At 70.1% G+C, this 56,866-nt stretch carries 52 protein-coding genes and 5 pseudogenes (1 of these 57 cut by a window edge); 18 read left to right on the top strand and 39 right to left on the bottom strand.

Features of this window, described 5'->3' with window-relative positions; translation table 11 throughout:
- Positions 1–89: 89 nt before the first annotated feature.
- Positions 90–461, bottom strand: a complete 372-nt coding sequence (locus ACFV3R_RS11145) for a hypothetical protein (RefSeq protein WP_385579164.1) — start codon at positions 459–461, stop codon at positions 90–92.
- Between the two features lie 414 nt (positions 462–875).
- A complete protein-coding gene (locus ACFV3R_RS11150) occupies positions 876–1,226 on the bottom strand; it encodes a helix-turn-helix domain-containing protein (protein ID WP_385579167.1) in 351 nt (116 codons plus the stop codon).
- Between the two features lie 343 nt (positions 1,227–1,569).
- Between ACFV3R_RS11150 and ACFV3R_RS11155 the strand changes: the two genes are divergently transcribed.
- From ACFV3R_RS11155 to ACFV3R_RS11165, 3 genes are all read left to right on the top strand, one after another.
- Positions 1,570–1,881: a beta-Ig-H3/fasciclin gene (locus ACFV3R_RS11155; protein WP_385579170.1), complete on the top strand. Its 312-nt coding sequence runs from the start codon at positions 1,570–1,572 to the stop codon at positions 1,879–1,881.
- Between the two features lie 157 nt (positions 1,882–2,038).
- Positions 2,039–2,350: a hypothetical protein gene (locus ACFV3R_RS11160; protein ID WP_385579173.1), complete on the top strand. Its 312-nt coding sequence runs from the start codon at positions 2,039–2,041 to the stop codon at positions 2,348–2,350.
- 486 nt (positions 2,351–2,836) lie between these two features.
- The gene (locus ACFV3R_RS11165; protein WP_385579889.1) at positions 2,837–3,250 is read left to right on the top strand and encodes a helix-turn-helix domain-containing protein; all 414 of its coding nucleotides are present in this window, start codon (positions 2,837–2,839) and stop codon (positions 3,248–3,250) included.
- A gap of 107 nt (positions 3,251–3,357) precedes the next feature.
- On the opposite strand, the gene ACFV3R_RS11170 is transcribed toward ACFV3R_RS11165, so the two are convergent.
- Entirely contained in the window at positions 3,358–4,119 is a 762-nt protein-coding gene (locus ACFV3R_RS11170; protein ID WP_385579176.1) for an SDR family oxidoreductase, read from the bottom strand.
- 188 nt (positions 4,120–4,307) lie between these two features.
- On the opposite strand from ACFV3R_RS11170, the gene ACFV3R_RS11175 reads away from it, so the two are divergent.
- Positions 4,308–5,180 (top strand): helix-turn-helix transcriptional regulator, encoded by an 873-nt coding sequence (locus tag ACFV3R_RS11175; RefSeq protein WP_385579179.1) that lies wholly within the window; start codon positions 4,308–4,310, stop codon positions 5,178–5,180.
- Between the two features lie 81 nt (positions 5,181–5,261).
- Here ACFV3R_RS11175 and ACFV3R_RS11180 read toward each other — a convergent pair.
- The 3 genes and pseudogenes from ACFV3R_RS11180 to ACFV3R_RS11190 all read right to left on the bottom strand — a co-directional run.
- A pseudogene (locus ACFV3R_RS11180) lies at positions 5,262–5,475 on the bottom strand (Tn3 family transposase); the annotation flags it as partial.
- A 215-nt stretch (positions 5,476–5,690) separates the two neighbouring features.
- Positions 5,691–6,033: pseudogene (locus ACFV3R_RS11185) on the bottom strand (transposase family protein); the annotation flags it as partial.
- A 168-nt stretch (positions 6,034–6,201) separates the two neighbouring features.
- Positions 6,202–6,519 (bottom strand): hypothetical protein, encoded by a 318-nt coding sequence (locus ACFV3R_RS11190; RefSeq protein WP_385579182.1) that lies wholly within the window; start codon positions 6,517–6,519, stop codon positions 6,202–6,204.
- Positions 6,520–6,590: 71 nt separating this feature from the next.
- On the opposite strand from ACFV3R_RS11190, the gene ACFV3R_RS11195 reads away from it, so the two are divergent.
- Positions 6,591–7,430, top strand: coding sequence for a LysR family transcriptional regulator (locus ACFV3R_RS11195; protein ID WP_385579185.1), 840 nt, complete (start codon positions 6,591–6,593; stop codon positions 7,428–7,430).
- 377 nt (positions 7,431–7,807) lie between these two features.
- On the opposite strand, the gene ACFV3R_RS11200 is transcribed toward ACFV3R_RS11195, so the two are convergent.
- A complete protein-coding gene (locus ACFV3R_RS11200) occupies positions 7,808–9,745 on the bottom strand; it encodes a BTAD domain-containing putative transcriptional regulator (RefSeq protein ID WP_385579188.1) in 1,938 nt (645 codons plus the stop codon).
- 111 nt (positions 9,746–9,856) lie between these two features.
- On the opposite strand from ACFV3R_RS11200, the gene ACFV3R_RS11205 reads away from it, so the two are divergent.
- On the top strand, positions 9,857–10,735 hold the full coding sequence (locus tag ACFV3R_RS11205; RefSeq protein ID WP_385579191.1) for an alpha/beta fold hydrolase: 879 nt from the start codon (positions 9,857–9,859) through the stop codon (positions 10,733–10,735).
- Between the two features lie 527 nt (positions 10,736–11,262).
- Positions 11,263–11,910: pseudogene (locus tag ACFV3R_RS11210) on the top strand (alpha/beta fold hydrolase); the annotation flags it as partial.
- On the opposite strand, the gene ACFV3R_RS11215 reads toward ACFV3R_RS11210, so the two are convergent.
- The 3 genes from ACFV3R_RS11215 to ACFV3R_RS11225 all read right to left on the bottom strand — a co-directional run bounded on the left by ACFV3R_RS11215 (position 11,900) and on the right by ACFV3R_RS11225 (position 14,462).
- On the bottom strand, positions 11,900–12,508 hold the full coding sequence (locus tag ACFV3R_RS11215) for a SpoIIE family protein phosphatase (RefSeq protein ID WP_385579892.1): 609 nt from the start codon (positions 12,506–12,508) through the stop codon (positions 11,900–11,902). The pseudogene ACFV3R_RS11210 and the gene ACFV3R_RS11215 sit on opposite strands and share 11 nt — an antisense overlap.
- A 492-nt stretch (positions 12,509–13,000) precedes the next feature.
- On the bottom strand, positions 13,001–13,615 hold the full coding sequence (locus ACFV3R_RS11220) for an AAA family ATPase (RefSeq protein WP_385579194.1): 615 nt from the start codon (positions 13,613–13,615) through the stop codon (positions 13,001–13,003).
- 247 nt (positions 13,616–13,862) lie between these two features.
- Complete coding sequence (locus ACFV3R_RS11225) at positions 13,863–14,462, bottom strand: TetR/AcrR family transcriptional regulator (protein ID WP_385579197.1); 600 nt, start codon at positions 14,460–14,462, stop codon at positions 13,863–13,865.
- A 116-nt stretch (positions 14,463–14,578) separates the two neighbouring features.
- Between ACFV3R_RS11225 and ACFV3R_RS11230 the strand changes: the two genes are divergently transcribed.
- Together ACFV3R_RS11230 and ACFV3R_RS11235 are read left to right on the top strand one after the other, a co-directional pair.
- Complete coding sequence (locus ACFV3R_RS11230) at positions 14,579–15,328, top strand: SDR family NAD(P)-dependent oxidoreductase (protein WP_385579200.1); 750 nt, start codon at positions 14,579–14,581, stop codon at positions 15,326–15,328.
- A 17-nt stretch (positions 15,329–15,345) separates the two neighbouring features.
- On the top strand, positions 15,346–16,095 hold the full coding sequence (locus tag ACFV3R_RS11235) for an SDR family oxidoreductase (protein WP_385579203.1): 750 nt from the start codon (positions 15,346–15,348) through the stop codon (positions 16,093–16,095).
- Positions 16,096–17,315: 1,220 nt separating this feature from the next.
- Here the strand turns inward: ACFV3R_RS11235 and ACFV3R_RS11240 are convergent.
- The 9 genes from ACFV3R_RS11240 to ACFV3R_RS11280 all read right to left on the bottom strand — a co-directional run bounded on the left by ACFV3R_RS11240 (position 17,316) and on the right by ACFV3R_RS11280 (position 25,236).
- Positions 17,316–18,173 carry an urease accessory protein UreD gene (locus ACFV3R_RS11240; RefSeq protein WP_385579206.1) on the bottom strand — a complete coding sequence of 286 codons (858 nt, stop codon included), beginning with the start codon at positions 18,171–18,173 and terminating at the stop codon, positions 17,316–17,318.
- Positions 18,170–18,913: an urease accessory protein UreG gene (gene ureG, locus ACFV3R_RS11245; protein WP_385579896.1), complete on the bottom strand. Its 744-nt coding sequence runs from the start codon at positions 18,911–18,913 to the stop codon at positions 18,170–18,172. Before ureG ends, ACFV3R_RS11240 begins: the two co-directional genes overlap by 4 nt.
- Positions 18,914–18,938: 25 nt before the next feature.
- A complete protein-coding gene (locus ACFV3R_RS11250) occupies positions 18,939–19,592 on the bottom strand; it encodes an urease accessory protein UreF (protein WP_385579208.1) in 654 nt (217 codons plus the stop codon).
- 7 nt (positions 19,593–19,599) lie between these two features.
- Positions 19,600–21,498, bottom strand: coding sequence for an urease subunit alpha (ureC, locus tag ACFV3R_RS11255; protein WP_385579211.1), 1,899 nt, complete (start codon positions 21,496–21,498; stop codon positions 19,600–19,602).
- 34 nt (positions 21,499–21,532) lie between these two features.
- The gene (locus tag ACFV3R_RS11260) at positions 21,533–22,060 is read right to left on the bottom strand and encodes an urease subunit beta (RefSeq protein WP_385579213.1); all 528 of its coding nucleotides are present in this window, start codon (positions 22,058–22,060) and stop codon (positions 21,533–21,535) included.
- A gap of 69 nt (positions 22,061–22,129) precedes the next feature.
- On the bottom strand, positions 22,130–22,528 hold the full coding sequence (gene ureA / locus ACFV3R_RS11265; protein ID WP_385579216.1) for an urease subunit gamma: 399 nt from the start codon (positions 22,526–22,528) through the stop codon (positions 22,130–22,132).
- Positions 22,529–22,993: 465 nt separating this feature from the next.
- Positions 22,994–23,146 (bottom strand): SCP2 sterol-binding domain-containing protein, encoded by a 153-nt coding sequence (locus tag ACFV3R_RS11270; RefSeq protein WP_385579219.1) that lies wholly within the window; start codon positions 23,144–23,146, stop codon positions 22,994–22,996.
- A complete protein-coding gene (locus tag ACFV3R_RS11275) occupies positions 23,143–23,337 on the bottom strand; it encodes a hypothetical protein (protein WP_385579222.1) in 195 nt (64 codons plus the stop codon). Before ACFV3R_RS11275 ends, ACFV3R_RS11270 begins: the two co-directional genes overlap by 4 nt.
- A gap of 846 nt (positions 23,338–24,183) precedes the next feature.
- Positions 24,184–25,236 (bottom strand): SGNH/GDSL hydrolase family protein, encoded by a 1,053-nt coding sequence (locus ACFV3R_RS11280; RefSeq protein WP_385579224.1) that lies wholly within the window; start codon positions 25,234–25,236, stop codon positions 24,184–24,186.
- Positions 25,237–25,687: 451 nt separating this feature from the next.
- On the opposite strand from ACFV3R_RS11280, the gene ACFV3R_RS11285 reads away from it, so the two are divergent.
- Positions 25,688–26,629: an intradiol ring-cleavage dioxygenase gene (locus ACFV3R_RS11285; protein ID WP_385579227.1), complete on the top strand. Its 942-nt coding sequence runs from the start codon at positions 25,688–25,690 to the stop codon at positions 26,627–26,629.
- A 780-nt stretch (positions 26,630–27,409) separates the two neighbouring features.
- On the opposite strand, the gene ACFV3R_RS11290 is transcribed toward ACFV3R_RS11285, so the two are convergent.
- Entirely contained in the window at positions 27,410–28,204 is a 795-nt protein-coding gene (locus ACFV3R_RS11290) for an SDR family NAD(P)-dependent oxidoreductase (protein ID WP_385579230.1), read from the bottom strand.
- Positions 28,205–28,288: 84 nt separating this feature from the next.
- On the opposite strand from ACFV3R_RS11290, the gene ACFV3R_RS11295 reads away from it, so the two are divergent.
- Positions 28,289–29,140, top strand: coding sequence for a helix-turn-helix transcriptional regulator (locus tag ACFV3R_RS11295; RefSeq protein ID WP_385579234.1), 852 nt, complete (start codon positions 28,289–28,291; stop codon positions 29,138–29,140).
- 22 nt (positions 29,141–29,162) lie between these two features.
- On the opposite strand, the gene ACFV3R_RS11300 is transcribed toward ACFV3R_RS11295, so the two are convergent.
- The 11 genes and pseudogenes from ACFV3R_RS11300 to ACFV3R_RS11350 all read right to left on the bottom strand — a co-directional run bounded on the left by ACFV3R_RS11300 (position 29,163) and on the right by ACFV3R_RS11350 (position 42,651).
- Positions 29,163–29,945 (bottom strand): hypothetical protein, encoded by a 783-nt coding sequence (locus ACFV3R_RS11300; RefSeq protein ID WP_385579237.1) that lies wholly within the window; start codon positions 29,943–29,945, stop codon positions 29,163–29,165.
- Between the two features lie 396 nt (positions 29,946–30,341).
- Positions 30,342–30,755, bottom strand: a complete 414-nt coding sequence (locus ACFV3R_RS11305) for an STAS domain-containing protein (RefSeq protein ID WP_385579240.1) — start codon at positions 30,753–30,755, stop codon at positions 30,342–30,344.
- On the bottom strand, positions 30,755–32,239 hold the full coding sequence (locus ACFV3R_RS11310; RefSeq protein WP_385579243.1) for a PP2C family protein-serine/threonine phosphatase: 1,485 nt from the start codon (positions 32,237–32,239) through the stop codon (positions 30,755–30,757). The genes ACFV3R_RS11305 and ACFV3R_RS11310 overlap by 1 nt, the downstream gene beginning before the upstream one ends.
- 1,082 nt (positions 32,240–33,321) lie before the next feature.
- The gene (locus ACFV3R_RS11315; RefSeq protein ID WP_385579246.1) at positions 33,322–35,040 is read right to left on the bottom strand and encodes a SpoIIE family protein phosphatase; all 1,719 of its coding nucleotides are present in this window, start codon (positions 35,038–35,040) and stop codon (positions 33,322–33,324) included.
- A gap of 471 nt (positions 35,041–35,511) precedes the next feature.
- The gene (locus tag ACFV3R_RS11320) at positions 35,512–36,333 is read right to left on the bottom strand and encodes an alpha/beta fold hydrolase (RefSeq protein ID WP_385579900.1); all 822 of its coding nucleotides are present in this window, start codon (positions 36,331–36,333) and stop codon (positions 35,512–35,514) included.
- Between the two features lie 1,083 nt (positions 36,334–37,416).
- Positions 37,417–38,298 (bottom strand): DUF2690 domain-containing protein, encoded by an 882-nt coding sequence (locus ACFV3R_RS11325; protein WP_385579249.1) that lies wholly within the window; start codon positions 38,296–38,298, stop codon positions 37,417–37,419.
- Complete coding sequence (locus tag ACFV3R_RS11330) at positions 38,295–39,107, bottom strand: peptidoglycan-binding protein (protein WP_385579252.1); 813 nt, start codon at positions 39,105–39,107, stop codon at positions 38,295–38,297. The genes ACFV3R_RS11325 and ACFV3R_RS11330 overlap by 4 nt, the downstream gene beginning before the upstream one ends.
- A gap of 363 nt (positions 39,108–39,470) precedes the next feature.
- Positions 39,471–39,864 (bottom strand): annotated as a pseudogene (locus ACFV3R_RS11335) (transposase); the annotation flags it as partial.
- 352 nt (positions 39,865–40,216) lie between these two features.
- Positions 40,217–41,506 carry an SLC13 family permease gene (locus ACFV3R_RS11340; protein ID WP_385579255.1) on the bottom strand — a complete coding sequence of 430 codons (1,290 nt, stop codon included), beginning with the start codon at positions 41,504–41,506 and terminating at the stop codon, positions 40,217–40,219.
- Positions 41,507–41,687: 181 nt separating this feature from the next.
- Positions 41,688–42,176, bottom strand: a complete 489-nt coding sequence (locus ACFV3R_RS11345) for a CBS domain-containing protein (RefSeq protein ID WP_385579903.1) — start codon at positions 42,174–42,176, stop codon at positions 41,688–41,690.
- Positions 42,177–42,339: 163 nt separating this feature from the next.
- Positions 42,340–42,651: an ArsR/SmtB family transcription factor gene (locus tag ACFV3R_RS11350; RefSeq protein ID WP_385579258.1), complete on the bottom strand. Its 312-nt coding sequence runs from the start codon at positions 42,649–42,651 to the stop codon at positions 42,340–42,342.
- Between the two features lie 1,461 nt (positions 42,652–44,112).
- Here ACFV3R_RS11350 and ACFV3R_RS11355 point away from each other — a divergent pair.
- Positions 44,113–44,700: a DUF1266 domain-containing protein gene (locus ACFV3R_RS11355; RefSeq protein WP_385579261.1), complete on the top strand. Its 588-nt coding sequence runs from the start codon at positions 44,113–44,115 to the stop codon at positions 44,698–44,700.
- On the opposite strand, the gene ACFV3R_RS11360 is transcribed toward ACFV3R_RS11355, so the two are convergent.
- Positions 44,665–45,219, bottom strand: coding sequence for a hypothetical protein (locus ACFV3R_RS11360; protein ID WP_385579264.1), 555 nt, complete (start codon positions 45,217–45,219; stop codon positions 44,665–44,667). The two genes, ACFV3R_RS11355 and ACFV3R_RS11360, sit on opposite strands and share 36 nt — an antisense overlap.
- Before the next feature lie 400 nt (positions 45,220–45,619).
- On the opposite strand from ACFV3R_RS11360, the gene ACFV3R_RS11365 reads away from it, so the two are divergent.
- Complete coding sequence (locus ACFV3R_RS11365; RefSeq protein ID WP_385579266.1) at positions 45,620–46,066, top strand: hypothetical protein; 447 nt, start codon at positions 45,620–45,622, stop codon at positions 46,064–46,066.
- A 778-nt stretch (positions 46,067–46,844) separates the two neighbouring features.
- Here ACFV3R_RS11365 and ACFV3R_RS11370 read toward each other — a convergent pair.
- The 3 genes from ACFV3R_RS11370 to ACFV3R_RS11380 form a co-directional block, all read right to left on the bottom strand.
- Positions 46,845–47,906, bottom strand: a complete 1,062-nt coding sequence (locus ACFV3R_RS11370; RefSeq protein WP_385579268.1) for a hypothetical protein — start codon at positions 47,904–47,906, stop codon at positions 46,845–46,847.
- Positions 47,891–48,115 carry a hypothetical protein gene (locus ACFV3R_RS11375; protein ID WP_385579271.1) on the bottom strand — a complete coding sequence of 75 codons (225 nt, stop codon included), beginning with the start codon at positions 48,113–48,115 and terminating at the stop codon, positions 47,891–47,893. Before ACFV3R_RS11375 ends, ACFV3R_RS11370 begins: the two co-directional genes overlap by 16 nt.
- Before the next feature lie 974 nt (positions 48,116–49,089).
- Complete coding sequence (locus tag ACFV3R_RS11380) at positions 49,090–49,584, bottom strand: SRPBCC domain-containing protein (protein ID WP_385579906.1); 495 nt, start codon at positions 49,582–49,584, stop codon at positions 49,090–49,092.
- Positions 49,585–49,751: 167 nt separating this feature from the next.
- On the opposite strand from ACFV3R_RS11380, the gene ACFV3R_RS11385 reads away from it, so the two are divergent.
- From ACFV3R_RS11385 to ACFV3R_RS11405, 5 genes and pseudogenes are all read left to right on the top strand, one after another.
- The gene (locus ACFV3R_RS11385; RefSeq protein ID WP_385579909.1) at positions 49,752–50,426 is read left to right on the top strand and encodes a helix-turn-helix domain-containing protein; all 675 of its coding nucleotides are present in this window, start codon (positions 49,752–49,754) and stop codon (positions 50,424–50,426) included.
- Positions 50,423–50,620 carry a DUF6126 family protein gene (locus tag ACFV3R_RS11390; RefSeq protein WP_385579274.1) on the top strand — a complete coding sequence of 66 codons (198 nt, stop codon included), beginning with the start codon at positions 50,423–50,425 and terminating at the stop codon, positions 50,618–50,620. The genes ACFV3R_RS11385 and ACFV3R_RS11390 overlap by 4 nt, the downstream gene beginning before the upstream one ends.
- A 10-nt stretch (positions 50,621–50,630) precedes the next feature.
- Positions 50,631–50,968 (top strand): annotated as a pseudogene (locus ACFV3R_RS11395) (transcriptional regulator); the annotation flags it as partial.
- Positions 50,969–51,711: 743 nt separating this feature from the next.
- Entirely contained in the window at positions 51,712–52,446 is a 735-nt protein-coding gene (locus ACFV3R_RS11400) for an oxygenase MpaB family protein (RefSeq protein WP_385579277.1), read from the top strand.
- 577 nt (positions 52,447–53,023) lie between these two features.
- A complete protein-coding gene (locus ACFV3R_RS11405) occupies positions 53,024–53,782 on the top strand; it encodes a S1 family peptidase (RefSeq protein WP_385579281.1) in 759 nt (252 codons plus the stop codon).
- Between the two features lie 55 nt (positions 53,783–53,837).
- Here ACFV3R_RS11405 and ACFV3R_RS11410 read toward each other — a convergent pair whose 3' ends face one another.
- From ACFV3R_RS11410 to ACFV3R_RS11425, 4 genes are all read right to left on the bottom strand, one after another.
- Complete coding sequence (locus tag ACFV3R_RS11410) at positions 53,838–55,199, bottom strand: sensor histidine kinase (RefSeq protein ID WP_385579283.1); 1,362 nt, start codon at positions 55,197–55,199, stop codon at positions 53,838–53,840.
- 366 nt (positions 55,200–55,565) lie between these two features.
- Entirely contained in the window at positions 55,566–56,123 is a 558-nt protein-coding gene (locus ACFV3R_RS11415) for a hypothetical protein (protein ID WP_385579286.1), read from the bottom strand.
- Positions 56,124–56,330: 207 nt separating this feature from the next.
- Entirely contained in the window at positions 56,331–56,492 is a 162-nt protein-coding gene (locus ACFV3R_RS11420) for a hypothetical protein (protein WP_385579289.1), read from the bottom strand.
- 247 nt (positions 56,493–56,739) lie between these two features.
- Positions 56,740–56,866, bottom strand: partial view of a helix-turn-helix transcriptional regulator gene (locus ACFV3R_RS11425; protein ID WP_385579292.1) — the 3' portion only. Its footprint extends 692 nt past the window's final position; only the last 127 of its 819 coding nucleotides appear in the window; the start codon falls outside the window, past its right edge; its stop codon occupies positions 56,740–56,742.

Raw genomic sequence — 56,866 nt, forward strand, 5'->3', positions numbered from 1 at the left:
ATCAACGCCAACCCCCTACTGCCATGGTCATTCCTCGCCCATACCGGCCTGACCATCCACCCACCACACCCACCGAACTTACGAAAAGATCAGTAGTAGCCCGGCCTGAAGGGGTTGAGGCCCAGCGTCTGCGAGTCAGAGAGGCCCACGATAGCCTGCCGCTGCCGGGCGTCTCGGTTCTTGATCCAGGTGTTGTACTTTGCGTCCGCAGTCGGCTGTGCCAGCCGCTTCGGCTCCGACTCCGCGAAAGCCTTCTTCCTCGCTTCCGCGTCAGCCGCCGCCTGCTTTCGCGTCTGCTCGTGCACCTGGGGGTCATCCGACTTCCACCACGCCGGCACCTCCGACGCAATGCTCTCCACGCCGGTCTCCGTGGTGGGCTCATCGTCGGCGAACGCTGGCGTACCAAGGCAGACAGCCGCGAGGGCGCCGCACACTACGGCCGTGGCCTTCAGCTTCTTCACAGGGGTCAGCCTTTCGTCCGGGCACGGGCATGTCTCGCCCGTGATCAACTCACCTTGACTGAACGACCGGGCCACCGAGGGGACACGCAGAGAAGCTGCGTCGGCCCCTGCGTTTGATCACTTCGGTGACCGGCATGTCGACCGAGTAGGGCAGCCGGCATTCTCGCTTCGGGAACCAGGACACGAAGTCGTGGCTGCGACGGCGTTACCCTCCCCCATGGCCGACCGGGACAACGCAGCGGCCTTGCCGTTGGAGCCGGCGGTGCCGGCGGTCGCGGTCAGGGCGGTGGCCAGGAGGAGGGCGGCGAGTCCGGCGCTGCGGGCGGTGGTGGGTCTGACCCTGCCCCTGCCGGCCGCGCCCGGCTCATCGCCGGGGTGCACCGGTGCATGGTCCGCGGCGACGCCGGGAGCGGGCTATGCCTCGGTGCGCAGGGCTCCACGGCATCCCAAGCAGGCCCGGAAAGCAGCGCAGTCAGGACGCCAATCAACGCAACGCCGCGTCCTCCGCGGCTTCGGTGGATCTGCTGTCTTCGATGCGTCGGGGTCCTCCTTCCACCCCTCCTCAGCCGCTTCATGAAGCGCCAGAACCCGTGCCGGATCGACGCCGACGACCCGCGCCAGCTCTTCCATCGCCTGCCGCGGCGGTAGCGCCTTTCCTTTGAGATAGCGCTCCCAGGAGGCACGGCTGTAGCCCGCCTTGGTGTGCGGCGAAGAGAGGCTCAGCCCACTGTGATCCTTGAACCGTGCAGTTGAACGACGAATCACCGCACCCGCTCATCAACCGAATGGGATAACACCTTCCAAAATGGCATGTTCCACCCCATATCATTCAACAATCCGGTCGAGCATCAGAATCATCTGGCCTTGGGGTCCATTACAGGTGACCTTCGGTCAGCTTGCCTGCTTGTCCACACGCCCCCTCCGTGTCCCAGCCCGTCTCACACAGGGCGGCATCCCAGCAGGTCAGCACGTGGGCCGTCCCATGAAGCCCTCAATCCAATGCGGTTCCTGGCGGCCGGACACCGGTCCGTCGCAGTCTCAATGGTGCAAGCCGGGCGGCGCGGTCCACCCCGCGCTGCCCTCACCTCTACGAGACGGGACACACCCCATGAACCTTCTGCGCAAGCAACTGGCCGTGGTGAGCGCGGCCGCGACGGCAGCCATCGGCGGCTTGATCATCGGTGCACCGGCCGCCCAAGCAGCCGGTGGCACCGCGCCCGCCTGCATCACTCGCGTGGTGAACGGTACGCCCGACGGCTTCTCCGTCTATCTCGACAACAACTGCGGCAAAACCATGCGGGTGAAGGTGATCGTGGACTCCGGGGGCGACAGTCCGTGCTTCACGATGTCGGCCGGTTCCAGCCGGTTGTGGTACTACACGGGCGTCTTCGGACAGTACGGGCGAACCGTCACCTGCTGAGAACGACGGCCGGGTCACAAGGCGACCACAGGTCGGCCGGCACCACAGAAGGAAAGTCACCGGCGAGGCGCTGGCTTCAGCACCGCCTCGCCGGTGATGCAAGTCGGGCGGCGTAGTCCACCCCGCACCCCACCCCCACCAGTACAAGGAGGACCTGATGAACTCTCTGCTGTCCCGAACGGCGATCAGCACTGCCATCGGAGCGTGTCTTCTCTTCACCGGCGCCGCCGCCGCGTCTGCGGACACTGTCATCCATCAGGCAAGCGCTGGCGGTACTGCGCCCGCCTGCATCACCCGCGCCGCGTCCGATCTGGGAGGTTTCGTGTATGTAGGTAACCACTGCGGGAAAACGATGCGAGTCAAGGTCATCATCGATTTCGGACCCGACTCGTCCTGTTGGAAGCTGGCGCCGGGGCAAGTAAGCCGTCACAACTATTACGGGTCCTACGGCAGGACCGTCACCTGCTGATGCCTGCCATTTGGATTCGTCCAAGCCTGATCAGCGCAGCATCCGGTCGTCCTGAGCGCCGTACGACCACCGTCCGGTAGCCGGTCCTGCTCGCTGCGGTCCCGCTCAGGCACCCCGCCGGGCCGTATCTCTGGCGTAGCCCACCCCGCGCCCCGCGAGAGAGGGTCGGGGGTACTCAGCGCCGCGACGAACCGAGACCACTGACCGCCCGCCCGTCGTCAAACGATGGCGCCCTCAGGTGATCAACGCCACCCACGGATGATCATGTGATCGTGGAGGCACGGGTGCGTGACCACGGGTTCTCGCCAGCTCAGCAGGACCGAGATAGGGAAACGCTGGCGCGAGGGGCAGTCGTTCAGCATGATCGGGCGGGCGCTCGGGGCGCCGATGCCGCACGCCCGTCGGTTCCTGTACCAGAGCGGTGGCGTCCGCCTTGCTCTGCAGGCGCGGTCATAACGGCATCTGAGCGGCAGCGAGCGCGAGGAGATATCCCGCGGCCTCGCCGCCGGGGAGTCGGCCCGGCAACTGGCCAAGCGGCCGGGCCGATCTCCTTCGACCATCTCGCGCGAGATCGCCCGCAACGGCGGCCGGGACCGCTACCGAGCCGCGTCGGCCGATGCGGCCGCCTACGAGCGCGGGCGCCGCCCCAAGCAGGCCGAACTTCCCCAGCAACCTGCTCTACGCGCTCTGGTAGGACCTGCACGAGTACCGCCACTCCCCCTGACCCACCTCGGTGAGCAGGGCGCCTCGCTGCTGATGCTGATGTCGAAGTCCCGGCACAAGAAGCCGGAGAACGTCCGCCCGCTACTTCAAGCTTTCACCAGAGGCGATCGCCGAACTCACCGGCCTGCTCGACCTCGGAGACATCCGCCGCTGAACCGTCGACACCCGGCAGGGTAGGCCGCGGGGACGGGGCCGTTCGGAGGCGGGGTTCGTATTCAGGACGCGCGGGTGCCCGTTGGCCGCTCGGGGGCGATGAGCGAGGAGGCTGCCGGCGGGGAAGGGCTTCAGCCTTGGCGGCTGGGGAGCATGGCCAGGGCCTGGGAGCGCTGTGCGACGAGGTCGTCGTAGGTGCCGTCGCGCTCGGCCCAGCGGTGCATGAGGACGGCCTTCACGAGGATTTCGTGAGGGGTGGGGTTCTCCGAGAGCAGGTGCATGACCTCGGTGGCGAAGTCGTCGAGCGGCAGTGCGTGCGGGTTGACCTTTTCCTGGCCTGCTGTGGCGACGGCCGGGGGGACGAGTTCGACGACGCCGACACCGGTGCCGTCGAGCTGCGCGCGCAGTGCCTCGGAGTAGGCGTGCACTGCGGCCTTCGAGGCGGCGTAGCTGGGCATGGGCGGGAACGGCAGGAAGGCGATTCCGGAGGTGACGGTGATGAAGGTGCCAGTGCCCCACTGGACCAGGTGGGGGGTGAAGGCGTCGATGACTCGGATGGTGCCGAGCAGGTTGGTGTCGATCGTCGTCTCTGCCACCTCGAAATGCGCGGGGTCGCGCAGGTCCTCCAGGAGCATGACCCCCGACATGGTCACCACGGTGTCCAGCTCGGGGTATCGGGCGAGCACGGCATCACGAAATGACGCGACGGAGGCACTGTCGGTGACGTCGACACCGAACGTGCCGAAACCTTCCCCGGCAAGTTTCGAGAGTGCCTCCGGGCTGCGGCCGGCAACGGCCACGGTGCTGCCCGCTGAGGTGAACCGGCGGGCCAGCTCTCGCCCGATACCCGAGGTTCCACCGACGATGAGAACGGTGCGGTTGGAGAGATCCACGAGATCTACCTTTCAGACCAGGGCGCCGACGGCGTTCAGGCCCGCGGCGCAGACAGTGATGTTCTCTGTTTCCTTGAAAACGGTGCCACCACAGTCTTGACGGCATTCGCTGGATGTGGCAGGCCCCCGTTTTCCCTGGTCCTGTCAGGGCCCCCTCTGAGATGCGCGCACCGCATTACGGTGTCGGTATGAAGGATGAGGAATCCGGCAACCGGCTCGGCAGCTACCTTCGTGCCCGGCGTGAGCTGGTCTCCCCGGCGCAGGCAGGACTTCCACCCGGCGGCAACCGCCGCGTGCCCGGCCTGCGCCGCGAGGAAGTCGCCCTGCTCGCCGGAATCAGTCCCGACTACTACCTGCGCCTGGAACGGGGCCGTGACAAGAATCCCTCGACCCAGGTGCTCGAATCACTCGCGCACGTCCTGCAGCTCGACGACATCGAGCGGGCCTATCTGCACGGCCTCGCGGCGGCACGCCCCAGGGCGCGGCGCCGCAAGCGGCCCGAACATGTACCGGCGCGGGTGCACGAGCTGCTCGCCCACCTTGAGATCCCCGCGTTCGTCGAAGGGCGTGCGTTCGACGTCCTGGCCTCCAACCCCATGGCCGTCGCGCTCTCCCCCCGCCTGCGGCCCGGCCAGAACCGGCTTCGTTCCCTCCTCCTTGATCCCGAGGAACAAGCCTTCCATCACGACTGGACGAAAGCCACCGCTGACTTCATCGCCGCCCTTCGCACCACCATCGGGGACGACACCGACAACCCCCGGTTCGTCGAACTCGTCGGAGAGCTCGCACTGTCAAGTCAGCGGTTCCGCACCCTGTGGGCCCGCCACGACGTCCGCAGTCTCGACGGAGGCACCGCCACGCTCCACCACCCCGTCGTCGGTGAACTACGCCTCCACCGCGACAAACTCCCCATCGACGACGTCATCCTCGTCGTCTACTACCCCGACAAGGACAGCGACAGCGACGAGAAACTGCGGCTCCTCGCCGCACTCTCACACACCGAGTCCGCCACCACAGCGCACGACAGGCCGGCGAAGTCCCCGCGCCCGGAGAAACCTTGACGAATACGCGCCGCCCCGGCGTCGCAGCCGGAACGCGCGCGCCACGGGTTCATCCACCCGCGAGATCGCCCCGGGCTCTGATCACGAGCCGTCTGCGTCGTCCTTGTCGCGCAGCGGTCGCAAGCCCCCCGGGCAGCTCGGGGAGTTGGAAGGAGTACCGGCCGAGCATGTTGATGTGGTGCCGCACAAACGGAGAGAGGCGAGCCACGTCCTCATCACGGACATCGAAGCCGTCCGCGCGCAACTGGTTCACCGCGGCGTCCATGTACCTGGTGTTGAAGAGCACGAGGGCGTTAAGGGGCCCGAGCAATATGCCCGCCGGGGCCGCGTGGTCTGGCACCGCACCTCGCGGCCTTGCCGAAAAGCCCTGGTAGCTCCGCTACGAGAACTCTCCGGCGCCTTGCGATGCACCGCACCGGACCACGCGACCTCATCGGACGCTCATATGGCAAGGACCCCTGAGGACCAGGCCCAGGGCGCCGATCTGGTCCTCCGGGCCCGTCACATGAGACGGAAGATGCGCCAGGACTTCAGTCTCGCGACGCTTCGTTCGACTGGCGCCCGCGCCGCAGACAGGGCCTGGTTCATCGTCTGCTGGGTCGCGGTGAGGACCTGGTGCGGGAGCCGTCTGACCGGCGTGGTCACCCAGGAGCCGGCGCCGATGTAGGCGCGGTCGGCGAGAACTGGAATGCCGAGACCTTCGCAGATCCGGATGACGCGGTGGGTGCGGGCCACGGTCAGGCCGTGGTCTGGCCGGGAAAGGCGGGCGAGATCCACAGCACCTGCCCGCGGGGCCGGCCACGACCTGCACTTTCACCCCGTGACGGCGGTGCTTCCGGGAAAAGTCGGCCCGGCTGGCTCGCACGCCCGTCTGCCCCGGTGATCCCCTCGGCGGTCTGGCGCGCGGCAGCCTCATCCGCGTCGAGGACCGCAACCGCCACACCGCGGACGGCGAGACCGTACGCGATGGCGCGTCCGATCCCGCCGCCGGGCCCAGCGGCCAGGCCGACCCTGGAGTCGCTCACGCCAGCGTCTCGTGGTTCGCCCACGCCGCCTTGAACGGGTAACGGGTACGCCAGGCGTCGAAGACCTCGCCGACCTCAGGCGCGGCAAACAGGGCTCCCAGCGCCTCCACGTCGGCGGCGCCGAGCTGGACGACGGCCGTGGCGATGAATGCCGGGATCTGCTCCTCGCCAGGGACCGGGATATGGCGCTGTGCAGCGAACGTCTGGAGCACGCCGGTCCCCTTCGCGGCCTCTTCGAGGTCCGCGAGGTACTGGTTAAGCTCGGATTCGGGAATCGGTTCGGTGAACTGAACGAACATGGTGTGTTGCAGCATGTTCCCATATGACCACCGGGTACCCAGCCTCGTCCAAGACCTCTTCAGCAGGTTTTTGATAACCTGGAGGAATGGATCTTTTGGAGATCAGGGAGCTACGGCACTTCGTCACCGTTGCCGAGGAGCTGCACTTCGGCCGTGCCGCCGACAGACTCGCCGTGGCGCAGCCCGCGCTGTCGAAGACCATCAAGCGCATCGAGTCCCGGCTGCACGTCACTCTCTTCGACCGCACCAGCCGCAGCGTGGTGCTGACGCCCGCGGGTGCCGCTCTGCTGGAGCACGGTCGGCATGCGCTGAACGCGATGACGGTCGCCGTGCAGAACACCCAACACGCCACCGGTGACGCACCGCTCAGGTTCGTGATCAAGCCAGGAGGGGATGCGGACCTGCTCTCCGGAATCCTCGCCGCCTATGCGGAGCAGCCCGGCGCCCGACGGGTCGACATTCTCTTCAGCGGCGCCACTGACCGCACCGATCATCTGCATGACGGGCGCGCCGACGCGGGCCTGCTCTACGCCCCGTTCGATGACCTCGACGGGCTGGCCACCGAGACCCTCCATGTCGAGGACCGGGTGGCCATCCTCCCCGAAGAACACCGGCTGGCCGGGCACGACATCGTCTCTCTGGGTGACCTCGCTGACGAGACCTTCCCGCGGTGGCCGGGCGTCCCCGGCAGCGGAAGCGGTCCCGAGATCACCGTTGCCAGTGAACTCATCGCTCTGGTCCGGATCGGCCGCGTCGTCGCCGTCCTGCCTCGCTCACTCATCACGCCAGTTCCGCCGGGCATCGTGTGCGTCCCTGTCCCCGACGCGGGACCGAGCCGCATCGTCATCGCCCGCCGGGACGACGACCACCGCGACCACGTCACCGCACTCATCGCTGCCGCCGCATCACTGCGTCATCGGACCTAGGCCAGCCTCCTGCCTGCCGAGTTGGCCCTTGTGCTGAGTACGGAGGGGCGGGCGGCGGGGATGGACCGTGCCGGACGGGCCGTGGGAGACGCAAGGCCGCGGCTGCCGACGGCCCGAGTCCGTGCGCAGGCAGCGGGGCCTTGAACACCGACCGTGAGGTGGGCTTCGTGGCGAACGCCTAAGTGTGGACAGCGGATGCGCCCGGCGGTCCTTACCCCGCGCTTCGAGACGTCGAAGTCGACTGTGCACCAGGGGGCATCGTCTGGTCGAGAGCCAGGGCTTGAAGCCGAACGCATCAGAAGATTCCACGACGACACCCTGTCCGCGGGGCCATGGGGTGAGCGCGTACGGGCGCCGGGTTCACGGATCGCAGTCGCCTACCCCGCTCCTGCGCATGCCTCTGCCTCAGCCAGGTACCGCGCCACCGGGCCCAGGGTCAGCATCCCGCTGGCGGCGCCGGCGTGTTCTGCACGGGCGTCTCGCAGAGCAGACGCAGCGCGTGCGGCGGTTTGGCGCTCGCCGAGGCGTACGGCGGCGCGGGCGGTCAGGCACCACATGGCCTCCTGCATGTGGTCACGGGGTGGTTCGGGGGCCGCGGCGAGGGCGGTACGGGCCTGCTCACCCAGGCCCTGGGCGAGCAGCACGAGGGGGCGCGTCCAGGGGGTGTAGGGACCCCAGTCGAGGTGTGGGTCGGTGGGCGCCGGCCGGTCATGCAGCAGGCGCAGTCCCAGTAGGGCGAGCGGGAACAGGCCGCGGTGCAGCCCCGGCATACCGGCCGTACGGAGGGCGTCCTCGGCATGGCGGTAGTGCGCTGCTGCCGTGGCGGCGGTCGGTCCGCCAGGTTCGGTGCTTCGGGCGGCTGTGGCCCGGGCCCTGAACCACCCGGTGAGGATGGGGACCAGGGGTGACTCGGTGGTGGAGGCGAGTTGGTCGGCTGCATGGGCGTGTGGGGCTGCGGCGTCGAGGTCTCCGAGGGCCGAGGCGGATTGCAGGCGGACGAGCCGGCCGAGCAGGGCGAAGTTCGGCAGCTGGTGCCGGGTGGCCAGGTCGAGGATCTCGGCGCCGGTCCTGTCTCGCGCCGCCGCGAGCCCGGGACGTGTGAAGGACTGCAGGAACACCCCGTTGAGGGCGAAGGCCAGTAGGGCCGGATCGGACAGGTGCCGTGCCAGTTCCTCTGCCTGTCGCGCCGCCTGCTGAGCTCGTTCCAGCTCGCTCCCGGACAGATCGGCGCTGCGACTCTCGACGGCGACCGTGGCCAGGAGGCGGGCACGCAGGTCGGCGGGGCCGTCCGGGCCGAGCCTGGTGAGGGTGCGTTCGGCAGCTTCGACGACGGCGCGGGACTGCTCGAGGTCGTCGGCACGGCTCCAGATGGCGGGGACGTCGTAGGCACCGATGGTCCGGGCGGTCAGAGAGAGGTCTCCCGTGCGTTCCGCCGCATGGATGGCGGCGAGGCGGTCGCGCCGAGCGCGGATGAGTGCGTCGCCACCCGCCAGCGCGAGAGTGCGGGCCAGATCCGTGGTGGTGCGCGGACCGAGGCGGACACCGTGGCCCGTCCACGCGGTACGTGCGCCTCCCGAAGCCGCCGTCCCGTTGAGGATGTCCGTCTCCAGCCGCCGGAGGCCGGCTCCGGGGTCGAGTCCGAGCTGGTCGACGAGGGTCGTGCGGGCGCGGCGGAGGATGGCCAGTGCGTCGCCGCGGCGGCCCGCGCGGTACAGCGCGCGGGCAAGCAGCTCCCAGCCCTGCTCGCGCCAAGGATGCTCGGCGACATGGGCGCCCAGTTCGGCGACGAGGTCGGCCCCTCCCCCGGAATCGAGGAGGATGTGTGCGCGGAGCTCCACCCCCTCCAGTCTCAGCTCCTCCAGTCGGGTCCGCTCGCGCTGCGCCCAGGCGGAGCCGGTCACATCCGCGTAAGCGGGTCCGCGCCAGGTCGCGAGTGCCGCGCTGAGGTCGGTCACCGCGTCGGGGTTGCGGCGGGCTCGGGCCAGGGCGTCCTGGAACCGATGGACGTCCACGTCATCGCGCGGCAGGCGCAGCGCGTAGCCGGGCCCTTCGGTGACGATCACGCGCGGCGGATTGCGGGGCGGCCGGTCGGGTTCGAGGGCGCGGCGCAACGCGGCGACGAACGTACGCAGAGCGCCCACGGCGCGGGCGGGCGGATCGGTCCACAGGTCGTCGACAAGGGTGTCGGTGGTGACCATCCGTGCCTCGGCTGCGACGAGCCGGGCGAGTACCTCACGATGGCGGGGCCCGCCCAGGTCAACCGGGCTGCCGTCGTCGTGGAGGGCCCGCACCACACCGAGCACGTCGATTCGCATGCCCCCATCCTCCGTCCCAGGGGCCGGCTGCGCCCAACCGTACTGATCGGTTGCTGATCGCCGTCGCCCAAGCTGCTCCGGTCAAGCCCCCGACCCGAAAGGTGGTCCCTCATGACGCTCACCATTCCCGGCTTCGAACAAGTCCGCCTGCCCGGTGCGGACGGTGTGGAGCTGGCCGCAGCTGTCGGCGGCAGTGGGAGCCCGGTCGTCCTGTTGCACGGATTTCCTCAGACCCACCTGATGTGGCGACACGTTGCCGAGCGGCTCGGCGACGAGCACACCGTGATCTGCCCTGACCTGCGGGGTTACGGCGCCAGCGACAAGCCTGCGGCCACCGGCCCCGATGTGTACGCCAAGCGCACCATGGCCGCGGACGTCGTGGCTCTGGCGGCGGCGCTCGGCCACGAGCGCTTCGCCCTCGTCGGGCATGACCGAGGCGCCCTGGTCGCCTTCCGAGCAGGGTTGGACCATCCTGAGACCGTCACACACCTGGGCATCCTCGACATCGTGCCGACGCTCGACATGTGGAACGTCCTGCACGGTGCCTCCGCGGCGGTCGGCTACCACCTCTTCCTGATGGCGCAGCCGCCGGGCCTGCCGGAGGCGATGATCGCAGGCAGTGCAGACGTGTTCTTCGGCTCGTTCCTGGACGCCTGGGCCAACGATCCGACCGCCTTGCCCAAGGAGGTGCGTGCCGAATACCTGCGCGCGAGCGCGGCGGCGGTGACGTCGATCGTCGCGGACTACCGGGCCTCGGCGGACATCGACGTCATCCACGACCAGGCGGACCTGGACGCCGGGTCGCAACTGGCCATGCCCGTGACGGTCGTCCAGCAGGACTGGGGCGCGCAACTGGGCTACGACGCTGCGGGTGTGTGGAAGGCGTGGGCGCCGGACCTGGACCACCGGCTGACCCGCGCCGGGCATTTCATGGCCGAGGAGGCACCCGAGGAGGTCGCGGCGGCGATCCGGGACCTGCTGGCCCGCTGAGCCTCCTGCTTGCGACTCGTCGGCTGGGCCACGCCGGCCGGCGAGTGCCAGGTTCTCGGCGCCCAGCAGTCTCTTCTTGCGCCGGGTACCCAGGAAACGCCAACCGGCCCGCACTGGGCAACGAACGTTGCCTGGTGGCCGGGCACGCTGCCCCACGGCGGACCGGACCGCTGGGGGCTGGTGTTCGCCATCTCATGAGGCCGCAGACGTCCGTACCGGTAGGCCGCGCCACTCGTCTCGTAGCCCTCATGGGCGACTGATGTGGCCGCACGGTCGGTTCGTTACGGGCGGGACAGGACGCGCTTGTGGACGCGCAGGCCACCGACATACCGGGGCAGCAACAGCGCTGCCTTGTCGTCGCCGAAGCACGGGCGGCGTAGCACGCGGCTTGTCCGAGGGGCGGGGAGCGTAACGCCGTACTCCTTCGGCAGCGGCAACAGCGCCTCCGGGGCGGGTCTGCTCGGCCGGTCACGATCCGGGACAGCGTGCTGGGCGGGAACGCCGTTCCAGCCTCGCCGCCGTCCCCTGCTCTTCTCCACCCTGGGGTCTCCCGCGCCGTCGGCCTGCTGAGCGTCCCCTGCGCGCCGCCCGGCGGCCCCCGTCCCAGCGACGTCTTCGACCAGATCGGCGGCCCTGAGCAGGAGTTCTACATCTCCTGCTTCCAGGAGACCGACCGTGCCGAGGCGGAGATCGAGTCCGTGTCCGGGGGGTGGCTCGCGGGCTTCTACGCCGCCTTGTCCGCCGACACCATGCCCCAGGGCGAGTCCGACCCGCACTTCGTCGCCCGCGGCGGCCGACTGCGCGGCCGCTTCCCCACAGGGGTCCTCCCGAACTGGCTGTGCGAGGACGACCTCGATGTCTACGCCGGGGAGTACGAGGACACAGGGGCCACCTGCGCACTCAACCGCTACCGCAACAGGGACCGAGACTGGGAGGACCTGGCCCCGCACCAGCCGTCCCTGTTCATCGGCGGCAGCCTGGACGCCTCCACCACCTGGGTGTCCGACGCCATCGACGCCTGTCCCACCAGCCTCCCCACCCTGTCGTCCTCCCATCTCTTGGACCGCTGCGGCCACTGGATCCACCAGGAGCGCCCCCACGAGGTCAACCATCTGCTGGTCGACTGGCTCACCACCCTCCAGCCAGAGCTGCGGGACCCGGTGGTCAGGCCGTAGCGGCTCGCGAGCGAGGAGAAGCGGGAGGAGGACGTGGCGGCCAGCGCATGGCCGCCCTCCTGGTTGCGTTGCTGACGACGATGCGCGAACACCGGTTGCAGACCACCATCGCATCGTGGAAGCCGAAGTGTTCTCGCGCGGTCTGAGCCGGTGGCGAAGCGTCTTCACCTCCCCGCCCCTGACCGGTGTCCGGAGCGGGTGTGGTCGGGGTGGTTGTGCGGGAGTACGCGCCCGAAAAGCGGCGCTGTTCACAGCGGTTCACGCACGGCAAGAGGGCCCGGCCGCTTTGTGCGACTGCCGGGACGACCTCGCGGGGGTGCTCGGCGGCGGTGTCACGGAGGACGGCGGTCAGGTCGACGTCGGCTGCTGCGCGTTCCTGCATGCCGTCGGTGTAGAGGATGAGGTGGTCGCCGGGCCGCAGGTCGAGTTCCGGTACCTGGCAGGTGGCGTGGTCGGAGCCGAGCCCGGGCACGCCGAAGGACAGGTCGGAGTGGAGGTTCTTCCCGCAACCGCGACTCCGCTCACAGCCACACTCCCGGTCGGGAACCGCGTCCGCTGCGCAGCGGAGGCGTGGGCGTGGGCGTGGAGCTGCGGGAATGGGAGGGCTTGGCTCGAAGGTAGGGCACCCGGAGGTCCGGGGCCGGCAGGCCGCCCCGCCGGCCGCGCCGCGGCTGACCCCTCGGGCATGGACGAGAGCGGATCCTGGAGACTACGACGACGTCCGGGCCTTCCTCCGCCCGGAGTGAGAGCTCGTCCCGCGGGTCGGCCGGCGCTGCCGCTGTTCGGACCAGCTTCTTGTACACCTCACACCTTGGTGACGCACTGTGGCCGGGGAGGTTCACCGTGGCCGGGGACCGGGCGGTGAAAGAGGGCACCGGGTCCCAGTCGCCGACCGGGTGGGGGGAGCGTGTGAGCCGGCCCTACCCGGTCATCAGAGCCACACACCGCCCCGCCCGGGGCGGAGCCGGGTCCAGGACGGGTGGGAGGGCGACGGTGGTGCGCGGGCAGACGCCGGCCCGCTTGGTCATCGCCTGATCTTCGACATCGCCCACCGGGAGGCTGACCTGATGGAGTTCGCTCGGAGCCCTTGTCAGGAGTTGCGGATGGAGTCGTTCGTATCGGTGATGGTGTCGCTCAAGTGGAGTAGGTAGGAGCCTGCCGTGATGCCTTGCAGGATGCTGCCGGCGGTTGCCTCAGCGGTCAAAAAGCTTGAATCCAGGACATGAGCCTCATACGCACCCAGGTTGCTGAACTGGCCGTGCAGTGAGCGGATCGGCTCGGGGTCGGTCAAGGCGTCGCCGGCCCGGCTCGTTGCCCGTTCCACTGTGGTGCGCTGGTCCGGCCGGAGGATGACGTAGCTCAGCGGCAGGTCCCGCTCCCGGGCCGTCGCGCGGAAGGATTCGATGAACCAGGGCCCGACGACGCCGTCGCAGATCACCTGGTAGCCGCCCTGGGCATAGCCGAACGCTGCTGCGACCAGTACCTGCACCACCACCCGGTTCTGCTCATGTGCTTCGGGCAGGTAAGGCGCGATCCAGCCTCGCTTGATGTAGCGCCAGAAATCGTCGCTGTGCAGGTGGACGCTGTGGGGCAGGTGATCCGCCAGCAGGTGCGCCACGGTGCTCTTACCGGCTCCAGGCGGCCCGGTCAGGACGATCACCTGGCCACGGCGAGAGGATGCCCGAGGCAGGGGCGGTGTGTTCATGCCGCCACCGTGCCACGCTCGACCAGCACACCGCTTGCGGTTTTGGCACCCGCGCGAACCTCTTTCCGTCCTTCCGGTGGTCAGTCCGGGGCGTCCAGGAGGGCCGAACGCTCGACGAACTCGCCATGTTCGTCATCGCCGTCAACCAGTCGCCGGCCGTCCGCAGGGCGGCGGGATGACCGTGAGACGCGGACGGCGAGGAATCTCCGCAGGCCCGGAGGGCTCCGGCCGTTCACGGAGGAGCCGGTTATGCCCGCAGTCCGGCCACTGCCGTGTCGATCGCCGCCATGGCTGCCGCCCTGTCGAGTCCCGCCCTCGATACGAGCGACAACCCCTGGACGAGGTAGAGCAGGAGCTGCGCCTGGGCCTCGGGAGAGTGGGCGTCCGTGACCTCTCCGGCGGCCTGTGCGCGGCGGAGTGCGCCGGTGACGATGTCGGTGAACCGGCGGTAGGAGCGGGTGACGATCTGTGTGGCTTCGCTGTCCTGGGGGACGAGCTCGGCGGTCGTGTTGCCGACCAGGCAGCCCTGCGGCGCACCCATGTCGGAGACCAGTTCGTCCAGCCGCGCAGGATGGGTCAGGACCTCACGCAGGGCGGGCAGGAGCGGGCTGGTGTCGAGTGCGGCAGTCAGGTGCCGCTCGTACACCTCCCAGTAGAGCCTGACGGCTTCGAGGTAGAAGCGGCGCTTGTCACCGAATGCGCCGTAGAGACTGCCGCGCTCGACGGCCAGCGCCTCGACCAGGTCCTGGATCGAAGTCGCCCGGTATCCCCGGGACCAGAACAGTTCGAGTGCGCGCTCCAGCGTCCGTTCCTTGTCGAACTCGCGAGGGCGTCCGGTTCGTGCCACGTGCTTCATGCTACGACTTCTTGACTGTCCGTTCAAGAAGACGTAGCTTCCACCCCAGACTTCTTGAACGGATGCACAGAAGTGGGCCGCTCCTGGCCGGCCTGAAGGGTGGAGCAATGGAATTCGCAGGCAAGACGGCTCTCGTCACCGGATCCGGCGCGATCGGCGGACTCGGGCACGCGACGGCCAAAGTGCTGGCCGCGGGCGGGGCCGACCTGATCCTCACCGGCACCGATCCGGAGCGCGGCGCCCAGGTCGTGGAAGACCTCCGCGCAGGTGGCGGCGAGTCCGCCGGGGCAGTGCGTTTCATCGCTGCCGACGTGTCCGACGTAGCGGGCGTGCGACATCTGGCCGAGGGCGCCGGGGCTGTCGACATCTTGGTCAACAACGCGAGCGTCATGACGTTCGCCGCGACCACCGGGCAGGACCTCGCGAGCTACGACGCCGCGTTCGCGGTCAATGTGCGTGCCCCGTTCCTGCTCACCGCCCTGCTCGCGGAGAGGATGGCCGCGGGCGGCGGCGGAAGCATCGTCAACGTCAGCTCCACCGCGGCCGGCCTCGGCATGCCGGGCATGGCCGTCTACGGCGCCACCAAGGCGGCGCTCGAATCGCTGACCCGTACCTGGGCGGCGGAATTCGCCGAGTCGAACGTGCGGGTCAACACCGTTGCGCCGGGCCCGATGCGCACCTCGAAGGTGATCGCGGCGATGGGCCCGGACATGGGCGGCATGGGTCTGGCAACCGCGCTCAAGCGCACCTCCGACCCGGCCGAGGTGGCCCACGTGATCGCCTTCCTCGCCAGTGACCGGGCCAGTTACATGACCGGAGCGATCGTGGCCGCCGACGGCGGACGCACCGCAGTCTGAAAGAAGGAGACAGAACCATGAATCGTCTTGCGGGAAAGCATGCACTGATCACCGGGGGAACAAGCGGCATCGGGCTGGAAACGGCCCGCGAATTCCTCGCCGAGGGAGCGACTGTCGCCATCACCGGCCGCTCGCAGGAGAAGCTGGACGCGGCGGCCCGGCAACTGGACGGCCCACTGCTGACCGTCGCCAGTGACGCCGGCGACGTACCCGCCCAGGCGGCACTCGCGGCGCGGCTCCGGGAGGAATGGCCGAAGCTCGACATCCTGATGAGCAACGCAGCCGACGTCACCCACCTCCCGATCGAGGCATGGACCGAGGAGGCGTTCGACAGGCTCCTCACGACCAATCTCAAGTCGCCGTTCTTCCTGATCAGAGACCTACTGCCGCTCTTCTCGCAGCAGTCCTCGGTCATCCTCGTCGGCTCGGTCTCCGCGTACATCGGACATGAGAACGCGACGGTCTACGGCGCGGCCAAGGCCGGCCTGCTCTCCTACACGCGCGGGCTGACCCATGAGCTGAAGGACCGGGGCATCCGCGTCAACGGACTGAGCCCGGGCCCGACCATCACCAACGCGTTCGCGTCCCTCGGCCCCGAGCGACAGGCCGGCCTCTACGAAGAACTCAGGCGGACCGTGCCTCTCCACCGCCTGGGAACCGCCACCGAACTGGCGAAGGCCGCGGTCTATCTCGCCTCGGACGAATCCGCCTACACCGCAGGCACCGTACTGCGGGTCGACGGCGGCATCGGGCAACTCGCTTACTGACTGGTCATCCCGGTATGAGTCGTTCTTGATGTAGACGTACGCGTTCCCACCGAGTTCAGTGAGGTCGAGACGCCAGCCCGGCGTCACCTCGGTGAAGGTCAGCTCGGTGGGTTCGGCACGACGAGGACGCGGGGAGTGGCGCCGGACACAGGGTCCCCTTCAACTTCACAGCAGCTTGCCCGCGGGGCCGATCACGGCTTGCACACTCACGCCGTGGGGCGGTGCTTCCGGGAGAGGGCCGCCTGGCTGTCATCGACCCGGTCGCACCCGGGAAGCACTCTGTCGAGCCCGGGACCGCCCCCCGCAGGGCCTACAGCACCCCAATCACCCACCCGGCAGACATGGATGGTGAGGCAGCACACGGCACGGACCGGGACGACGGTGAGGCCGGGCAGGAATGTCCTGCCCGGCCTCACCGTCGTCCTGCCCCCGCCGCACCCGGCAGTCGGGTGGCCGTCCCCGGAGCTCCAGCGGCTGGGTGGGAACGGTCAGCCACGCGCCGGTCGGTACGCACAGTTGACGTTGTCCATCGAGCCGTAGCGGTCGGCGCCCGCTCCTCAGGCCACGGCAGCGGTTCCGTCGACGCCGTCGGTGGGCAGGCCGAAGACCCCGCCGAGCGAGGCACCGGACAGCACGGCCCCAGCCCGGGCCGGGGCAGGGGATGCCCGTCCGCTCCTCCAGCGGCCGTCCGGGCAGCGGCCGCCGCGCCGGGCCGCGTGCCGAGCGCCTGTTGCCGGGCTCGCGTCGTACGGGAGCGAAGAAGGCCGCCCCGGCGCACATGCCCGCGCCTGTCGGCGCGTACCCGTACGGCCCGCTGCTCGGCGTCGACGCTGGACGCCGACCGTGCGGTCACCGGCTGCGGCGTCGGCGGCCTGATCGTGTAAGTGCCCGCCAAGTCCATGCTCGCGCTGGTCGGATGGACATTGCCCGAGGCACAGCTCAGGATGGGGAGGCTGCACGGTTCCGGCAAGGACGCCGCGCCTGTGCACTCGACGGCGGGTCCGCGACGACGACCGCTGCACCGGTGGCGAGGAGAACCTCCGTGCCGGTAGTGGTACTCCCTGCTACGTCCGGGAAGGGAGGGTGCGGGGCGGGCACGGCGAGCGGCGGCGGGTTTCGGGGCCCCTGCAGTAGGCGGCGGCCCCCCCATTTTCCCCCCAGCAGCAGACGGCCGGCCCCTGCGGTGACGGCCGCACCCGGCTCCGCCCGGGCCACAGGCCTCAGGCGGACACGCCTCGTGCGGCTGTGCGCGTCATGGCGTCCGTGGGCAGGCGATTGCCATCTTCGCCGAGGTCTGGCGCCGCTGCCGGCCCCGGGGGCCGTGCGGCGCGTCGGTGGTGGTGGTCGCGCATCGCCTCCTCACGCCAGGAGGCGAAGGTGGGGTCGGCCAGCCTGTCGCGGAACCGACCGACGCCCATCCAGCGCAGCACGGCCCCGGAGCGGTCCAGGGGGAAGTAGGTCTCCCCGGGCCCGGTGCCGCCGGAAACCGGCACACCGGGTGGCTCGGGCGTCCACCCCAACGCGAGGACCGTGTCCATCGAACGCAGACTTCCGAGGATGCCCGGCATCTGTCGAGTCCGCCTTCCCAGGTCCAGGTGTTCCACCTGGAGCGGCCCGGTGTCGTCGCGCGCGTCCAGGGAGGTGGTCAGGTCCCCGCCCGCCTGCCCGGCGCGCCCCAGGACGACCTTCTCCTGCATCAGCGCCTTGCCGGTGCCGCGCAACCGGATGCGTGTGCCACGGTGGGTGGCGACCTCGTCGGAGACCACGAACGGCATGCCCGCCCAGGTCAGGACGGCTCCGTCGCCCACTTCGGCGTCGATCGTCCAGGACGAGGGAGCCTCGCCTTCGTAGGCGACCGTGCCGGTCCTCTCCACGACGTCGAGCCAGGCGCCGGGGGCGACGTCCACCTCGATACGGACCTCGTCGCCGGCCAGCAGCAGCGCCCGGGTGGCGATCAGGCCCACTCGGGCTCCGTCGCCGTCCTGGTCCATGGTCCGCACCGTCAGGTGCCCGGTCGTGTGGTGGACACGGCTGCGGCTCTGCCCTGGTGTGACGCTCAGGCGGGTCGGGCCGGTCACGCGCCCCTCCCGGCTTCGGCCGGGGCCGGGTCGTGCGTGTGGGTGGCACCGGCCGCGTGGGGGTGCGTGTGGGCGCCCTCGCCGTGCTGACCGGTGTGGAAGTGCGGAGCCATCGGACCGGGGTCGACGGGAGTGTGGTCGCCGGTGCGGTAGTGGGCGAGGGTTTCGCGGACCCAGCGGGTCAGCGTCCGGATGGAGGCCTCGTCGTGTCGGGACAGCGCGACCACCGGGGCGCCTTGGCGGGCCTCGCAGCCCTCGCGCGTCATACGCTCGACGTCCACGCCCACGTGCTCGCCCAGGTCGGTCTTGTTGACCACGAGCAGGTCGGCGCGGGCGATGCCGGGCCCTCCCTTGCGCACGACGTCTCCACCGCCGGCCACGTCCAGTACGAAGAGTTGGGCGTCCACCAGCGCCGGGGAGAAGGTCGCGGTGAGGTTGTCGCCGCCGGACTCGATGATGACCAGGTCCAGAGGGCCGAAGTCGGCTTCCAGGTCCTCGGCCGCCAACAGGTTGGCGGTCACGTCGTCGCGGATCGCCGTGTGCGGGCACGCGCCCGTCTCGACCGGACGGATCCGCTCGGGGTCCAGCACACCGGCACTCTTGAGGAAGCGTGCGTCCTCGTCCGTGTAGATGTCGTTGGTGATGACGCCCAGGCGCAGTTCGGCGGAGAGCGCCTGGCACAGTGTCGCGATCAGTGAGCTCTTGCCGGTGCCGACGGGGCCGGCTACGCCCAGGCGCATGGCGCGGGTGGGGGCGGTGGCGTTCTCAGGCACTGAAGAGCCTTTCTGTCGTGGTGTCGTGGGTCTCGGCCCAGCGCTCGATGAGAGGGGCGCCGTGGGCGGGGATCTGTTGCGGGGTGTGCAGAGGGGCGACCTGGTCGGCCATCTCGTCGATCACGGGTAGCAGGTCGTTCATCCACGCGGTGATGAGCAGCGGGTCCTGCGGCTCGAGTTTGAGCAGGGCTGCCGCTACGGTCTGGGCATCGTCGTATCCGACCAGACGGGCCAGGTCGGCGGGGTCCATTCCGGCGCGGTGGGCGATCAGGCCCAGCACGACCGGGCGCGACCAGGTGCGTGCGCAAGCGTCTACGGGTCCCGGCCACAGTGCCTGAAGGATGCGCAGGTACCCCCGCCCCAGGCGCCGCCCGTTGGTCCTCAGCGCCTGGCTGGGGGTTCGGGCGGCCCAGGCGGCTTCCACATCGGCGAGGTCGCCGCCGCAGGCTGCCACCGCACGGGCGACGACGGCGGTTCCGGCCTCCACACGGGTGACCGTGTGGAGGCGGCACCGCAGGTAGGCGGGGACCTCGGCAGACGACGTGCCGGCCCGCAGGGCGGGCTCCAGGCCTGCGGACTGGGTGTGGCCACCGGAGGGGAGCCGGGCGTCACCCAACAGGGCGAGCAGGAGGGAGGAGGTGCTCACCGTCGCCTCAGAAGAGCAGGTAGCGCTGGGTGAGCGGCAGGTTCTTCGGCGGGTTCGGCTGGTCAAGGTACCAGAAGCCCTTCCGGTCCGGGTGCTCCGTGAGGCCGTGCCCCCGCACCGAATCGAGTCCCGGGATCTCCACGGCGATCTTGAACTGGGTCGGGTGGATGTCGATTCCGAAACATCTGTCGTTGAAAACCATGTCCTGCTTCTTCCTGCCCTTGACGGGCTGTGCGCCCTTGAGCTCACGCCGCAGTCCGAGGGTCTCCTTCAGGGACCTGCCGAACACTCCCTTTCCCGCCACCTCGCTGTAGGGGCCCGTGTCCTCCGGCAGTTGGAGGACCTTGTCCGAGACGAACGAGTAGGACACCCGGGAGGCGATCGCATGGGCCATCGCCGGGCGCACCAAGGTGGGCTGCGGGGTGGAGATGGAACCGTTGGGGTCTCCCAGGTTGCCGAGTACCATGGCACCGCCCTTGATGACCAGTTCGGGCCGGACGGCGAAGAACCGCGGGTCCCACAGGACGAGGTCGGCCAGCTTGCCGGCCTTCACCGAGCCGACGTACTCGTCGATGCCGTGAGCGACAGCGGGATTGATCGTGTACTTGGCCACGTAGCGCAGGGCGCGGGCGTTGTCGCCCTCTCCCTGGTCTTCCCGGTAGAAGAAGTTCGCGTCGTTGAAGGTCTTGTGACTCCACTCCTTCATGACGTGCGCGACCTGCCAGGTGCGGGTCACGACCTCGCCGATGCGGCCCATGGCCTGTGCGTCGGAGGAGGTGATCGACATGGCTCCCATGTCATGCAGCACGTCCTCGGCGAACATGGTCGTGGAGCGGATGCGTGAGTCGGCGAACGCCTGGTCGTTGGCATTGCGCAGGTCCAGGTGGTGCGCAGAGGCGAGCATGTCGATGTGCTCGGCCACGGTGTTCACCGTGTACGGCAGCGTGGGGTTGGTCGAGGCGGGGAGGACGTACTCCTTGGTGGCCACCTTCAGGATGTCGGGGGCGTGTCCGCCGCCGGCTCCTTCGGCGTGGAAGACGTGGACGGTGCGCCTGTCGATGGCTTCGATGGTGGTCTCGACGAAGCCGGCCTCGTTGAGGGAGTCGGCGTGCAGGGTGACTTGCAGGCCCCACTCCTCCCCGGCCTTCAGGGCGGCGTCCAGAGCCGCCGGTGTCGCCCCCCAGTCCTCGTGGATCTTGTAGCCGCCAGCGCCTGCCAGCGCCTGCTCGTCCAGGCCGTCCTTGCTGACGGTGTTGCCCTTACCGAGCAGCATGACGTTGACCGGGAGGTCGTCGAAGCTGCGGTGGAGGTTGACCAGGTGCTGCGGACCGGGGGTCACGGTGGTCGCCTTGGAGCCCTCGGAGGGGCCCACACCGCCGCCGACGACGGTGGTGGTCCCGGTAGCAAGAGCCTCCATGACAGCTGAGGGGGAGATGAAGTGCACATGGGTGTCGACTGCGCCGGCGGTGAGAATCCTGCCCTCGCCGGAGATCACGTCCGTGGAGGGGCCGATCTCCAGGCCAGCGGTGACACCGTTCATGACGTCGCTGTTGCCGGCCTTGCCGATCGCAACGATGGTGCCGTTCTTGATACCGACATCGGCACGCACGACGGCGTTCCTGCTGGCGCTCTCCCCCGGAACGAGGTCCGCCAGGTCCTGGGCGGGAGCCACGTCCAGGATGATCACGTTGGTGATCACGGTGTCGGGAGCGCCCTCCAGGCTCGTGGTGGTGGACTGCAGCATGGACTCGCGGATGGTCTTGCCGCCGCCGAAGATCGCCTCGTCGCCCCCGAAGGTCAGGTCGTGGGTGACCTCGATCCAGAGGTTGGTGTCCCCCAGGCGGACCTGGTCGCCTACGGTGGGGCCGTAGGACTTCGCATACTGCTCGCGGGTGATGGTCGTCATTGCTGTCCTCCAGCTGGGTGTGACGAGGGCGTACTCAGTCGAGGGCGATGTCGCAGGCCTTCTTGCCCTTGCGCAGGCCCGGGACCCGTCGGTTTCCGCCGATCGGGACGACCTCGATCACGTCACTGGGCGAGTTCTCGGGACTGAACCTCTTGGAGTCCCCCGGAGCGACGTCCAGGCGGTAGCCCCAGGGCGCCTGGCCCGGCGTCTTCGACCGGCCGTGCGCCAGCTTGCGTGCTGCGGCGATCTGTTCGTCCCGCTCGAGCGACGGGTCCGTCAGCACGTTCTCGGCCTGCGCGGCCTTGTCCTCGTCGGTGAAGAACAGCAGGTCACGGTTGACGTCTGCCAGGTGGATGTGCGAGCCGATCTGGATGTCGCGCTCGCCGACGTTGATCACGTACAGACTGGCCGTGTTCCCTTGGTCGTTGAGCACGTGGTGCGCGGCCGGGTCCTTGACCCACACCCCGCCCACCTCGTACTGGGAGGGGTCGTAGGACGTGCTCGGGTCCAGGGCAGAGGGTTTGGGCAGTGGCAGTCCGAGCTTCCGTCCGGGTCCGGCCACCGGTACTGGTTCCCTGACCGGCGCAGACGGCCTCGTCAACGGGTGGAAGTAGGGCATGGTTGCTCGTCCTCAGCTGTTCGAAGCGGTGATCGGGGTGGGCTTCGGCGTCGCCTTCGGGGGGCGGATCGGGTCGTAGAGGGTGACGAGTTTGCGACCGTCGGGGAAGGTCGCCTCGACCTGGAGGACGTCGAGCATCTCGGGCACGCCCTCCATGACGTCATCGGTCGTGAGCACGCGCTCTCCCTCACCCTGGGTGTCGCCCTTGCGCTGCTCCAGTGGGAGGCCGGTGTCGCTCATCATCTCGTCGACGGTGTAACTGCCCGCCCTGGCTTCCTCGATGACCCAGCAGCTGATGTAGGCCACGGCCTCGGGGTAGTTCAGCTTGATGCCACGTTCCTTGCGGTAGCTGGCGAGCATCCCGGCCACGCTCAACAGCAGCTTCTCCTGCTCTGAGGGAATCAGGTGCATCCGTGCTCCTCGATGGTGGTGATGGAGTCCTGCCTTTGGGCCCGGCAGGGACCCTCGTACAGCCTCGGTTGAAGGCGGTCGGCCGACGGCCCTTCTCCGGCCCGGTAGGTCGCTTCGGTGAACTGCTGCCGTGTCTCGGTGGCGTGGACCGGGCAGCGCCGCGAGCACTGCGCCCCACGACCAACGGACAAGCCGGCAGTCCGCGTGACGGGCGAGGTGAGCAGCCTGTCGGCTGGGGGGAAAGCATGGGCGTACCGCCAGGTCCCGCTGAGGCAGACGACTGCGGCCCGGACCGGAAGGGACAGGGCACGACGCGGCACTGGCATGGGCAGACGGTGCGGGTGACACCGTCAGGGCCACCTGCCGGCACCAGCCGCACCGCGCGGGTGCAGGCATCGGCTTCCGCCCTCGGATGGGACGGGCCGGCAGAACCCGAGAGTGCCGGCCGTCTGTGTGTCGTGGTGGTCAGCCGCGGCACGTGTCCAGCAACTTGCTCAGTTTCATGGCCCTCATCTGGTCGCCGACGACCTTCAATTCGCCGGCGAAGTAGAGCTGCATCGCGGCGTGGTCGTCCTCGTGGATTTTTTGGAAGTTCGTCGTGGACAGGGTGAAGGTCACCTGCGCCTCGCCGCGGGGTCCCCCTTGGTGGCCTGCGGGCCGGCGGGAGAGGCGTTGACCTGCCATGTGCCGCCCACGTCGCCGGTGATGCGGACCACGTAGACGACATCGAGCACTTTCGCCTCGTCCGGGTGCCGGGCGAACGCGTCGGGAAACTTGGTGTCGAACGGGTGCTGAACGTCGACGGACACTGACTTCTCCCCCTCCTTCGGCCTGCGGGCTCACGGGACAGTAAGCCCACAGCAGAGGGCAAGGGGCGCCAAGTCTTGGCGAAATCACCCGCAAGGGAGTCGTCGCGAGACCGGCGAAACGTTGTTTCGCACTTGCTTTCACGGCTCACCGGATGACGGGAGGGAAGCGCGGGCTCGCGACCGTCGTACCTCTCGCCCTTACCCCGGGCCCGCCGCTTGGCTCACGCGCCCTGGTGGTCTCTCACACTTGCGGGACACCGCGTTCGCGAGGGCGGTCGAGACCGTGGGCCAAGGCCGCCGGGCCTTCCGAAGTGCCTAGGACACCCGGTAGTTGCTGCCTCTCGAACTTCGGTGCCGAGACCGGTCGCCGTCAGGCATCGGGGTTCCCCCGCGTGCGGACAGCCCTCACCGCAGCTGGCGGTGGGGCAGGGCCACACGGGTTTGGTGCAGGTCGCCCAGGGCGGTGAGGGTGAAGACGGCAGCGTGTGCGGGGTGCTCGGTGGCCCGCACCTTGCGAGCCGGTGTTCTCCCCGTCGTCGGAGGCTCTTCGTCCGCAAGGCCGCTCCGGGCAGTGGTGGGGTTTGCTTCGATGTCTTCGGAGACCTGGCCGCGGACGGGGGGCTCCCTGGAGGTGCTGCTGAGCAACTGCCCTCGAACACCGCCGCGCCGCCTACGAGAAGTACTTCGAGCCTTGCGACGGGGACGTGACTGAACCTCTTTCATCCTGGATAGTCGCAGCTCATCAGGGTGTGGAGGGCTTGGATGACGGTGCTGATCCGGCGGGTGGACCAGCGTGGGGAGGGGGTGACAACGGATGGTGCGGCTGCTGTGCCCGGCGTGCCGCTGTCAACGAAGTGCTTCGTCGATGCTGTGGGCGACCAGGTCGGCGATCTTGCTCTGGCCCCGGATGTTGGGGTGGAAGTAGGTCTGGCGGAGGCGGGGGCCGCGGCCGGTGCACCGCGCGGAGGGCCAGTTGCTGTCCGGCGCGACGGACCCGCAGTAGCCCTCGGCCCACCTCTCCTCGGCGGGCCGGCACACGTCGTGACCGCGACTGGGTCCGTAGGTGTCGAGGTAACGGTCGCCGAAGCGGTGGGTGGCCTCCTCCAGCGTCCGGTTGAGACGCTCCTCGACCTTCCGCAGCCAGGAGACATCCCCGGGCGCCAGGGTGGCGGTCCGGGTGGGATCGTTGTAACCGCACCTGGTGGCGTCGGCGGGAAAGAGCGAGGGGTAGCCCACGGTGATCACCTCGGCGCGCGGGGCCTCGCGGTGGATGCGGCCGAGCATGGAGGCGTACTCGCGCCGGATCCGTTCGAAGCGGCCTTCGAGGGACCCGGTGCCCTTCCGTGGGGTCTCATAGTGGGTCCGGCAGGGGGAGGCGTCCTTGTTCTTCCAGCCGAGAGCGAGGCACTCGGCCACCATCTCGCCCAGGTCCACGCTGTTCCAGCCGATGCCGACGGTGACGACGTCGGTGTCCCTGCCGAGCCCGGCCCGTTCGCTCTGCGGCCTCAGCCTCGCCCATCCGGTGGAGGGTTTCGCGGGGTCTGCCACGCCGAGGCCCCAGCCGACGGGTGATTGCGAGGTCCTGGTGATGTCCGTGATCGTGGCGGCCCGGCAACTGACATTGCGCAGGTGCACCGGTCTCCACGGGGAGTGCTCCCGAAGCCGCCGGTCAGCCAGGTCCGGATAGGCATTGGTGGTCCGCTCGCATCCGTCCGGATGGCCGGCGCGTGGCCCCGTGAAGAGGCCGGCGGTGTAGGAACCGCCGAGCGCCGCCCATTCGTACGCCTGCCGTGCCTGCGGGCGAGTCGCGGCGGTGGCGCTGGGGGGTGTCGCCGGTAGGGCCAGGGCCAGGGCGGCGGTGGTGACACCGAGAGCGGGCCGGAATCCTCTGCGTGGCAAGGTTCTTCCCTCGTGGTCGGGACGGCACGGCCCGGTGGGCGGACAGCACCGTCGTGGTGCACGGCGAAGACCGCCCGTCCGAACCGCGCGACGGGACATCCGTCATCATTTTCCGGTATCTGGCATATCGTACAATTCGGTCTGGTGTCAGCTCGTCAGCGAACCCGTCATCCGTCGTGGCTGCGCTCTTCTGGGCCAGAAGTCCGGCGGAACGGCGAGGGCAACCGTCCGCTGGTCGGAGGAACCGGCAAGGGACGCCGGTCCTCACGTGCTCGCGGCAACGCCGGACACGGTTGCCGTCACCGCGTCTCCGTTCCTCAGCGCGGTGACGATGGTGCCGGCTTCCGGTCTCGTCCCCACTGCGGATGCGAACAGGCCAATGCGGCAAGTGACCAAAAGACACTGCGTATTTCACACCTCCGTCACAGGAACCGTTCCTACGGTCTCACCCATGACGAGTCCACTCAGCGACGAGCCCGACAATGCCGTCGTTTCCCGCATTCTGTCCCGTCGTCGCCTGCTCGCACTCGGTGGCGCCGGTGCCGTAGCACTCACCGCCGGAGCAGGCACCGCCGCCCAGGCCGCCTCCCGCGACGCGGTTGCCGGATCCGGCACGGCGGCCGCCGCGCGTGCCGCCGCCCTGGCCTCCGGGACCTGCATGCAGCTCACCGCCGAGCAGATAGAAGGGCCGTACTACATCGACTACGAGCTGTTCCGGAAGGACGTCGTCGAGGACCGTACCGGTGTGCCGCTCCTGCTCGTCCTGCGCGCCGTGGACGCGACGACCTGCCGTCCGATCCGCAACTCCGCGATCGAGATCTGGCACTGCGACGCGTCCGGTGTGTACTCCGGTTACACCCAGACCGGCAACGGAGGCGGAGGTGCACCGCCCACCATGACACCGGGCAGCCCGCCCCCCGGCGGCGGTGGCGGGCACGCCACCCCGACGGACGACCTCACCTGGCTCCGGGGCATCCAGATGACCGACCACGAGGGTTTCGTGACGTTCCGGACCGTCTTTCCCGGCTGGTACACCGGCCGGGCTGTGCACGTGCACACCAAGGTGCACACCGGCGGCTCGCGCACCTCCGCCGGCTACACCGGGGGGCAGACCTGCCACACCGGTCAGTTCTACTTCACCGAGGCCGCAGTCCAGGCCACCGCCGGGATCGCCCCGTACTCGGCGAACACCGTCTCCCGTGTCCCCCTGGACGAGGACGGCATCTACCCCGGCACCGGCACTGCCGGCGGCCTGCTCTCGCTGGCCTACAGCCCCCGGCACGTCGAGGACGGAGTCGTCGGACACATCACCATGGCGGTGGACCCCGCCGCCACCAATGACGGGGAGGGCATGCCCGGCGGTCCGGCTCCGGCCGCCTCCTCCGGTGCCTGACCGGGCCGGACCGGTGGGGGGACTGAGCGTGAGCACGATTCTGCCGAACACCTTTCCCGCGTCCATCCGGTGGTGGCCAGCAACGCCTGCTCCAGATGCAGCAGCTCGTGCACGACCGTGCGTAAGGGGTCCTTGCCATATGAGCGTCCGATGAGGTCGCGTGGTCTGGTGCCGTGCATCGCAAGGCGCCGGGGAGTCCTCGTAGCGGAGCTACCAGGGCTTTTCGGCAACGCCGCGAGGTGCGGTGCCAGACCACGCGGCCCGGGCGGGCATATGGCAAGGACCCCTAAGTCGCCGTGTGCGGCAACGACGAACTGGGACGAGCGCACGGTCTGTCGGTCGGGGCCCGGGAACGGTGTCGGAGCTGAAGGTGGAGAGCGATAACGACCTGCGGCAGGCATCCATCAACCACGTGCGAAGCCGACCGGCGGCTGCCCGTCCACCACTCCGGCGGCCACGGACCGCCGGTTGGGGTTCAGCGTCAAGCTGACCTACACCTACGACAACCGCGGCCGCGTCACGGCAGTAGACGACGCCACACCCACCTCACGTCTCGCCCTTGGCAGCGAGCCAGCAGCGCACGTCCCTCGACCCCGTCACCGTCCACGATGTCGTGTCCCTGCCCATAGGTGTCCCCCTGCAAAGGACCGCCCGGCAGTGCCCGGCCCGATGACTGGGTAGCACGCGCGTCCTGAGCCCGCTGGGGTTGAGGGATGGCCCTTGCGGGGTGACGGCTCGACGCCGCGAGGGTGATCGGCGCGTGGCGCTGGGCCGTTCCGGTCAGGCGCCGGCGCCACCGTCGACGGGCAGGATCGCGCCGGTCACGTACGAGGCGCGGTCGCTGAGCAGCCACGCGGCTGCCTCGGCGATCTGCTTGGGTTCGCCCATCTGACCGAGCGGGACCGACTTGGTCATCTGCTCGACGATGCCGGGAGTCGCCGCCTCCCAGGTGGCGATCATCTCCGTGCAGGTGCCGCCGGGGGTGATGCCGTTGACCCGGATACGGTCACCGGCCCAGTTCACCGCGGCGGTCTCGGTGAGGCTGTTGAGCGCGCGCTTCATGGCGCCGTAGGCGGGCAGGGCCGGGTTCGCGCGGCGGCTGCCGATGCTGGAGGTGTTGACGATCGCCCCACCGCCGTTCTTCCGCATGAGAGCGGCCTGGGCGTTCATGGCGGTCCAGTGCGCGCGGAAGTTCACGGCGAACTGCTCGTCGATGTCCTCGTCGCTGGTGGTGTGGACCGGGCCGAACTGCCGCTGGGGAACCGCGCCGTTGTTGAAGGCGCCATCCAGCCGTCCGTGCAGCCTTTCGACCTGGGCGACGGCGGTGCGGATGCTCGCGCTGTCGACGAGGTCCAGGGGGACGGCGTCGGCGGTGGCGCCGACGGCGCGGATTTCCCGTGCGATGGTCTCCAGGGCGTCGGTGCTGCGGGCGGCCAGCACGACAGAGGCGCCCTCGGCAGCGAAGAGCCGTGCCGCGGCCGCCCCGATGCCGCGGCTGGCGCCGGTGACGAAAACCACTTTGCCGGTGAGCAGGCCGACGGGTGCGTTCTCGCCGGTGTGTGTGTTGTTTGCCATGGCTACAGCGTCCGGCTGTCCCCCGGCCGGATACAGGCACAACCAGTACTACGATCCCCCCTGGGCGGCGCGCACACTGGGCCTATGGACAAACAGAAGCTCGGGGCGTTCCTCCGCAGCCGTCGCGTGCGGCTCCGCCCGCAGGACGTCGGCCTCCCCTCCGGCCCGCGGCGCCGCACACCAGGCCTGCGCCGCGAGGAGGTGGCCGTCCTCGCGCACATCTCCACCGAGTACTACATCCGCCTCGAACAGGGCCGGGCACCCCGCCCCTCAGGCGATGTCGCGGCCGCGATCGCCGGTGCCCTGCGGCTCACCGACGCCGAGTCCGACCACCTCCACGTCCTCGCCGGCACCGCGCCAAACCGCACCGGACTGCACCGGCGCGACGTCCGCCCCAGCATCCTCGCGCTCCTCGAACGAATGCCCCAGACAGCCGGCTTCGTGATGTCCGCCGCTTGCGAGGTCCTCGCCTGGAACGACCTCGCAGCCGCCCTCACGGAGGACTTCGCCACCCTCACCCCCAACGAGCGCAACCTCGCCCGCAGGGCGTTCCCCGGGCCACACCCCGCCGAGAGAGAGCTCTACGGGATCTCCGACGCCGCCGGTTTCCGGCTGGGCATCGTGGTGCAGCTCCACACCGCCCTCGCCCGCTACCCCACCGATCCCGCAGTGACCGGTCTCGTTGACGAACTCCGCTACAGCGACCCCGACTTCGCCAGGCTCTGGGAACGCCACGACGTACAGCCCGTACCGACGCTCACCAAGACCTTCCGCCACCCGACCGTCGGCGACGTCACCGTCGACTGCGACACCCTCGCCCTCACCGACCGCGACCAGCACCTCGTGCTCTACAGCGCACCGCCAGGATCCCCCGGCGCCCAGACGCTGGCTCTTCTGAACGTCCTCGGTGCCCGTGCGAGCGACTATCTGCGCTAGTACTCCAGTGCGACTTCGTGATCTAGGTGTCCGAGTGACTGGTGAGTCGTCGTCGGTAGTGGGCGCGTCTGGCCTGTGCCTGGTGGAGTCTGCGCCAGATTGACCAGGCCAGAGGGCGGTGCGGAGGCGTGGTCGATGGTCTGAAGAGCCTGCCGATGAGGTGACGGATCTCCGGGATGGTCAGGTCGATCGGATCGCTGCTGTGGACCGGACGGTTCGGGTCGGTGCTCCGGTCGGGCGCCGCGCTGACGGCGACAGCGGCGAGGAAGGCCAGTGCGAGCATCGCCAGGATGATGTGGCGGTGCCAGGAGGTCCAGTAGCGGACCTGGTAGTGGTCCAGGCCGACCTGGCTTTTATCGGCTTGGAAGCACTCTTCTATGCACCACCTGGTCCCGGCGACGCGCACCAGCGCGGACAGGGCAACCTCGCCTGGTGACCAGCACAGGTAGAAGGCGAGTTCGTCGGTTACGGGGTTGCGGCGGATCAGCAGGCACCGGTTCTTGTCGGCTCCGGTCTGCACCCATGCCCAGTCGTAGTAGCGCGGGCCCTTCGCTCCGGCGCCGGCGCTCTGCCGGTGCCAGGCGTCCCGGGGCAGCGAGGCGGCCAGGGTGTCGGCCTGGACCACTGTGCGGTTCTCGTTGATCCGTACCTTGGTGGTGCAGGCGACCGCCAGGACGTAGCCGATCCGGCGTGCCTTTAGGACGGAGCGAAGCTTTGGGTCCTGGCCGTAGACCTCGTCGCCGGTCCACTGAGCCCGGCCCACCAGCTCGTCGATCAGCTGGTCACCCACGGCCTTCGCCGACACAGCCGCTGCCGACTCGACAGGTCCTGCTCGGCCACGTTCTCACTGGTCATCGATGCATCCTCCATGATCGGGAGTTACACCGAACGATTTACGATCTCTCCCGGAACCCCCCGGCGCTTTCCGTCCTCGGTACCGCCAAGCCGACACCGAGGACGGACGCGCAGTCCACACTTCCACCAGGCGCCGTTGTCCTGGCGTGCATCCTCGCCGGCAAGGACCCCGCCGGCCAGACCGTTGTGGTGGGCCCGCGTGACCGGGCGCCTGGGGCGTCCCGCGAGGACGAAGTTGCGACAGGGGTGGTCCCTGCTGTGGCGCGTCCCGGAGGGCCGTTTCTGGGCTCCCGTGTAGGTCGCCCACGGTTTCACTGCGGTCGGGGGGCGGGGCTCGCTGACCTGGTCACGCCGGGCGAGCTGCCGCGCTGCCGTCACCCGGCGGCGGAGTGGGGGGGCCGGTGATCGTGGCGGCGACTGCTTCGGCTGCGGTGGCATGGACCGGCAGGACTGCGTCGACACCGGTGAGGACGAGCATCCGCATCAGGCGGTCGGGGACGTGGACGAGTGAGAGAGCACCGCTCACCTCTCTGGCGGCGTGCCAGAGACCGATGAGTGCGCTCAGGCCGGCAGAGTCGCAGAAGCCGACCTCTGCCAGGTTCAGGATCAGGTGCGGACATCCTCGCTCGATGAGCTCCGAGGCTTCGCGACGCAGGGTGTCGGCGGTGCACATGTCCACGTCCCCGGCGACTGTGGCAATCGCGAGGCCGGGATGGGGGCGCTGGACGGTCAGCTGCAGTGTGTCGGTCACGTCGGTCATCACTCCTGGCCGACGTGGTCGGGCGCAGCGGCGGTGTGAGTGGTGGCGACGACACTGCCGTCCACTGTGGTGTGAGGGTGGGGGACGGACAGGGCCAGCAGCGCCACGTCGTCGCCGGCTCCGTCGGGCAGGGAGGCCAGCAAGGTGATGCTGTCCTCGATCAGGGAGGGGGCGGTGACGGGCCCGGTGCGCTGGTGGAGGAAGCCGGTCAGGCCGTCCTCACCGAGCATGGCGCCCTCGGCGGTCCGAGCTTCGATCAACCCGTCGGTGTAAAGGAAGAGGCTCTCCCCGGCCGTCAGCGCAAACGTGGTCTGGGTGAAGGGCGCCTGCGGGAAGGCGCCGACGAGCATGCCTCCCTGGGGCTGTACGGCGCGTACCCAGACGGCGCCGCTGTCGTCGGGGCGCAGGTGGTAGGCCGGCGGATGTCCGCCGGCGGCGATGGTGACGGTGAAACCGCCGTCCTCCCGCGGCTCCAGGAGGCCGAAGAGGACGGTGCAAAAGCGCCGGCCGGCGGTGACGTCGGTGAGCAGCATGGTGTTGAGCGCGCACAGCACCATGACGGGATCGGCGTTGATCTGGGCCGCGGCGCGCAGGGTGTGGCGGGCCAGGGCGGTGACGGTCGCTGCCTCGGGGCCTTTGCCGCACACGTCACCGAGGAAGAACGCCCACCGGTCACCGTCGAGGGGGAAGACGTCGTAGAAGTCGCCGCCCACGTCGTGGGCGGAGGCAGTGCGGTAGTGGCAGGCCATTTCCAGGCCCGGCACCACGGGAAGGGCCGGGGGCAGCAGGGTGCGCTGAAGGGTGGAGGCGAACGCGGCGATGGCGGTCTTGTCCTGCTCCGCCTTCTCCCGCGCCGCCCGTTCTGCCTCGGCCCGCGCCCGTTCCGCCTCGGCATGCCGCCTCTCCGCCTCCCGGCGGGCCTGCTCTTCGCGCAGAGCGCGCAGCGCCGACAGCCGCAGCTCCATCTCGTCCAGCACGATTGCGGCGAGATCCGCCAGAGTGGCAGTGTCCTCCTCGCTGATCGAGCGCGGCCGAGTGTCGAGGACGTTGACCGTGCCCAGTCGGTGTCCGTCCGGGGTGATGATCGGCGCGGCGGCGTAGAAACGCACCCCCATCTCCCCAGCGACCAGCGGATTGTTCGCCGCGACAGGGTCCTGAAGAGTGTCGGGGAGGACCATCGTGTCATCACGCAGGATCGCCGAGCCGCACAGGCCCGGATCACGGCCGATCTCCGCGACACCCTCCAGTCCGTGGGCGGCCTTGAACCAGATGCGGTCGGTATCCACAATGGTGACGGTCGCCACCGGCACGTCGAAGAGCCGGGCGGCCATCGCCGCCACCCGGTCGAACGCTCCGTCGGGCGGGCTGTCGAGGATGTCGTAGCGGCGCACCGCTGCGATACGGGCCGCCTCCACATCCGGGTCGGGGACCAGTTCGGGGCGGCGCCCGGGAACCGGGGCAGTGGCCGATGCCTGGTGCATCATCGACTTCCCTCCATCGATGGGCTGCCGCCGTCAACGGCACGAACCGACGCAGCCTAAATCGACCACACCCCTGAGCGCCAATGCCGCCAACAGCCGGGCACCAGGTCGCGGCCTCCGTGGGAAGCACCGTTCAGCAGAGGCCTCCTCGGCCGCATCCCCGGCCTCCACCGGGCGCTTCCTCGCATCCAGACACCGCCCCACCTGTCCACCTGTCCAACTGGCCATCCAACCAGCCAGGCTGGAAGAGGCTCAAACGGGGAAGCAGCACCACCCAAGCCCAAGCAAGGGCAACATGCCACCGCTGTTTCGAGGCGGCGCAGCGGTACGCCGAGCGTGAGAGTGGCATCGCCGAGGCGCCCTACGAGCACCGGGAGGGGCGCCTCTCCGCTGGGACGATGGCTATCCGATCAGTAGCGGGCTTACCGGCCGGGGGCGGGGGGCGCCGAAGCAGGCGGAGGCGCTGGAGGGCCTGAGGGTGGTGTGGGAGCCACCCGACGAGGTTTTCGCGGAGAACCTGGCCGCGACTCGGGCATGCTTCGCCGAGGCCGACAGCCCGGCCGCTCCCCCGCGGTGCCATGCCACTCGACAAACCAGTGAGGCAGTAGCTGACCAACATCCACTGCCCCCGGGCTCGGCAAGGACGCCGATCGGGCGGAGCGGCGGGTACGGCAGCCCGCCGTCGGCCGGGACTGGAACGCGAGGTTGCTGGTGTGGGTCAGTGGACTGGCAGCGCCACTTCGCCGGCCTGCGCACCGTGCCGGAGGCCGGCGGGACCGTCGACATCGTGCTGCCGGGGGGACCTACCGCGGGAACGACGTCGGGGTGGGCAGGAACCCGGCGGGGCCGTCGAAGGGACGGCTGCCAGTACACCGGTCGAGCGCACCATTCCTGGCTGGCCCGGCGACCGCCGGCTCAACCACCGCTACGAGCGGACCCCAGGCACTACTTGGCCTTTCTCGCCGGCAGCCGCTATCTGCTGCTACAAACGGCTCCTCAAGCTGACCATGTGGGACACGGTCTTACCGAGTAGCAGGGCTCGTCGGCGCAGGCGTCGCTCCTGGCGGGTGGCAAGGCGGGCGGCATCAGCGCGCGTAGTGGTGCGGCACCGGCCCCGCCGGCCTGCGCAGCGCCAGGATGGCGACGTCGTCATCGTTGTCCTCGGGCCGGACGCGCGCCAGCAGTTGGTCGCAGAAGTCATCGAGCGGGCGGTGCGCGAGCGCGGCGGCGTGCCGCCGCAGCTGCTCCAGGCCGTCGGTCAGGGAGCGCGACCGGGACTCGATGAGGCCGTCGGTGTAGAACACCAGTGTGGCCGTCGCCGGCAGCTCCACCGTCGCGTCCGACCGTGGCGTGGTCAGCCCGGCGCCGGTCAGGGGGTCCACGGCCTCCTCCAGGTAGCGCGTCCGGCCGTCTTGCGTCACCAGGAGCGGTGGCGGGTGGCCGGCGTTGGTCCACAGCAGCCGAGGTGCCTCGCCGTGGTCGCCTCCCTCCTCCACCCGGGCGAAGACAAGCGTGGCCATGGACGCCTCCGTCATGTGGTCCACGGCCTGGTCCAGCCTGCCGACGATGACGCTCGGCGGCTCCTGGTAGGACCAGGCGTAGGCGCGCAGCATGTTGCGGACCTGCGCCATGGCCGCCGCCGCGTCGATGTCGTGGCCCACCACGTCGCCGATCACCACCGCCATCGCACCGTCCGGCAGCTGGAAGGCGTCGTACCAGTCGCCGCCGACCTGCGACTCCTGGGGGGCCGAGAGGTAGCGGGCGGTCATCTCCAGCCCCGGGACGTCCGGCAGCTGGGGCAGCAGGTGACGCTGCATGGTCTCGGTCACCCGCCGCTGCCGCTGGTACAGGCGCGCGTTCTCCAGCGCCAGCCCGGTCCGCCGGGCGATGTCCTCCAGCAGGGAGAGGTCGGTGAAGGCCTCACTGCGCTCCGCGCGCCCCAGCGTCAGCGCCCCCAGCACCTCGCGCACGCCCCGGATGGGGGCGATGGCCGCGGAATGCATGCCACTGACCTGGAACAGCTCCCGCTGTGCCACGGCGATGCCCGCGTCCGGCGGGCCCTGGTAGTTCTCGGGCCCCGCCAGGGTCGACGCGGCGCCGCGCAGCGCCCGTGAGAGCGGCATCGGGGACTCCGGGGGCACCGGCGGCATGGGCCCCTCCAGGTCGCCGCGCCGCACCAGGGCGCCGTCCTCCTGGTGCACCACCGAGGTGCGCCAGACCTCGTCACCCTTGGTGATCAGGTCGATCACCACCCAGTCGGCCAATCGGGGCACCACCAGCCGGGTCAGTCGCCGCAGGGCCTCGTCGACGCTCATGGTCGAGGTGAGGGTGGTGGTGGTCTCGGCGAGCAGCGCCAGCCGTTCCAGCTCCGACAGCGCCGCGCTCGGCTCGTCGTGGACCGCCTCGGGGAGAGGAGCGGTGGCCGGTTCGTGGAAGAGCACCATCGCCTCGACGGTGCCTTCGGTGTCCCGACAGGGCGTGACCAGCCAGTCGACTTCCATCAGGGAGCCGTCACCGCGCTCGTAGTACGCCTTGCGGCCCTGCTCGACCCGTCCGTCCAGAAAGGCCCGCCGGATGGTGCAGCTACTGCGGGGGGTGGTGTGGCCGTGCGAGTCGCGATGCAGGAGGTCGTGCAGGTCGCGGCTGCAGCACTCGGCCGCGGTGCGGCCCAGCAGTTCCTCGGCACGGCGGTTGACGTGGACGATGTGCGCCTGCTCGTCGATCAGGATCATGCCCGCCTGCTGGATCTCGGGCGTTCCGCCCGCAAGGTGCGGACCCCTGCGGCTGCCCGCGTCACGCACCATCGTGCCCGACTCCTCAGCTCGCGCCTGCCCCCATCGCCTCCCCCACCACCGTCTCACGCCCGGCCGCGGAGCGCTCGACCGGGCGTGGGACGGTGTGGCCGCTGCGGGCGTCCGGGCGCAACGGTGGCGCGCGTCCGTGTCTCCGCGAAGCGGGCCACGTCGGGCTGCCGGGCCTGCGGGGAGGCACCGCGCGCTCTCGCCGGCACGGGGACGGGCCTGCGGTGGTTCGACGGCGCGCCGGGGTGCCGAGGCCCCGGTGGGTGGCGCGTCACCCACCGGCCGCCGAGCGGCACGCCGGCCGGGCGCGGTGCCGGAACCACCCAGGCGGCCAACGCTTCGGCCAGCGCGTCGCCGTCCGCGGTCCCGGCGGCATGGGTGATGTGACCGCTGAGGCGCACCGCAGCCCCGAACGGGAGAAGGGCTACTGTCCTCGTGGGTGTCCATGGGCCGCCCATTCAGCGGCCCCGCGCCTCAGGCTGACGCGAAGTCAGCCGTCAGGCAGGCCAGCAGCCGCCCGGGGGCGTCCTCCTGCAGGAGGTGACCGGCGCCCTCGATCCAGTGCAGCTCCGCGTGCGGAACGCGTTCGTGGAGCCACTCGGCGTACTCCGGGGGGAGGATGCGGTCCTCGCGGCCCCAGACGATCCGAACCGGAATCGAGATACCGTCCAGCAGCTGCTCGTACGCGGCCGTGTCCGCCTGCCTGATCTGGCTGTACTGACGGTAGAACGCCGCCTGGCCCTCCTCCCCACGCCACGGCGCGAGGAAGGCGTCGAGGATCCCCGGCCGGAACCCGGTGTGCGTGGCGTGCCGCAGATGGGCGGCGACCAGTGCTTCGTGCGCGTAGCCCGGGAGCTTGCGGAAGACCTCCTTGTGCTCAAGGAAGAGCTGGAAGAGTCCTCGCTCCCACGCGCCTCCGCTCACCGCGTCGAAGAGGGTGAGGTCCCGGTAGCTCCTCTGCTCCAGCAGCAGCGTCCGCAGCGCCACCGCCCCGCCGATGTCGTGAGCCACAACGCTGGGGTGCGACAGCCCCCAGTGGTCGAGGAGCCGGGCGAAGTTCTCCGAGTGGGCCGCCAGGCTCAGGTCCTGGCCCTCGCGCTGCTCGGACTGGCCGAAGCCGAGATGGTCGAAGAAGAAGACCTTGCGGGTACGGGCGAGCGCGGGAGCGATGTCCCGCCACAGGAAGGACGAGTACGGTGTGCCGTGCACCAGTACGAGTGGCTCTCCGCTGCCCAAGGTCCCCCACCGGATCACTCCTCCGGGTGTCTCGAATCCCTCGTCCAGTACCCAGTCCACCGCTGCTCTCCTCTCCTGTTTCATGGGAACCGCCTTCCACACGAAGCGTGCTTCGATGCCTCAGCAGCCGGGATCTCCTTGGCCGGGTCGGTGGCGTCCTCCGCAGGAGTCGTCGTGAGGGGGGACGCTCATTTGACGCTCCGGACATCCAGCAGACCGCCACAGGCCCCACGAACTGTCCTGAGCCGCGCTTCCACCGGTCGACGCCTTTCCGATTGCCCCACCACGCTGAGTGTGTCGCGATCCTTTACCTGGCCCCGAAGGGGCCCTGACCAGCGGTTCAGCTGTTCAGCTGTTCAGGCGGTTTCCTCGTTCCGTGGGTGCATCATCAGGCGCGAGGGCGCCCGCGCGGTCCCCGGCCTCATCGCCGGCTTCGAGCGGGTAGGGCGCGGTCGGGACGGCAGGTCGGGCACGGCGCGGTGCCCGGGTCGGTAAGCGCCGTCCAAGGCCTGGGGGTCGGTGAGCCCTGCCTGGGAGTCGTGTGCGGCGGCGCAGTCGCCGCGGTGGAGCAGGAGGTGGTCCTCCTCGTCGGGGGCCAGGCGCCAGCGGGTGCGCTCGGCCGACAAGGCGAGTCCAGGCGGCTGTAGTTCTGGCCCAGCAGGCGCTGCACCAGCGGCTGCAGGGCCTCGAACTGCACAGCGCGGCCCTGGACGAGGGAGCCGCCGGCATACGTTGAGGCGACGAACACCTGACGGATCGACGCCTCTGGCGCAGCGACTGCCTCCTGCTGGGCTGGGACGCGTTCCACTTCACCGACCGGCTCATGCCCCAGCCGCTCCCGGTCATCCTCGCCGGACGTGTCGGCAACACCGGCTCCTACGACACCGGCATGCAGTTGTAGAAGGCGGCCCCAGCCCCGTCATACTCATAGCGATCGATGGCGCCGGCCAGTATGAGATGTACGACGAGCCCGGGTACGTCGACGCTGCCGCCCGGTGGGCGGCCGATCGGTTTACCGCTTCACCAGGCTGGTCCGCCGACTACCGTGTATCGAGCAGACCGTCAGGGACGGGCCGGCCGGTGCGGTGCGGTGCGCAGTGCGCGTCGGAAAGGCGTCACCTGACCCTGGATCTCTGCACGCCGCTACCCGCTCTCCCTCCGGAAGCACTCCGTGTGCCGCCCGTGGCCCGGCGTGAAGCAGGCCCGCAACCCGGTGAGATCATTGCCGTCGACCATCGGTGTGAAGAGCGGGCTCTCCGCGTCGTAACGGTCGGCGACCTCGACCCGTTGGGAGCCGCTCCCCGGGATGGATACCGTGACCACGTCGCCGACCCGCGTCTTCCACACCAGAGCCCACGCGGCGTGGCACCGCTCGCTGTATACCAACGACAGCCGCGCCCCGTTGCTGGTCGGATGCACAGGGCCGAGCCTGTGGACCCGGCCTGATACGACACAGCCCATCATCTCCGGGTTCGCGCCCGTGCACTTCCGGGCGTCACATGCCGCGGTGGGCAACGGCGAGGGCACGGCTTGCGCCGCGGGGCCCTCGGCACGGGCCCCGAGCAAGGACAGTGCCCACAGCGCGGCCCCGACGGCCACCCCGCATCCCGCAGCCACGAGAGCCCACACCCGGAACCCGGTACGCCGGGTCGGACGACCGGGCGTCGGACGCTTCCCCACCGTGCCGTCCTGGTCTCTGGGCTCTTCCACTGGCCCGGCTGGGGCTGGAGGGTCTTCGTGCGAAGGTGCCGCCGAGGTTCTGTGGCGGCCGCTCCATTCCAGATCCGCCAGCTCCCACAGCGCCACAAGTCGCGCCGGCGGCTCCTCTGCGATGCCGCACAACGACTCGACTGCTCGGCGAGGAGCGAGTTGCTTGCCGTCGAGGTACCGCCCCCACGAGGACTTGCTGTAAGGGGTGCGCGCGGCCAGCGCCGTCAGACTCAGGCCGGTCCGTGCTCTGAGCTCGCTCAGCGCCGCAGCCAGCCTCGTGGACGCAGGCCCCGCGCCGGACGGGGCGCTGGTCATTGGCGCAACACCCGCCAGGTGTCCGCGCCGACGAGGCCATCGGGCGTCAACCCGGCCTTCTCCTGCAGTCGCTTGGCCGCCCTCGTGGTGTTCGGACCGATGACGCCGTCGACTCCGCCCGGGTCGAAGCCGTGATACTCCAGCAGGCACTGCGCCTCGACGACGTCCCATCCTGGTGCGGAGAGCAGGGCGGTACGGGTGGTGCTGTAGCCCGCGTACAGTCGGCCGTTTCGACGTCGGACCGAGCAGGGGTAGGTCTTTCCGGCCCGGTAGGCGAAGGCCGCGCCGGACGGCGCTGTTGCGCTCTGCCCCGTCACGGTTCTTCCGTGACCTGCCTGGTTGCCCTTCCAGGGAGCTGACACCAGGAGAACGGCGAGCAGCCCTCCGAGGAGCAGGACAGTGCAGACGCCGGCGAGGGCCAGTCGCCGCCGGCGGCCTCCGGGTTCCGGTGCGTTCGTGGCGTGCGACGCGGTGTGCGGACGCGACGTGTCCGGGGCTCCTGGCCGGCGCTCCTGGCCCTGGTCGGCTCGCCCGGCCACCTGCGCCTTCCACCTGCCCTCCGCCACCTCGTGCAGTGCCAGCAACGGAGCGGGATCCCCTCTGCCCACCCGTGCCAGCTTCTCCACCGCTTCCCGTGGTGGCAACGACCTGCCGTTGAGGTAGCGCTCCCAGGACGAACGGCTGTAGCCCGTCCTGGACTGGAGCGACACCAGGCTCAGCCCGCTGTGGTCCTTCAGACGGCGCATCTGGACGACCAGTGCTCGCACCGGCTCGTCGAGCGAGCCGGGCAGTTCTTTCCAACGCGGCATCTTCCACCTCACGCGTTGAGTTCGAGAGGCGTGTCACCCGCCTCGTCCTCTCCGGACTGCAAGGCAATCATCGGTTCTCGGGCGGCTCTTCCGCAGCGGCCCCTTCAGGCCACCCTGGGCCGTGCGCCTGGCCGCCGTGCAGGCCGCCCGGCCCTCCCGCCGCGTCGCGTCCCCTCGCGTCCCACCCCGACTGCCCGCTCGGCCTTGTTTCCGCAGGTCAGCCAATGTGGCTTCCCACGTTTTCCCCAACCGTCCGCAGCCGCTGGCGACCGGAGGCACCACCCCCCAATCTCAGTGGTGACACCACGCCGGGTGGCCCGACCCCGGCCCGCTCTTCACCCACAAGGAGTTTCAATGACTGAGTCAAGCGGCCTGCGCGACCGGCGGGCGGAGGTGAAGACTCTGTTGTCGCGCAGGAGTGCCCACATCACGTCGACTCTTCGGCGAGCCATGGAGGTGATCGCCTGGACGTGCTTGAGCCCCTCACCGCGTTTCCTGAGGGAGAAGTCCCGGTCGGGTCCCTCGCGGATGATGCTGGTCTGTGCCGACAGGTAGAACACCCGGCGCAGGCGGCGGCTGTAGCGCTTGGGCCGGTGCAGGTTGCCGGTCCGGCGCCCGGAGTCCCGCGGGACGGGCACCAGGCCGGCTGCGGAGACGAGGTTCCCGGCGTCGGCGAACGACGCGATGTCGCCGGCGGCGACAACGAATTCGGCTCCCGGATCGGCCCCATGCCGGGCAACGACTCAATGATCCCGGCTTACTAAGAGGCGCCGGCCACCCCGCGCCGGCGTGCGGTGCCAGGCGTTGGCCGACCCCGGCCGTCGAACTGGGCGTCAGGGGAAGCTGGTGGCGTCCCGGGACGCGGACGGACGGAACGGAGGGTGCTTCGAGGGAAGACCCATTCCCCCCAGGGCGATGCAGCGACAACAACGCGAGTGTGCCGCACACCTGCGTCAGGTCCGTCAACCAGCACCTCCGCATGCCGATCGCCCAGCCGGGCACGCTGGGCCCTCGCATGCCGGCCGACGTCGTCCTCCCCTTCGATCGCTGGTCCGGCACTCCGTTCCCGTCGTCCCCTTCATGGGCGTGCCTGGGCCGTGGCGGGGCTCTCAGGTGAGGGCGAAGTAGCGCAGCCAGACGTAGCCGAGGGCGAGGAGCACGGTGGTGGCGGTCACGACCAGGCCGTACTTGGTGAACTGCCAGAAGGAGATGGGCCGGCGGTTGCGTTCGGCGATGCCGAGGACCACGACGTTCGCGGAGGCGCCGATGGCGGTGGCGTTGCCGCCCAGGTCGGCGCCGAGCGCCAGTGCCCACCACAGGACGTGCCCGCCGCCCACGGAGTGGATGAGGTCGCTGGTGATCGGCGCCATGGTCGCCACGTAGGGAATGTTGTCGACGATGCCGGACAGAATCGCCGAGCCGGCGAGGAGAGTGAGCGAGCCGCGGACGGGATCGCCGCCGAGGAGGTGGGCGAGTCCGGTGGAGACCTGACCGATGACGCCGGTGTCGATGAGGCCGCCGATCATGATGAACAGGCCCGCGAAGAACGCCAGAGTGGGCCACTCCACCTCCGAGAGGACCTCACCGGTCTCCGCGCTGGAGATCGCCACCAGCAGGCCGGCCCCCAGCAGGGCCACGATGCTCGGTTGGTAGTGCAGCACCGGATGCAGGACGAACCCGGCGATCACCAGCACCAGGACGATCAGTCCCTGCACCAGCAGGCGCGGATCACTGATGGCCTCACGCTCCTGGAGGGCCATCACCTCTGCCGCTCGCTCCTGGTCGTACACGAAGGCTTTCCGGAACATCACCCGGCACAGCGCCAGCAGCGCCACCACCAGGATGACGACCAGGGGGGCGAGGTTGACGACGAAGTCGTTGAAGGAGAGGCCGCCGCGCGAGGCGATGATGATGTTGGGTGGGTCGCCGACCAGGGTGGCCGCGCCCCCGATGTTGGACGCCATCACCTCAGCGATCAGGAAGGGCGCCATCGGCAGCGCCAGCCGTTCGCACACCAGCAGCGTGACGGGGGCGACGAGCAGCACGGTGGTGACATTGTCCAGGAGGGCTGACGCCAGCGAGGTGATGAGGACCAGCATCACCATGACGCGGAAGGGGCGCGCACGGGCACGCTTGACGGCCCAGATCGCCACGTACTCGAACATGCCGGTCTTCTTCAGCACGCCGACGATCATCATCATCCCCATGAGCAGGAAGATGACGTTCCAGTCGATGCCGGACTTCTCGGAGTAGAAGGCCGACCGGTCGTCGGTCGCGCCGATGAGCAGCATCAGGCCGGCGCCGCCCAGTGCGACCGCAACCCGGTGGATCTTCTCACTGATGATCAGTGCGTACGCGCCCACGAAGACGGCGAGGGCAGCCCAGGCGTGCCAATCCACAGAGGTCCTCCAGTCAGCAGATTCGGGCCCGATGCCCCCTGCACAACGCCGACCAGACTTCCCGGCACACCGACGACGACCCTACCGGTTCTTGACGACTTTTTGACAGGGGCCTCCGGCACGTCTGCCTCCGGGCGGCCTCGCCGGAGCGACGTACGCACCGGCGGGGAGACGCCTCGCCTCACCCGCTCGTCGCGAGGAGCCGCTCCAGCAGGTGGGAAGCGGTGATGACGCCGAGCAACCTGGCCCGCGAGCGGGAGACCCGGTCCAGGCGGTGGCGGTGGTCCCCCTCGACGACGGCCACCAGCGGGCTGCGCACCCGCGCCATCAGAGCCGCGACCTCCAGCGCCGTGTCGTCAGGCTGGGCGATCGGAGGCGCGGTCGCGCCGTCCGGCAGGCAGTCGCGCACGCTACGCCCGACCAGCGCGTCGCACAGGCGGTCAGCATGGCGTTCGTCCACCACCGCAGCCAGCGCCGGATCCTCCACGACGTAAGCGGGAACGACCGTCTTGACCATCTGGGACGCCGGCAGAACCGCAGCCGGCACCCCGTCACCGTCAACCACCAGCAACGCCGGCAACCGCTCCCGCGCCATCAACCGCGCCACCTCGACGGCGTCGTCATCCAGCCGCACCGTCTCGTACTCGATGGCAAGATCCCGTGCCCGCACCACGCCTCCCATGCCGTGCACCATCACTGAGCGCCTGTCACCGGCCGGCTCACCAACAGCCTGCCCCGCGGTCGCGCGACTGCACCAAGGTCACCACCGCGAACCGAAGGGCGCACTGCCGCCGGCAGCGTCTCACAGCGCGTCGACGCCGTCCGGCCCCGGCTCAGCCCGCGGCGATCACGGCTTGGATCAGCCCCGGGAACCGGCGGTCCAGGTCCTCCTTGCGCAATCGCATGTACAGGCCGTTCCCGGCGTCGCGCTGGTACACCAGGCCCGCCTCCCGCAGCACTCGCCAGTGACGGGTGCGGCTGGACTTGCCCACCGCCAGCTCGAAGGAGGCGCAGAGCCGCTCCTCGTCCGGCCGTTGGGCCAGTTCGGCCACCACGCGGCGCCGGTTCTCGTCAGCCAGCGCCAGGAGGATGGGCCCCACCTCCAACTCCTCGATACGAGGATGCGCCAACTCGCCTGCCGCCATCACTCCACCCCTCGACAAGGTACGCCTTGGAGCGTACCTTCAAGCGAGGTACGCGACTGGGCGTACCTTACCGTTACTGGGGGAACCATGCATGCACCCGCGCCACAGCGCCACCACGTCCTGTCCCGCATCCGCACCGCACTGCGCAAGCTTCTGCTCCTCGAGCACTCACCCTTCATCACCTTCTGACCCGGCGGGAGGCCCCCGCCCCCCTGCACACAGCCACGAAGGTGACCGACCGGCCCTCCGCGAGCCAGGTCACCTCAAGCAGGCCGGCAGGGTCGCTCCAGCCGAGCGGGGAGAGTCCCTGCCATCGACGGCGGGCTCGCCTCCGGCCTCCGTGAAGTCGGACAGTGCGGTGACGAGTGCGGAGCGCCGGCCGGTCAGGTGCCAGGCGGGCGACGAGCGCGGCGATCTCGGAGCGTTGCCGGGCGGTGGCCTCCTTGACGATGCGGTGGCCGGCCGGTGTGAGGCGCAGGAGATTCTTACTGGCAACTGGCGCTGTTGAGCGGTGGAGCCCACTGGGGGTCCTTGTCCCCTTCGTCCGGTTGCTGACCGCCGAGACAGCCACCAGCGACCGCGTCGCCCTCAGGTCGTTGGCGTAGCCTCACGGCCGGCCAGCGGCCACTTCACCGTCCCCGAATCCCAGGCTTCGGCCGGCGGGACGACGTGGTCGATGTCCGGCGGGAGTCAGCGAAGGTCTTCCCGCCGTAGTAGTCGTAGGAGGAGCTCCACTTGCCGCCCCTGAGCCGGCAGTGCGCGCCCTGTACAGGGGCGGCGGGGTGATCTGTCCGACCGTGATCGATAGTCTGCCGTCCATGGCACTGACCAACGGGGAGGGGCATGCTGCCGGCGCCTGACGAAGGCGAGACGGGCTTCTGCGCCAAGCCGCCGGAGTGGTTCGCCGAAACCTGGGGAGAGGGCGACGGAGCGTGGATGGCCGTGAACCCGGGCAGCCCCTGCGAGGCGTACTTCCCCACCACGCCCGAACACCGCACGCAGTGGGCACTGCATGCCGCCCCTGTGGCGGGCCCCGAGCGTGAACGCGCACTCCGCGGGCTGCGGGTGGGCGGTCCCCTCCAGGGGCCGGTGGCTTCGGCCTGGCCTGCGGAGCACACACGATGGGCAACAACCGCTTCCTGTGGAACGCGATCGCCTTCCACGGGATCGGCTACTCGTCCCAGCGGCGGGGCCTTGCACAGTGGTCGGGCATCCACGACCGTGCCCAATGGCAGGACCCGCAACGCCGACTCCTGGAGGCTGACCTGGTCAGCTCCACGTGGGAGTTCGCCCTCAGCTTCCGGCGCTCCGCCGCGCTGGACTTCGCCGGTGCGGTCGAGGTCGACTACTGGAAGCAGCTGGCCGCACGCATCATCCGGCACAACGCCGAGACGCGCGCCTCCCAGGTCCGCATAAGCCCCGAGGGCGTGCCCCCAAGGCGAGCCGGTCAACGAGACCGAGGTGGCCGCTCAGATCGCGGGGATACGGCGGCTGATCGGACGGATCGCCCGGTACGAGGCCAGGTTCCGGTCGGACGGTCTCCTGTCGGAGGGGCGGTTCGTGCGCACGGTCGAAGCGTGGGACTACGGGCGTGCTTCATGCATGGCTCGGTGGGGCGTGGCCGCTCGGTTCTGCACGCTCCAGGAAGCCGAGCATGCAGTCGTCGGGGCCGGTCGGAGGGTGGCCGTCAACTACCGGTCGTGGGAGGACTTCTCCGCCGCCTTCATCCTGGGGCGCTGCCCGCTTCGACGAGGAGGAGTCCGGGCAGTGGTACGAGGAGATGGTCGCCGTGCACCCCACCCTGACCACCGATCCCGCCAGCCCCTGGCTGCACATCCCCTGGCAGTGAGCCCACCCGGGCACTACCCTCCACGCGCCCAACTCCCAGGCCGCACCTGGAGTTTCGTGACCGACCTCCACGTCCCCTGCTCCCCCTCAGCCGCCGCACCTCCAGACCCGGCCTCACCTCCCGCCCGTCACGTCCTGACCACTGAGGCCACGGGGCCCGTGAGGCTAGACCAGGGTGAAGACATCTACTCCGGTCAGTGACGTCAGTCCCTCTTGCGTTTCACAGGCCAGCAGCGACAAGGTCAGGTTGGTTATCGTCCAGACGACGCTGGCACCGTGGAACGTTCCGGAGGTCACCGACCCCGTGAAGGTGTTGATCAGCTGCCCGTTTACCTTGGTGGCGGTGCGTGTGACCTGCAGCGTGCTGGTGCTGCCATCCGACCAGTGCACGACGTTCACCTCCTGCGTGGAGGCCAGCAACCCCTGGCAGGAGTAGTCGCCAGTGGAGCCGAAGGTGATGGTGCCGGCGGTGATGTCCGTGTTCGGCACCACGCACGGACCGAGGTTGTTGGTGCCTTGGGCGGTCACTGATCGCGGAGTGTTGGTCAGGCCCGGGCTGTAGGAGATGTTCTGTGTTCCGGCGCAGGTCACGACTGTAGCGGCAGAAGCCGGGTGCACGCCGGTGAGCATCGCGGCCACCACTGTGCACACCACCGCCAGACCGGCCAGAGCACGCCGACCTGGAGAGACGGTGAGGGAGGTGCGGCTGAGGACTGGCATGGTGCCTCCGTGTTGTAGCCGTTGCGGAGTGGGCGTGTGTGTCCTGACGTACCTGGGACGGAGCGGTGCTGCTCGGGAACTGTCCCGCCTTATCCACCCACTTGCCATAGCCCGGGAGCACCCTGTTGAAGCGCGCAGGAAAGCTCGTCAACAGCCGCACACGCCGGCGCACGCCGCTACGGCAGATGAGCACCGAACCCACAGTAGTAAAAAGTTGCGTGTGAGCAGTTCCTGCTGGGGAGGTACAACGCCGGGCGTGTGTGGGTCGTGTGAGGCGACAGGCCTCAAGGGGCCGTGGTCCTCGGTATCAGGGCCATCCACGGCCTTTGCACCAAGGTCTACTCTGTCGGCGGCCGAGACACAGCCCTCCTGAACCGGGAGGCTCTCTCGGATCGGAGGCTTGCAGTACCTCGGCCGCCGTACCGGGCGTGGGTCGCTTCTCCTGGCCGGCGCCCTCGCCCTGGTCGTCCTCCTTACTGCGCTCTCCGGTGCCACCGTTCGGGCCTGGGCCTACACGGATCCTGCCGGACGCTATGCCCGCGCCTACGGCGGCGACGGGCAGTGCCTGGCTGACACCGCGTACCGCAGCGACCAAGTCCACATCAGCCTCTACGAAAACGCAGAGGCCAAGCCGCCTCAGTACGACCACATGCACGTCACCCCCGACGACCGCACCGCAGGCCCCACCCTGAACCTGCAACAAGCCTCCGAAGGAGGCGACCTCCAAGGTGCCGACACCCAGACCACGGCATTCCTCGCTCACCACCACTGCCCCTGGCAACCGCGCAGCAGCCTTCACCTCGAGCCGGCGACCTCTCAGGTCCGCGCCCCGCGCACTTATCGCTGATGGCGACGGCGACAGTCGTGATGCCTCTCTCGGAACAGTGGCTTCACGCACCTCATCGGCCCGTCAGCGCGGCGGCTGCCTCGCCGATGAGCAGCGCGGAGCCCTGGCCGACCTCGGCATCAGCTGGGGATCGGCTGTGCGGTGGCTGCGTAGTGGGGATGAAGAGAGCGGTGAGGCCGGGCAGGTGTCTCCCTGCCCGGCCTCAGCGGGTCGTGGTGGTGGCAGTCATGGTGACCTCTCCATACGGGGGACATCGTGGGGAGGCCGACAGGCTGTCGGCGGCACGTTCCGCGCCCTGGACGGGTGCGGGGTGCTCGACGCGGTCTCGCGTCGCGGGGCCGGGTCAGGCTCGAGCGAGAAGGAATCCCGCCCGTGTCCGGCGCTCGGCTCCCCGGTACGTCCACCACCTTGCGGACCGGCTCCCCACCGGCGCGAACATGTGACCTACGACCCGGCGTAGCAGGGCGCGGCCAGCCGGGGCCGGGCAGGGGCTCGTGATGCCGGTTGCAGCTACTACCGGACTTCCGTGGACGGGGGTCCCGTGCCAGCCCTCACACCACGACGCCATCTCAAGCGTTCGGGACGGCGCCGTGGTGACCCGTGGGTCAGTGACTGAGCACAGACCGGGCAGAGCGTCGCGGGGCCTTGGCTCTGGACCGGCCGGCGGGGCAGTGGCTCACCAACATCCGCCGCCCCGGGGGCGGACAAGGACGTCGCGCGGGCCCAGCGGCGCGGGAAAGGAACCTGCCAAGGCCGGCTGGCTGACTGCCCGTTCCGGTCAGAGGCACGGGAATGGGTTGGTTTTGCTCGTCAGGTCGGTGTCGATGGGACTGAACGTGGCATCGGCGAGGTCCATGCTGAAGGCTTGGTTTGACCGGGGGCCCCAGAGCCAGATGCGGTCGCCGTCGGGACCGAACGTGAGCAGGGGGTGCGTGAGGGGCACGGTGCCTCCGTAGGAGGGACCGGGAAAGCCGTTTGCGGGGTGGGCCACGGGTGTGACGGGCCGGACGCAGACCAGGGTGGGGCGCAGGCTGTAGTAGGGCGGAGGCTCCTGGAGGCTTGCCGCAGCAGCCCCGGCCGCTTTCGAGGCGATGGGGTAGAGGTAGAACGGCGACACGACGAGGACCAGGCCGGCGACGAGTCCGGCACCCGCCGCAAGGGCGGTGTTGCGCACTTCCCGGGTGTCGGGATTCCCGTGGAACCGCCGGTTCCAGCCGTAGGCTGCGACCCCGAATGCCACGCAGTAGAGCACCCCTGTCACCGGCAGTGCTCCTGCCCACAAGCGGCCGATGGTGCCCGTGTGCACCGAGTCGGACGGTATGCCGAAGTAGCTGATGTAGCGGTCTTGGATCAGTCCGCCGATCCACGTGACGAACGGCAGCAGGATCGGTGAAGCCAGAGGCAGGGACCACAGGACGGCCCGGCGCACAGGGGAGTCCCGCAGCGCGTGGCGGAGACCGGCGATCAGCCAGGGCAGACCGAAGAGCACGGTCGCCGACCATCCGAGTGGCTGCCAGCCGGTGTGCGGCGCGATGGCCAGGACCGCAGCCGCGAATGCCACCGTGCTCCCGAGATTGGCTCCCAGAAGAGCCAGCCTGACATCGGTGGACGACTCGTCGGCGGGGACGAGGTCGACGGCCGAGACGTGCAAGTAGCCGGCCAGCTCCCGGGTTCGCAGGTCCTCAAGCGCGCCGGACCGGCCCCGGGGTTCGACCGTCCGCACCACCCGGCCGGACTGTGGGACACCGGGAGCAGTGCGCACCCGCCAGGCGGTGTACAGCTCCGGTTTGTGCTCCAGGAGGACGGCGTCTCGCGCCCACATGTTCAGCGACGCCGCCACCGCGAGCCGGTCGACCAGGCCAAGCGCCCGCTCGACAGCACCTTCCGCGCCCCGGTCAGCCGGACCTCCACCACGCGCGCGACGCGCTCGGGCGGGCAGCCGGCCCGTTCGTGTTCCTCCGCGGGACGCTCCGGCCACCCGCGGAGGGCGAACAACTCCTCGGCCAAAGCCGTCTCGTTGGGGTCGTCGGCGATCTCTACCAGGATCACCACACGACGGTCGAAGGGCAGGCCTAAGCCGGCCCGTAAGCCATCTCTAGCGGTGGATCGGGGCCCGACACGGGTGTTGTCCTCGGCGATTCTTCCGGAGGCGTACCTCGGATTGCGACCGGTCGGCGACTGCATAGCGACCACCTTGGAGGAACGGAACCAGCTGCGGCAAGAGTGAAGGCCGCGACGGCGACAGTCACCGGGCTGAGTCGCCCGACCGCGACTGCTGCGCCCGCCTGCGCGACATGAACGGAAGAGGTCGGCACCCGGTCCGCCGAAGCGGGTGGCAGGGGCGCCGGCCGGCGGGTCATCCGTCCTGCGATAGGCGGCGCCGGCCGCGGCGGGCGGAGGACGGGAGGCGGCGACATGGTCCCCCGCGACCAGACCGAGACCGTGTGGCCGAGCTGCTTGACCAGGACCCGCACTCACCGCGGCCACCGACGCCGACACCCTCGGGGTCACTGCGCCCACCGCGCAGCAACACCTGGCGGCCGCGCGCGGCGGACGCGTCGCCGACCTCGTCCCGGAACAGCCGCAGCTCCTGCTCGACGAGGCGGCGGCGCCGCCGGGGTACCCGGTGCTCGGGCGGCAGCGCGCCGCAGCGCAGTCGCAGTTCGCGCTGCGAGCCCGCCAGGTTCGGCCTTACCTCGACCAGGTCCTCGCCGCGGCCGGACTTGCGGCCGCCGACGCAGAAGGCTAGGTGCAGCGGACGCCCGCCGGCGCACTCGCCGCTGTGCTCCTGCTGGTCAACCCATCCGCGTGCTTCCCGAAGGCCGGGACGTCCGCGCCCACACCGACTTCGCGTCAACCGATCGAACCGGCGCACCTCCGCACCGCCGGTCGCGAACGTGCAGCCGTGCCACCGGCACCGGCTCGGGACAGCAGCAGCCGTGGCCAAGGGCGCGTCCACTCGCCGCCTGTCAGGCCACCGGCCTGTGACGGGCCCGATGGCCGCACGATCCGCCGGCCGGAACTCAACCGCTCTGCGTGCCGCGCCCGGGGCCTTCCGGTCGGCCCTCGACGAACCGAGCGAGCTGGGCCAGCGCCATGCGGGCGCCCGCCCGGTTGTCGGCGGCCGGCACAGCGTCGGGGACACCCTCGTGGACGAGAAGGACCCTCGTGCCGTCCGCCTCGTCACAGAGCGTCGTCGTCATCGTCATGGTGCCGCCCAGCGCGGGGTCCGGCGTCTCGAAACGCAGCACCTCCACCACCCTCTCGTCCGGCACCAGCTCCGCGAAGTGGCCCTGGTAGGTGTCAGTGTGGCCCACCGACTTGCCGACACCACCGTCGGGATCGTCGTACGTGAGCGAGACCCGGAAGGACCCGCCCTCATACGCCTCGAAGGCGTGCACCTGCGCGGCCATGCCCTCCGGTACACGCCATACCGCCACCGCCTCCGGATCGAGCAGCGCCCGGTAGACGGCGGACCGGGGGGCTCTGACGTACTGGGAGACGCAGGTCCGGTACACCTGGCCACCGTAACGCGGGGCGTCGGTCACAGCACAGAACGTGGAACCCGGGCGGCCAGGCGGGTCCGCGGAAGCCGCGCACACGAGGCCTCGCGACCTCGGCGGGCGAAAGCGTTTTGCCTCAGAGGCAAGTTGTTTGCCTGGGAGGCGAAGAAAGGCGTATCTCTCTGAGTGTGTCCCCCGAATCCCATCACTCGCCCGCAGACACCACACCGCCGGGGCCGGAAGGCGAGCCCCCCGACACGGTCGCGCCTCCGGTCGCGCCCCGGCTCCGCGTCCTGCGCCACCAGAGCGGCATGACCCTGGAGGCCGCCGCGGAACGTGCCCGCCTCTCCCCGGCCCACCTCTCACGACTGGAGACGGGCCGGCGCCAGCCGTCCCTGCCCGTGCTCCTCACCCTGGCCCGTACCTACGGCACCACGGTCTCCGAACTCCTGGGCGAGGCCGTGCCCGAACGAGACAGCGTCATCCGCCACGGGGAAGGGCCGGTCACCCGTGCGGGGGGCTGGCTGTACCAGGCGGTGGGAAGCCCCGGACGAGCCCTGCAGGCCCTGAGACTGCAGGTGCCCCACGGCGAACAGGACAGCCTGGTGCGCGTGCACCCCGGTGAGGAGTGGCTCTACGTCCTGCGGGGTGAACTCCGCCTCACCCTCGCCGACACGGCCTATCTCCTCACCGCCGGGGACGCCGCCCACTTCGGCTCCCTCACCCCGCACCGCATCATGGCCGGCTCCCGCGACGGCGTGGAGTTGCTGTTCGTCCACACGCTGCTGCAAAGCGACACGGCAGCCCTCTGCGTCGGCCCTGGCGCCGGCGGTGGCAGGGAAAGGAAGACCCCGTGAACGACCTCTCCTCCCATGGCCTTTCCGAGGAGCCGCCCGGCGCGGCTGCGACCCCCCGGGGCACCGCCGGGCGGAAGTCCTCCGACGGCAGCATCCCGCGCGGCCTGTGGGTCCGCGTGGTCCTCTACCTCGTCGCCACCCACGTGCTGCTCGGCATGCTGTCCCTGATCGTGGTGATGCTCAGGACCCGTTGACCCTCCCGCGGCGAGGCCTCTGCTGGTACTCACCGAGGCCGCGTGCGAGCGGTACGGCCTGCCCACCGTGCGGTCGCACGAGGAGCGGCTCGCCGGGGCGGCCGGCGAAGGGACACAAGGCCATCAAGCAGCTCCAGCGGGCCGAGCGGAAGCTGACCAAGCGGGGCCTGGGGCCGTGGGCGCGGATCCACCGCCCGCCCCGGGGATGCGTCGGCCCTGCGCACAGCTGTGCATCCCTCCTGGCGCACCCTCGGGGCCCGCGCGTGGGGCCATGCCACGCCGCTTGAGCCGGCGGAGCTGGCCTGGGTGCTGGGCCTGCACGCGACGCGGGTGATGACTCCTGTCGGGGTCCGGCGCGTCCGCCAACGGTGCCTTCGGTGACGATCTCCTGCTGTGCGTCATCCGCACTGCCGGCGGACGATCCGGACAATGGCGGGCGCGATCGCGTCGTACACGCGGCTGGAGGCTTGCTTCTGTGTCGTCTCTGGCGTCGGCCCTGAACCAGTCGGAGTGGGCGTCCTCGTCCAGTTCCCTGCGGTATCTCGTTCCGCAGGCCCCTGGAGCGTACGAGGGTGAAGCGGGCGAGGCCGGGAGGTCTTGGCGAGGCGTGCGGCGTGCCCGGGGGTGAGTGTGGGCAGCCGGCCAGTGTGAGGCAGGCGGGAACGATTCCCACGCCCGCCAAGCGCCGCGGCGAGGAACCAGGAGGCGACCAGCGGTGCGCCTGTGACGGCCAGGCGGGCAGTAGGGAGGAGTCCGCCGGCGTGGAGAAACCAGGTACGCAGCCGAGCCGGGTGACGGACCTGCCACGTTTCGCACCGGACCTGCGACTCCCACTCCCCCGACACATGGCCGGGGGGATCTTGAGAGCGCACGGTCCTCGACCGGTGGTGCGCCGGGGCCACGCGGACACCCCAACGCTCCGGGTACAGCCGCTCGGCTGCCCAGCGGCAGCACTCCCCACCGCGGTGCCGTCCGTTCTCCTCCTGAGCCGGACTGACGAGCGCGATCAGCCGGTCCGGGTGGACCATGGCGTTGCACAACCACTGGTCCTCGCGGCGCGCTGCGTCGCCCCGAGCCGAAAGAGCTACGCGGTGAGTGACGAAGAACAAGCACATACCGTCTACCGCCGCCTCGCGCTGGTGGACTTCGCCGACGAGCTGCGCATGGGGCTCAACCTCGGTTTCTACCGCACGTTCGCCGTGCCGAGCATCGCCAGGGTTCTGGTCGGTACCGGGAAGATGTCGTCGCGGCCGGTAGAACGCGCGAAGGCCACCGGGGCGTTGATGTACGCCCTCATCGACCACGGGCTCGAGGCACCGGCAGGGCGGGCAGCCGTGGAGACGCTCAGCCGGTTGCACCGTGGGCTGCCCGTCGGGGACGAGGAGTTCGTGTACGTGCTGGCGGCGTTCTGCGTGGCTCCGCTGCGGCACATCGACCGCATCGGATGGCGGCCGACCACGGCCGAGGAGCGAGCAGCGGCACACGCCTTCTATGCGGGCCTGGCCGCGCGCATGGGGATCACCGGGGTCCCCGGATCCTACGAGGCTCTGGGTGTGTGGATGGACCGGTACGAGGCGCGCACGTTCGCAGCGACCGCAGAGGGGCGCGCCTTGATGGAGGCCACGTTCGGCATCCTCGCCGAACGTCTGCCGAGCGCTCTGGGGCCGCTGGCCCGAACCGCTGCTGCCGCGCTTTTCGACGAGCGGCTCCTGCAGGCGACAGGCATACGGCCTGCCTCCCGGGCAGTGCGGTGGGCGATGCGCGTGGGGCTTTCCTGGAAGTCCCGCCGCTCCTCCGGACGATGGCAGAGCGAGAACTCACGGTAGAACCAATCGCGTGAAGTGGACGCGTGCGGTTGGCACTTGCGGCAGTCGACGGCGCGGTGTCCAGTGACATGGGTGTATCGGCGCGACCCGGTGCCCGGGCAGCCCGGTGTCCCTTCCGAGTGCGCGCGTGCAACTGCGGGCGTGAGCGGGGGACGACGGTTCGGACGTGTCGTCGCGGACGAGGCGGGCGACCGGCGCGCTGGAAGACGGCCCGCTCACGGTCGGAGCGTAGACCGGGCTGTCGACCGCGCTCCCCCGGACGTCGCCCGCGGCCGCCACCCGCCATGCGGTAGTCCTGCAGCATGATCGCGCTGACGGGTCGTACAACCTGCGGGCGAGTCCGGTCGAGCGGAAAGGCTGACGCGCCGCGAGCGCCGACCGGGACAGGGTGGAAGGCGTCGGGTCCGGCCGGGCCCGAAGCGGTCGTCCGAGCCCCCGTCGTCCGAGAGGGCGGGGAGGAGCGACAGCGATGCCGCTCACCCGGAAGCGCCGGTCGGGAGGGACGAAGCCTCCCGGGACCGGTACCGCACCGGGGTTTCGCGGGCGACCGCATCCGCAACGAGACGCTGGAGGACAGATGATCAAGCGAGGCAGGGCGGCACTGTGCGCTTCGGCGGGGGCGATCGCGCTCACCCTGGCGGTGGCACCGTCGGCGTCGGCGATCATCGGGGGGCACGACGCCACCTCGGAGTACCCGTTCATGGTGAGCGTGCTGAAGGACGGCCACCACTACTGCGGCGCCTCCCTGATCAAGCCGGACTGGATCGTGACCGCCGGACACTGCACGGTGAACGTCAAGCCCAGCCAGCTCTCCGTACATGTCGGCGACCTCGACCGCACGAAGGGCGAGAAGGCGCAGGTCACCAAGGTCATCGCGCACCCGGACTTCTCCTACGAGCCCTTCCGCAACGACGTGGCCGTCATGAAACTGGACCACCCCGTGCACGCCCAGCCCATCAAGGTGGCCGCCGACCCCACACCGGCGGGGACCCACACCCGGATCCTCGGCTGGGGGATGACCTGCGAGGACGGCAGCGAGTGCCCGCACCCCCCGGTCACTCTGCAGGAGCTGGACACCACGGTCGTCCCCGACGAGCGGTGCAGCGAGAACTTTCACGGGGACAACGAGCTGTGCACCGACAGCCCCACGGAGAACGCGCAGGCATGCATCCTCGACTCCGGCGGGCCGCAGATCAAGGGCCGCCCCGGGCGGTGGGAACTGATCGGCGCGACCAGCCGCGACGGCGACGCCGACCCGGAGTGCGCCACCGGCCCCGGCATCTACACCGACCTGACCGCCCACCGCGGCTGGATCGGGCGCGTCACGGCGGAATGATCGGCGACGCCTCCGTCCGCTCGGCGGAACGCCAGGTGCCCCGTCGCGGTCGGGCTCAGTGTGCGGACGCCGGTGCGGGCAGGGCGGCCGCGATCCGGAAACCGCCGTCGCCGGTGGGCCCCGACTCGATGGTGCCCCCGGCCAGGCGCACCCGCTCCGTCAGACCGATCAGCCCGTGTCCCCCGCTGGGCAGCAGCGGCCCACCGTCGGCGGCCGGCTCGGCCGGTCGTCCGGGTGGGCCGTTGACGACCCGCACCCGCACCGCCTCGGAGGCGAACGCCAGGTCGATCTGCGTCGCGGCGCCCGGGGCGTGCTTGTGCACGTTGGTCAGCGCCTCCTGCACGATGCGGTGCGCGGCACGCTCGACGGGCTCCGCCAGCGGCTGAGGCGCGCCCTCGACGCGCACGGTGACCGGCAGGCCGGCGGCCCGCGAAGTCTCGGCCAGCTCGTTGATCCGGTCGACGGCCTCCCCGGGGGCGGGCCGCTCCCCGGCCGAGGCGGCGGGATCCGGCGGTTCCGTCACGTCGGAGGCGCCCCCCTCGGGCAGCGGTGGCTCCTCGGCCGCGCCGGCCCGGCCGTCTGCGGCGCTGCTCCTGAGCACCCCGAGCATCTCGCGGAGTTCGGTGAGCGCGCGCCGGCCGGCCGTCTGGATGATCCGTGCGGCCTCGCCCGTGGTCTCCGGGTCGTGGGCGACGGCGCCGAGTGCATTGGCGTGCACCACGATCAGGCTGACCTGGTGGGAGACCACGTCGTGCATCTCTGCGGCGATGCGCCGGCGTTCCTGTTCCCGCGCGGCCTCGGCGACGAGCCGCTGCTCCCGCTCGGCGCGCTCGGCCCGCTCGACGAGACCGGCGACGACGGCGCGCCGCTGGCCCGTGTAGAGCCCCAGCAGCAGCGGCACCAGGCAGGAGAAGACGTAGTTCACCGCGAACCAGGAGGCCACGGTCCGGAGGCTGGACCACGCCCCGGCGTGCCAGGGCGCGAGGGCCACCAGCCCGACACCGGCCGAGGCCCAGACGGTCCGGCGGCTGTGCGGACCGCGGAAGGCGCCCTCCGCGTAGTAGGCGAGAGGTAGTGCGAAAGGCGAGACCTGGAGGACCTTGGCGAGCAGCGCGACGGTGAGCACCAGCTCGGGCACCCGGCGCCGGGCGAGCAGTGCCAGTGCGCTCACGGCGCCGAGCGGCAGGTTGCCCCAGGGGCCGGCCGGCCCCAGGTAGGGATTCAGGAGACCGTTCCACACCGTGAGCAGCAGGACGACCACCGTCGCCACCACGTCTGCGGCGCGCGGCGGCAGACGGGGGGAGCGGGGTACGGGCCGTGCCGGGGGGCTCTGCGCTGGGCTCTCGCCGCCCGGTGGCAGGAGCGCCCGGGAGCGCAACTGGTGCCCGAGCCGGCAGGTGCGACGTGTGGAACTCACCCGGCGAGGATAGAAGACGCCGCCGCGGCGGAGCCCGGCAGAGGTCCGTCACCCGCCCCCTCCGGCCCGCCCGGGCCCGGACCACCGGCACGCGACGCGGACCAGGCGTTGCGTCGCCCCGGCCGGACGACCGGCGGCGGGCCCGTGCGCCGGGAACCGCAGCCGCGCGCGTCGAACACCTCGCTGTGGGCGGGCAGAGTGGACAGTCCCGGCACTGCTCCCCCGGGTGCCGCTTACGGACGCACCGGGCCGGGGGGCAGGGTGGAGGGCGGTCACGGAGCATCGCGCCGCCCGTCTTCACCAGCCGTGGGTGGGTGCCCTTGCAACGAACGGCGCCGACACACGGTTGCGGTTGCGGAGGCCCTCTCACTCTTCGTCGGCGTTGGTCGTTGGTGGTGCGGAGTCTTCCGGAGGCGTGTAGTCGCTGCCGAGGAGGGCCACCGTCTGCTGGGCTGCCCGACGTCGCTCAGGGGCGTTGGAGAGGAAGCTGTAGAGGACTGCTGTCAGGAAGACGCCCAAGACGATGGCCAGGAGACCGAGCAGCACCCATGCGACCGGTTGGATCGTCGCCGCGGTCGCGCTGACGGCAAGGCTCAGCGAGGCAATGATCTTGACGATCGACCCTCCACCGCGGACGGCAGCGGCGGAGACGGAGGAGTTTGTCCTCCTGGCTTGGTAGACCGAGGACCCACTGGAGCCGCCTGCCGGTGGGGTCGCGACGGCGATCGCGAATGCCGTCAAGGTGCCTGCGACGAGGACGAATACCCACGGGTGAACGAGGTACCACTCGAGTGAGAGACCAATGTTCCGGGTGTGCCACAGCTTCCACAGCGCAGCGGCGACGCCTGCCCATAGCGCGACTCCGGCTGCCGCGATCAGAGCTGCTCTTCCCGGCGTCCGGCCCAGCCTGCCCTTGGCGTTCATGCCGGCATTCTCCCGCTCGAAAACGGTGTGGCACCTCCTCTTCCCTCACATCGGGCGGTGTCTTCGGCACCGCGCATCGGCATCGAGGTGGCCGAGGAAGTCCCGACACGGCAGGCGGGCGGCTCCTGGACCCACAGGGAGCGCGCGGAGGCAGGGCGAACGGCCACGGACGGGCACGGATCGCGGGCGGCTGAAGTGGGGGTGGGCCTACCGCCACTTCAGCTCGAACGCAGTCGGGAAGTCACCCGCCATGACGGAGGTGCAGCCGCGGCACGCCGCAGCGGCGAGGCCCCACACGCGTCGGCTCGCCGTGGCCATCAGGCGGTAACTGCCCACCACCACTTCGAACGCCTGCCTGGTCGCGGTCACGCACCCGCGCGGCAGCGCCGTCATCTCACCGCCACGGCCGACCCGAGCATCCGAGGGCGCAGTAGTCACCTGATCGGCTGGACAGAGCCGAGGCGATCAGCCGTACGCCCTCGGAACAACGGTCGAGGAGGTCACCGGTGAGTCGGCGCCCCGGACGCCGTTCGAAGTCTCACCTCCCGGATCGAGGGACGATGTCCAGCATGGGCCCGCGAACCTGACTGCGATGACGTGATCGGACAGTCCGACATCATCGTGCGCACAACCGGTCCAGTGCCGACTTGCTCTCCTCGTCCACGGCGCGGCAGATCATCAGTCGCTGGTCGGCGTCCTGAAGTGGCGTGAGCACTTCGAAGTGCACAGTGATGACGCCGGCA

This window comes from Streptomyces sp. NPDC059740 (genome assembly GCF_042733155.1).
Taxonomy (GTDB): domain Bacteria; phylum Actinomycetota; class Actinomycetes; order Streptomycetales; family Streptomycetaceae; genus Streptomyces.

Excerpts from the sequence above, each read along its gene's own strand:
- ACFV3R_RS11350 (WP_385579258.1), bottom strand. The coding sequence starts at position 42,651 with ATGGCGGCAGGCGAGTTGGCGCATCCTCGTATCGAGGAGTTGGAGGTG.
- ACFV3R_RS11315 (WP_385579246.1), bottom strand. The coding sequence starts at position 35,040 with ATGGTGCGTGACGCGGGCAGCCGCAGGGGTCCGCACCTTGCGGGCGGA.
- ACFV3R_RS11155 (WP_385579170.1), top strand. The coding sequence starts at position 1,570 with ATGAACCTTCTGCGCAAGCAACTGGCCGTGGTGAGCGCGGCCGCGACG.
- ACFV3R_RS11200 (WP_385579188.1), bottom strand. The coding sequence starts at position 9,745 with ATGCGAATCGACGTGCTCGGTGTGGTGCGGGCCCTCCACGACGACGGC.
- ACFV3R_RS11160 (WP_385579173.1), top strand. The coding sequence starts at position 2,039 with ATGAACTCTCTGCTGTCCCGAACGGCGATCAGCACTGCCATCGGAGCG.
- ACFV3R_RS11295 (WP_385579234.1), top strand. The coding sequence starts at position 28,289 with ATGGACAAACAGAAGCTCGGGGCGTTCCTCCGCAGCCGTCGCGTGCGG.
- ACFV3R_RS11360 (WP_385579264.1), bottom strand. The coding sequence starts at position 45,219 with ATGCCAGTCCTCAGCCGCACCTCCCTCACCGTCTCTCCAGGTCGGCGT.
- ACFV3R_RS11325 (WP_385579249.1), bottom strand. The coding sequence starts at position 38,298 with ATGACCAGCGCCCCGTCCGGCGCGGGGCCTGCGTCCACGAGGCTGGCT.
- ACFV3R_RS11235 (WP_385579203.1), top strand. The coding sequence starts at position 15,346 with ATGAATCGTCTTGCGGGAAAGCATGCACTGATCACCGGGGGAACAAGC.
- ureC (WP_385579211.1), bottom strand. The coding sequence starts at position 21,498 with ATGACGACCATCACCCGCGAGCAGTATGCGAAGTCCTACGGCCCCACC.
- ureG (WP_385579896.1), bottom strand. The coding sequence starts at position 18,913 with ATGCGCCTGGGCGTAGCCGGCCCCGTCGGCACCGGCAAGAGCTCACTG.
- ACFV3R_RS11305 (WP_385579240.1), bottom strand. The coding sequence starts at position 30,755 with ATGACCGACGTGACCGACACACTGCAGCTGACCGTCCAGCGCCCCCAT.
- ACFV3R_RS11285 (WP_385579227.1), top strand. The coding sequence starts at position 25,688 with ATGACGAGTCCACTCAGCGACGAGCCCGACAATGCCGTCGTTTCCCGC.
- ACFV3R_RS11310 (WP_385579243.1), bottom strand. The coding sequence starts at position 32,239 with ATGATGCACCAGGCATCGGCCACTGCCCCGGTTCCCGGGCGCCGCCCC.
- ACFV3R_RS11230 (WP_385579200.1), top strand. The coding sequence starts at position 14,579 with ATGGAATTCGCAGGCAAGACGGCTCTCGTCACCGGATCCGGCGCGATC.
- ureA (WP_385579216.1), bottom strand. The coding sequence starts at position 22,528 with ATGCACCTGATTCCCTCAGAGCAGGAGAAGCTGCTGTTGAGCGTGGCC.
- ACFV3R_RS11220 (WP_385579194.1), bottom strand. The coding sequence starts at position 13,615 with ATGAACACACCGCCCCTGCCTCGGGCATCCTCTCGCCGTGGCCAGGTG.
- ACFV3R_RS11205 (WP_385579191.1), top strand. The coding sequence starts at position 9,857 with ATGACGCTCACCATTCCCGGCTTCGAACAAGTCCGCCTGCCCGGTGCG.
- ACFV3R_RS11195 (WP_385579185.1), top strand. The coding sequence starts at position 6,591 with ATGGATCTTTTGGAGATCAGGGAGCTACGGCACTTCGTCACCGTTGCC.
- ACFV3R_RS11175 (WP_385579179.1), top strand. The coding sequence starts at position 4,308 with ATGAAGGATGAGGAATCCGGCAACCGGCTCGGCAGCTACCTTCGTGCC.
- ACFV3R_RS11290 (WP_385579230.1), bottom strand. The coding sequence starts at position 28,204 with ATGGCAAACAACACACACACCGGCGAGAACGCACCCGTCGGCCTGCTC.
- ACFV3R_RS11405 (WP_385579281.1), top strand. The coding sequence starts at position 53,024 with ATGATCAAGCGAGGCAGGGCGGCACTGTGCGCTTCGGCGGGGGCGATC.
- ACFV3R_RS11330 (WP_385579252.1), bottom strand. The coding sequence starts at position 39,107 with ATGCCGCGTTGGAAAGAACTGCCCGGCTCGCTCGACGAGCCGGTGCGA.
- ACFV3R_RS11415 (WP_385579286.1), bottom strand. The coding sequence starts at position 56,123 with ATGAACGCCAAGGGCAGGCTGGGCCGGACGCCGGGAAGAGCAGCTCTG.
- ACFV3R_RS11190 (WP_385579182.1), bottom strand. The coding sequence starts at position 6,519 with ATGCTGCAACACACCATGTTCGTTCAGTTCACCGAACCGATTCCCGAA.